55 protein-coding genes and 1 pseudogene (1 of these 56 only partly in view) are annotated in these 55,445 nt (G+C 66.4%); 27 read left to right on the forward strand and 29 right to left on the reverse strand.

What is annotated here, in order from left to right:
• The first annotated feature begins 22 nt into the window (after positions 1–22).
• The 4 genes from MKK75_RS08905 to MKK75_RS08920 all read left to right on the forward strand — a co-directional run bounded on the left by MKK75_RS08905 (position 23) and on the right by MKK75_RS08920 (position 2,972).
• The gene (locus tag MKK75_RS08905; protein WP_244042229.1) at positions 23–850 is read left to right on the forward strand and encodes an EamA family transporter; all 828 of its coding nucleotides are present in this window, start codon (positions 23–25) and stop codon (positions 848–850) included.
• Between the two features lie 77 nt (positions 851–927).
• The gene (locus MKK75_RS08910) at positions 928–1,386 is read left to right on the forward strand and encodes a GFA family protein (protein ID WP_244042230.1); all 459 of its coding nucleotides are present in this window, start codon (positions 928–930) and stop codon (positions 1,384–1,386) included.
• A 9-nt stretch (positions 1,387–1,395) separates the two neighbouring features.
• Positions 1,396–2,079, forward strand: a complete 684-nt coding sequence (locus MKK75_RS08915; protein WP_244042231.1) for an MgtC/SapB family protein — start codon at positions 1,396–1,398, stop codon at positions 2,077–2,079.
• Positions 2,080–2,237: 158 nt separating this feature from the next.
• A complete protein-coding gene (locus MKK75_RS08920) occupies positions 2,238–2,972 on the forward strand; it encodes an MBL fold metallo-hydrolase (RefSeq protein ID WP_244042284.1) in 735 nt (244 codons plus the stop codon).
• 467 nt (positions 2,973–3,439) lie between these two features.
• On the opposite strand, the gene MKK75_RS08925 is transcribed toward MKK75_RS08920, so the two are convergent.
• The gene (locus MKK75_RS08925) at positions 3,440–3,982 is read right to left on the reverse strand and encodes an NUDIX hydrolase (RefSeq protein ID WP_313901842.1); all 543 of its coding nucleotides are present in this window, start codon (positions 3,980–3,982) and stop codon (positions 3,440–3,442) included.
• Positions 3,983–4,723: 741 nt separating this feature from the next.
• On the reverse strand, positions 4,724–5,272 hold the full coding sequence (locus MKK75_RS08930) for a GNAT family N-acetyltransferase (protein ID WP_244042232.1): 549 nt from the start codon (positions 5,270–5,272) through the stop codon (positions 4,724–4,726).
• 433 nt (positions 5,273–5,705) lie between these two features.
• Between MKK75_RS08930 and phnD the strand changes: the two genes are divergently transcribed.
• From phnD to MKK75_RS08955, 5 genes are all read left to right on the forward strand, one after another.
• Positions 5,706–6,728 carry a phosphate/phosphite/phosphonate ABC transporter substrate-binding protein gene (phnD, locus tag MKK75_RS08935; RefSeq protein WP_244042233.1) on the forward strand — a complete coding sequence of 341 codons (1,023 nt, stop codon included), beginning with the start codon at positions 5,706–5,708 and terminating at the stop codon, positions 6,726–6,728.
• Positions 6,725–7,546 (forward strand): phosphonate ABC transporter ATP-binding protein, encoded by an 822-nt coding sequence (gene phnC, locus MKK75_RS08940; protein WP_244042234.1) that lies wholly within the window; start codon positions 6,725–6,727, stop codon positions 7,544–7,546. Before phnD ends, phnC begins: the two co-directional genes overlap by 4 nt.
• On the forward strand, positions 7,543–8,349 hold the full coding sequence (gene phnE / locus MKK75_RS08945) for a phosphonate ABC transporter, permease protein PhnE (RefSeq protein ID WP_244042235.1): 807 nt from the start codon (positions 7,543–7,545) through the stop codon (positions 8,347–8,349). Before phnC ends, phnE (MKK75_RS08945) begins: the two co-directional genes overlap by 4 nt.
• Complete coding sequence (gene phnE / locus MKK75_RS08950) at positions 8,346–9,155, forward strand: phosphonate ABC transporter, permease protein PhnE (RefSeq protein ID WP_244042236.1); 810 nt, start codon at positions 8,346–8,348, stop codon at positions 9,153–9,155. The genes phnE (MKK75_RS08945) and phnE (MKK75_RS08950) overlap by 4 nt, the downstream gene beginning before the upstream one ends.
• A gap of 108 nt (positions 9,156–9,263) precedes the next feature.
• Positions 9,264–10,679: a phosphatase PAP2 family protein gene (locus tag MKK75_RS08955; RefSeq protein WP_244042237.1), complete on the forward strand. Its 1,416-nt coding sequence runs from the start codon at positions 9,264–9,266 to the stop codon at positions 10,677–10,679.
• Between the two features lie 269 nt (positions 10,680–10,948).
• Here MKK75_RS08955 and MKK75_RS08960 read toward each other — a convergent pair whose 3' ends face one another.
• The gene (locus tag MKK75_RS08960; RefSeq protein ID WP_244042238.1) at positions 10,949–11,830 is read right to left on the reverse strand and encodes an MBL fold metallo-hydrolase; all 882 of its coding nucleotides are present in this window, start codon (positions 11,828–11,830) and stop codon (positions 10,949–10,951) included.
• A 610-nt stretch (positions 11,831–12,440) separates the two neighbouring features.
• On the opposite strand from MKK75_RS08960, the gene MKK75_RS36050 reads away from it, so the two are divergent.
• On the forward strand, positions 12,441–12,590 hold the full coding sequence (locus tag MKK75_RS36050; RefSeq protein ID WP_313901845.1) for a DUF6691 family protein: 150 nt from the start codon (positions 12,441–12,443) through the stop codon (positions 12,588–12,590).
• A gap of 8 nt (positions 12,591–12,598) precedes the next feature.
• On the opposite strand, the gene MKK75_RS08965 is transcribed toward MKK75_RS36050, so the two are convergent.
• From MKK75_RS08965 to MKK75_RS08975, 3 genes are read right to left on the reverse strand one after another with little or no spacing between them, the layout of a single operon-like run.
• Complete coding sequence (locus tag MKK75_RS08965) at positions 12,599–13,936, reverse strand: LLM class flavin-dependent oxidoreductase (RefSeq protein WP_244042239.1); 1,338 nt, start codon at positions 13,934–13,936, stop codon at positions 12,599–12,601.
• Positions 13,937–13,950: 14 nt separating this feature from the next.
• On the reverse strand, positions 13,951–14,994 hold the full coding sequence (locus tag MKK75_RS08970; protein ID WP_244042240.1) for an LLM class flavin-dependent oxidoreductase: 1,044 nt from the start codon (positions 14,992–14,994) through the stop codon (positions 13,951–13,953).
• 4 nt (positions 14,995–14,998) lie between these two features.
• The gene (locus tag MKK75_RS08975; protein WP_244042241.1) at positions 14,999–15,988 is read right to left on the reverse strand and encodes an ABC transporter substrate-binding protein; all 990 of its coding nucleotides are present in this window, start codon (positions 15,986–15,988) and stop codon (positions 14,999–15,001) included.
• Positions 15,989–16,396: 408 nt separating this feature from the next.
• Here MKK75_RS08975 and MKK75_RS08980 point away from each other — a divergent pair, with 408 nt between their 5' ends.
• The 8 genes from MKK75_RS08980 to nikE all read left to right on the forward strand — a co-directional run bounded on the left by MKK75_RS08980 (position 16,397) and on the right by nikE (position 26,460).
• Positions 16,397–17,617, forward strand: a complete 1,221-nt coding sequence (locus MKK75_RS08980; protein WP_244042242.1) for a monooxygenase — start codon at positions 16,397–16,399, stop codon at positions 17,615–17,617.
• 10 nt (positions 17,618–17,627) lie between these two features.
• Positions 17,628–18,995: an LLM class flavin-dependent oxidoreductase gene (locus MKK75_RS08985; protein ID WP_244042243.1), complete on the forward strand. Its 1,368-nt coding sequence runs from the start codon at positions 17,628–17,630 to the stop codon at positions 18,993–18,995.
• 57 nt (positions 18,996–19,052) lie between these two features.
• Complete coding sequence (soxC, locus tag MKK75_RS08990) at positions 19,053–20,294, forward strand: sulfite dehydrogenase (RefSeq protein ID WP_244042244.1); 1,242 nt, start codon at positions 19,053–19,055, stop codon at positions 20,292–20,294.
• On the forward strand, positions 20,281–20,823 hold the full coding sequence (locus tag MKK75_RS08995) for a c-type cytochrome (RefSeq protein WP_244042245.1): 543 nt from the start codon (positions 20,281–20,283) through the stop codon (positions 20,821–20,823). The genes soxC and MKK75_RS08995 overlap by 14 nt, the downstream gene beginning before the upstream one ends.
• A gap of 514 nt (positions 20,824–21,337) precedes the next feature.
• Positions 21,338–22,960: an ABC transporter substrate-binding protein gene (locus MKK75_RS09000; protein WP_244042246.1), complete on the forward strand. Its 1,623-nt coding sequence runs from the start codon at positions 21,338–21,340 to the stop codon at positions 22,958–22,960.
• 4 nt (positions 22,961–22,964) lie between these two features.
• The gene (locus MKK75_RS09005) at positions 22,965–23,897 is read left to right on the forward strand and encodes an ABC transporter permease (RefSeq protein WP_244042247.1); all 933 of its coding nucleotides are present in this window, start codon (positions 22,965–22,967) and stop codon (positions 23,895–23,897) included.
• A complete protein-coding gene (locus MKK75_RS09010; protein WP_244042248.1) occupies positions 23,894–24,811 on the forward strand; it encodes an ABC transporter permease in 918 nt (305 codons plus the stop codon). Before MKK75_RS09005 ends, MKK75_RS09010 begins: the two co-directional genes overlap by 4 nt.
• Entirely contained in the window at positions 24,808–26,460 is a 1,653-nt protein-coding gene (gene nikE / locus MKK75_RS09015) for a nickel ABC transporter ATP-binding protein NikE (RefSeq protein WP_244042249.1), read from the forward strand. The genes MKK75_RS09010 and nikE overlap by 4 nt, the downstream gene beginning before the upstream one ends.
• A gap of 20 nt (positions 26,461–26,480) precedes the next feature.
• On the opposite strand, the gene MKK75_RS09020 is transcribed toward nikE, so the two are convergent.
• The 6 genes from MKK75_RS09020 to MKK75_RS09045 form a co-directional block, all read right to left on the reverse strand.
• Positions 26,481–27,371, reverse strand: a complete 891-nt coding sequence (locus tag MKK75_RS09020) for an ABC transporter permease (protein ID WP_244042250.1) — start codon at positions 27,369–27,371, stop codon at positions 26,481–26,483.
• Positions 27,368–28,249, reverse strand: coding sequence for an ABC transporter ATP-binding protein (locus MKK75_RS09025; RefSeq protein ID WP_244042251.1), 882 nt, complete (start codon positions 28,247–28,249; stop codon positions 27,368–27,370). The genes MKK75_RS09020 and MKK75_RS09025 overlap by 4 nt, the downstream gene beginning before the upstream one ends.
• Positions 28,250–28,262: 13 nt before the next feature.
• Positions 28,263–29,294, reverse strand: coding sequence for an ABC transporter substrate-binding protein (locus MKK75_RS09030; RefSeq protein WP_244042252.1), 1,032 nt, complete (start codon positions 29,292–29,294; stop codon positions 28,263–28,265).
• A 167-nt stretch (positions 29,295–29,461) separates the two neighbouring features.
• Entirely contained in the window at positions 29,462–29,779 is a 318-nt protein-coding gene (locus tag MKK75_RS09035) for a hypothetical protein (protein ID WP_244042253.1), read from the reverse strand.
• 59 nt (positions 29,780–29,838) lie between these two features.
• Positions 29,839–30,081 (reverse strand): hypothetical protein, encoded by a 243-nt coding sequence (locus MKK75_RS09040; protein WP_244042254.1) that lies wholly within the window; start codon positions 30,079–30,081, stop codon positions 29,839–29,841.
• Positions 30,082–30,355: 274 nt separating this feature from the next.
• Positions 30,356–30,511 (reverse strand): hypothetical protein, encoded by a 156-nt coding sequence (locus MKK75_RS09045; RefSeq protein WP_244042255.1) that lies wholly within the window; start codon positions 30,509–30,511, stop codon positions 30,356–30,358.
• Between the two features lie 262 nt (positions 30,512–30,773).
• Between MKK75_RS09045 and MKK75_RS09050 the strand changes: the two genes are divergently transcribed.
• Positions 30,774–32,345: a site-specific integrase gene (locus tag MKK75_RS09050; protein ID WP_244042256.1), complete on the forward strand. Its 1,572-nt coding sequence runs from the start codon at positions 30,774–30,776 to the stop codon at positions 32,343–32,345.
• A gap of 283 nt (positions 32,346–32,628) precedes the next feature.
• On the opposite strand, the gene MKK75_RS09055 is transcribed toward MKK75_RS09050, so the two are convergent.
• Genes MKK75_RS09055 through MKK75_RS09065 form a run of 3 tightly spaced genes read right to left on the reverse strand, consistent with a single transcriptional unit; the run spans position 32,629 to position 35,353 of the window.
• On the reverse strand, positions 32,629–33,654 hold the full coding sequence (locus MKK75_RS09055) for a CBASS cGAMP-activated phospholipase (RefSeq protein WP_244042257.1): 1,026 nt from the start codon (positions 33,652–33,654) through the stop codon (positions 32,629–32,631).
• A 2-nt stretch (positions 33,655–33,656) separates the two neighbouring features.
• Positions 33,657–34,109: a hypothetical protein gene (locus MKK75_RS09060; RefSeq protein WP_244042258.1), complete on the reverse strand. Its 453-nt coding sequence runs from the start codon at positions 34,107–34,109 to the stop codon at positions 33,657–33,659.
• On the reverse strand, positions 34,106–35,353 hold the full coding sequence (locus MKK75_RS09065) for a nucleotidyltransferase (RefSeq protein ID WP_244042259.1): 1,248 nt from the start codon (positions 35,351–35,353) through the stop codon (positions 34,106–34,108). The genes MKK75_RS09060 and MKK75_RS09065 overlap by 4 nt, the downstream gene beginning before the upstream one ends.
• Positions 35,354–35,465: 112 nt before the next feature.
• On the opposite strand from MKK75_RS09065, the gene MKK75_RS09070 reads away from it, so the two are divergent.
• The 3 genes from MKK75_RS09070 to MKK75_RS09080 are packed head-to-tail and all read left to right on the forward strand — an operon-like array spanning position 35,466 to position 37,257.
• Positions 35,466–36,089, forward strand: a complete 624-nt coding sequence (locus MKK75_RS09070) for a hypothetical protein (protein ID WP_244042260.1) — start codon at positions 35,466–35,468, stop codon at positions 36,087–36,089.
• The gene (locus tag MKK75_RS09075) at positions 36,086–36,493 is read left to right on the forward strand and encodes a hypothetical protein (protein WP_244042261.1); all 408 of its coding nucleotides are present in this window, start codon (positions 36,086–36,088) and stop codon (positions 36,491–36,493) included. The genes MKK75_RS09070 and MKK75_RS09075 overlap by 4 nt, the downstream gene beginning before the upstream one ends.
• Positions 36,490–37,257, forward strand: a complete 768-nt coding sequence (locus tag MKK75_RS09080; protein WP_244042262.1) for an ImmA/IrrE family metallo-endopeptidase — start codon at positions 36,490–36,492, stop codon at positions 37,255–37,257. Before MKK75_RS09075 ends, MKK75_RS09080 begins: the two co-directional genes overlap by 4 nt.
• 161 nt (positions 37,258–37,418) lie before the next feature.
• Here the strand turns inward: MKK75_RS09080 and MKK75_RS09085 are convergent.
• The 6 genes and pseudogenes from MKK75_RS09085 to MKK75_RS09105 form a co-directional block, all read right to left on the reverse strand.
• Positions 37,419–37,550, reverse strand: a pseudogene (locus tag MKK75_RS09085) (IS630 family transposase); the annotation flags it as partial.
• A 370-nt stretch (positions 37,551–37,920) separates the two neighbouring features.
• Positions 37,921–38,727, reverse strand: coding sequence for a hypothetical protein (locus tag MKK75_RS09090; protein WP_244042263.1), 807 nt, complete (start codon positions 38,725–38,727; stop codon positions 37,921–37,923).
• 93 nt (positions 38,728–38,820) lie between these two features.
• Positions 38,821–38,952 carry a hypothetical protein gene (locus MKK75_RS35665; protein WP_279593714.1) on the reverse strand — a complete coding sequence of 44 codons (132 nt, stop codon included), beginning with the start codon at positions 38,950–38,952 and terminating at the stop codon, positions 38,821–38,823.
• Between the two features lie 225 nt (positions 38,953–39,177).
• Positions 39,178–39,369 carry a hypothetical protein gene (locus tag MKK75_RS09095; protein WP_244042264.1) on the reverse strand — a complete coding sequence of 64 codons (192 nt, stop codon included), beginning with the start codon at positions 39,367–39,369 and terminating at the stop codon, positions 39,178–39,180.
• Positions 39,366–39,560 (reverse strand): hypothetical protein, encoded by a 195-nt coding sequence (locus MKK75_RS09100; protein WP_244042265.1) that lies wholly within the window; start codon positions 39,558–39,560, stop codon positions 39,366–39,368. The genes MKK75_RS09095 and MKK75_RS09100 overlap by 4 nt, the downstream gene beginning before the upstream one ends.
• Positions 39,561–39,677: 117 nt before the next feature.
• The gene (locus tag MKK75_RS09105; RefSeq protein ID WP_244042266.1) at positions 39,678–39,998 is read right to left on the reverse strand and encodes a hypothetical protein; all 321 of its coding nucleotides are present in this window, start codon (positions 39,996–39,998) and stop codon (positions 39,678–39,680) included.
• 197 nt (positions 39,999–40,195) lie between these two features.
• Between MKK75_RS09105 and MKK75_RS09110 the strand changes: the two genes are divergently transcribed.
• Both MKK75_RS09110 and MKK75_RS09115 read left to right on the forward strand, forming a co-directional pair.
• On the forward strand, positions 40,196–41,158 hold the full coding sequence (locus tag MKK75_RS09110) for a TAXI family TRAP transporter solute-binding subunit (RefSeq protein ID WP_244042267.1): 963 nt from the start codon (positions 40,196–40,198) through the stop codon (positions 41,156–41,158).
• A 47-nt stretch (positions 41,159–41,205) separates the two neighbouring features.
• Entirely contained in the window at positions 41,206–42,393 is a 1,188-nt protein-coding gene (locus MKK75_RS09115; protein ID WP_244042268.1) for a peptidyl-alpha-hydroxyglycine alpha-amidating lyase family protein, read from the forward strand.
• Between the two features lie 194 nt (positions 42,394–42,587).
• Here the strand turns inward: MKK75_RS09115 and MKK75_RS09120 are convergent, their stop codons facing one another.
• Positions 42,588–44,411, reverse strand: coding sequence for a thiamine pyrophosphate-binding protein (locus tag MKK75_RS09120; protein WP_244042269.1), 1,824 nt, complete (start codon positions 44,409–44,411; stop codon positions 42,588–42,590).
• 328 nt (positions 44,412–44,739) lie between these two features.
• Here MKK75_RS09120 and MKK75_RS09125 point away from each other — a divergent pair, with 328 nt between their 5' ends.
• Together MKK75_RS09125 and MKK75_RS09130 are read left to right on the forward strand one after the other, a co-directional pair.
• The gene (locus tag MKK75_RS09125) at positions 44,740–45,075 is read left to right on the forward strand and encodes a hypothetical protein (RefSeq protein ID WP_244042270.1); all 336 of its coding nucleotides are present in this window, start codon (positions 44,740–44,742) and stop codon (positions 45,073–45,075) included.
• A 484-nt stretch (positions 45,076–45,559) separates the two neighbouring features.
• A complete protein-coding gene (locus MKK75_RS09130; RefSeq protein WP_409567545.1) occupies positions 45,560–46,444 on the forward strand; it encodes a fructose bisphosphate aldolase in 885 nt (294 codons plus the stop codon).
• 328 nt (positions 46,445–46,772) lie between these two features.
• Here MKK75_RS09130 and MKK75_RS09135 read toward each other — a convergent pair whose 3' ends face one another.
• Genes MKK75_RS09135 through MKK75_RS09165 form a run of 7 tightly spaced genes read right to left on the reverse strand, consistent with a single transcriptional unit; the run spans position 46,773 to position 54,793 of the window.
• Positions 46,773–47,792, reverse strand: coding sequence for an SMP-30/gluconolactonase/LRE family protein (locus MKK75_RS09135; RefSeq protein ID WP_244042272.1), 1,020 nt, complete (start codon positions 47,790–47,792; stop codon positions 46,773–46,775).
• Between the two features lie 40 nt (positions 47,793–47,832).
• Positions 47,833–48,723, reverse strand: a complete 891-nt coding sequence (locus MKK75_RS09140) for a dihydrodipicolinate synthase family protein (RefSeq protein ID WP_244001653.1) — start codon at positions 48,721–48,723, stop codon at positions 47,833–47,835.
• Between the two features lie 11 nt (positions 48,724–48,734).
• Complete coding sequence (locus MKK75_RS09145; protein WP_244042273.1) at positions 48,735–49,862, reverse strand: iron-containing alcohol dehydrogenase; 1,128 nt, start codon at positions 49,860–49,862, stop codon at positions 48,735–48,737.
• An 8-nt stretch (positions 49,863–49,870) separates the two neighbouring features.
• Positions 49,871–50,899: a 4-hydroxythreonine-4-phosphate dehydrogenase PdxA gene (gene pdxA / locus MKK75_RS09150; protein WP_244042274.1), complete on the reverse strand. Its 1,029-nt coding sequence runs from the start codon at positions 50,897–50,899 to the stop codon at positions 49,871–49,873.
• Positions 50,896–51,996, reverse strand: a complete 1,101-nt coding sequence (locus MKK75_RS09155; RefSeq protein WP_244042275.1) for a four-carbon acid sugar kinase family protein — start codon at positions 51,994–51,996, stop codon at positions 50,896–50,898. The genes pdxA and MKK75_RS09155 overlap by 4 nt, the downstream gene beginning before the upstream one ends.
• An 11-nt stretch (positions 51,997–52,007) precedes the next feature.
• Positions 52,008–53,339 (reverse strand): MFS transporter, encoded by a 1,332-nt coding sequence (locus tag MKK75_RS09160; RefSeq protein ID WP_244042276.1) that lies wholly within the window; start codon positions 53,337–53,339, stop codon positions 52,008–52,010.
• Positions 53,340–53,365: 26 nt separating this feature from the next.
• Positions 53,366–54,793: an FAD-binding oxidoreductase gene (locus MKK75_RS09165; RefSeq protein WP_244042277.1), complete on the reverse strand. Its 1,428-nt coding sequence runs from the start codon at positions 54,791–54,793 to the stop codon at positions 53,366–53,368.
• A gap of 236 nt (positions 54,794–55,029) precedes the next feature.
• Here MKK75_RS09165 and MKK75_RS09170 point away from each other — a divergent pair, with 236 nt between their 5' ends.
• Positions 55,030–55,445: the 5' portion of a FadR/GntR family transcriptional regulator gene (locus tag MKK75_RS09170; protein ID WP_279593715.1), read on the forward strand. The gene runs 388 nt beyond the window's last position; only the first 416 of its 804 coding nucleotides appear in the window; it begins with the start codon at positions 55,030–55,032; its stop codon lies beyond the right edge, outside the window.

The raw sequence follows: 55,445 nt of genomic DNA on the forward strand, positions 1-55,445 counted from the left end.
CTGGCAATCCCGAGCCGCTTCCATGAGCCCGTTCGTCCTCGCTTGCGTGATGTGCGCCGCGATCCTGCATGCCGGCTGGAACGCGGTGCTCCGCGGCGGTGACGACCGGCTCTGGTCCATGACGCTGATGATGATCGCGGTGGCCTGCGTCACCGCAGTGGCAGCGGTGTTCGTACCGTGGCCCAACGCGGCGAGCTGGCCCTACGTGATCGCATCGGCCATCATCCACACCGGCTACAACCTGTCCCTCGTGCGCACCTACCGCTTCGGCGATCTCGGGCAGACATACCCGATCTCACGCGGGTCCTCGCCCGTTCTGGTCGCCCTCGGCGCGATGATCTTCGCGCACGAGGCCATCAACATCGTCTCCGCCATCGGCATCGTGCTGGTGTCCGCCGGGATCATCTCGCTGGCCTTCCAGGGCAAGGGGCTCCGAGCCGACTTCCTCCCGGCTGCCCTCACTACGGGCGTTCTGATCGGGGCTTACACCGTCGTGGATGGCATCGGTGTCCGGCTGGCCGGGAGCAGCGTGGCCTACACGAACAGCATGTTCCTGCTCTGGAGCCTCACGATGCCGCCCCTCTACTACCTGATGCGCGGCAAGCGCCCGGCCTACACCAGGGCGCAGACCGGGATGGCGCTGACCGGCGGCCTCGTCTCGCTCTTCGCCTATGGCATCGTCATCTGGGCCATGCAGTACGACGCAATGGGCGTGGTGTCGGCGCTGCGCGAGACCAGCGTGGTCTACGCCGCCGTCATCGGGCGCGTGTTCCTCCAGGAGACGCTGACCACGCGTCGGGTCACGTCCTGTCTCGCGATTGCCATGGGCGCGGCGTGTCTGGCCTACTGATCGGTCGACTGGGGATTGAATTTGTTTCCTCGCCAAAACCGAGTGTTGGCGTCAATCAAACAGGAAGCGCAAGCAACATGGCGGCAGATTTGAACGTTCGGTCGGGTCAGTGCCATTGCGGGAGCGTGCGTTTCGAGGTGATGCTCAGCGACGGCTTCGGCTCGATCCTGCGCTGCACATGCTCTTACTGCCGAATGCGTGGTGCCGTCGTTGCAATGGCAGGAAAGGACGGGGTTAAGATCCTGAAGGGCCAGGAAACGTTAACAAGCTACCGCTTTAACACCGGAGCAGCGCAGCACTTCTTTTGTTCCAGATGCGGAATATACACGCATCATCAACGGCGGTCCGATACGGATTCATATGCTGTCAACGTGGCTTGCCTGGACGGGGTCAGTCCCTTCGATTTCTCCGAAGTACCTGTCACTGACGGCGTCAACCACCCGAATGACACCGGCAGACCAGCGCGTCGAGCAGGTACCCTCCGCTTCATCGCCACTGACGAACCGCCGTCCAAAGATCCATCCGCCCGCTCCTGACCCGGTGCCATGCTGAGCAACCTTGAGATCATCGCCCGGCTGGTGCTAGCCGCCATCCTGAGCGGCCTGATCGGCGTCGAGCGCGAGCGCCTGCTCTGGGCGGCTGGCCTGCGCACCCACATGCTCGTGGGCGTCGGCGCTTGCCTGATCATGATCGTCTCGGCCTTCGGCTTTGGCGACGTGCTCGGCGCCAAGAACGTCGTGCTCGACCCCTCCCGGATCGCCGCCCAGGTGGTCTCCGGGATTGGCTTCCTCGGTGCGGGCACGATCCTGCTGCGTGGCGAGGTCGTGAAGGGCCTCACCACAGCGGCAAGCCTCTGGGCGGTGGCGGCGATCGGCCTCGCGATCGGTAGCGGCCTCTACGTCGCCGGGACCGCCACCACGTTCATACTGCTGGCGATCTTGGCCGGGCTGAAGCCGCTCCAGGAGCGCTACCACGACCGGCTCCAAGTTCAGCCGCTGCGCGTCCTGGCCGATGCGGGACAGGTCACGTTCGACACGGTGCGCGAGATCGCCGGGGATCGTGCGTCACGCATCCGCCAGTTCGTCGTGCAGCGAGCGGCCGACCCGGATCAGGACGAGATCCTGATCTCGTTCGCGCGTCTCCCGCGTCAGTCGGTCGCGGAGATCGCCCGCGCGCTCAGGGCACGCCATGGCGTCATCAGCGTCGAGAACGTCGAGGGACAGCTTTAGCCGTGGTCCCCAGCGTTTGCCGCACAACCGCTCCATGAGCGGCCAGTTGTCGGACACACACGGAACCAAGCGGCTAACGAAACAGATCGATCGGGGATGTCCATCCCCCGAAATCGGCGCATGATACTGTTAGATCGGTGTTGGTGATGGGCAGGATGATGGAGGTCCAGATCCTCGGCTGTGGGGACGCTTTTGGCTCCGGCGGACGCCTTCAGACATGCTTCTACATCAGGGCGGCTGGAAAGCGGTTCCTGATCGACTGCGGCACCACGGCCCTGATCGCGATGCGCCGCTTTGGCGTCAATCCCAACGCCATCGACACGGTCTTCCTGACCCATCTTCACGGTGACCACTTCGGGGGCCTGCCGTTCCTCATCCTCGATGCGCAACTCATCAGTCGTCGAACGGCACCCCTGACCATCGCTGGTCCGCCCGGTCTGCGCCAGCGGCTGCCCGCGCTGATGGAGATACTCTTCCCGGGGTCGAGCAGCGTCGAGCGGCGCTTTGCCCTCGAACTCGTCGAGCTTGAGCCAGAGATCACGGCTGTCTTGAATGACGTTGAGGTAACACCGTTTCCCGTCCGGCACCCCTCGGGCGCCCCGTCCTTCGCTCTGCGGGTCACCTGTGAAGGGCGGACACTCTGCTACACAGGCGACACGGAGTGGGTGGACGCCATCATTCCCGCTGCTCGAAGTGCCGATCTCCTGATTGCAGAGGGCTACACGGCCGAGCGACCCGTCCGGTATCACCTCGACTGGGCCACCCTGCGGCGACACCTGCCTCAGATCGCGCCGCGACGCGTGCTCCTGACGCACATGAGCGCGGAGATGCTCGGTCACCACCCGGACGGCTATGAGGCTGCCGAGGATGGGCTTACCGTCGCAATCCGGTGAGACCCAGCAAGTTCGATTCCTGCCCTTCCGGCAATCGTGATCAGGGCAGTGGGGCCAAGCCCGCTTGATATAAGACGCTAACCGAGAAGGATTGGACGGTACGGATGGCCCGTCCTGCTGCCCTACTGGCCAGCGTAGCGCCGCCGTTCCTGTCGCCTCCTGATCTGCTCCACCATAGCTCGGCCAGTATTCGTAAGAGCCCAGCGGCCCTCGTTCTGCTGGACCAGTTCACGATCCGCCAAGCAGAGCAGTGTCCTGAGTTCAGCCCGACTGGATGGTATATACCCGTGCGAGAGTTCGCAGCGTGTCAGCATCATGCGTTGCTGAATGGTCAGGTGGGTTCCCCACCTCATTTCGGCTTGTCCACGGATCTCAAGGCCGGATGGTGTACTTCTAAGACTGCAACGCTGCACCTGACAGCCGGTGCCTTGAGGCTCCGATACCTTGAGCTTTAGTCGCCACCTCGCTTATTCTTCGCCCATCAGGGCTCCCGCGAAGCCCTTTATTAGATGCGCAAGCTCGTCCTCCTGTACGAGGCACGCAGCTTCCGCCGGAGCAAACCAGTGCAGGGCGCGCTGGCTCTGCTCCGGCCAACGCTCATGCTGGCCATCAACGCGCAGCGCATAGACGCGGACCTCGCAAGGGACCTCCACGCCGTTATCGAAGCGCTTATCGTAGCGGTACTTGCCGAGTGAGTTCGTCTCGATCTGTCCCTTCAGCCCGGCCTCCTCGAACGCCTCCCGCTCGGCGGCCTGATGCGCCTTGCGGCCGACCATCGGCCAGCCCTTCGGGATGATCCAGCGCCCGGTGTCACGCGAGGTGATCAGCAGTATCTCTAGCCGCCCTTCAGGGCTGATGCGGAACGGCAGAGCCGCAACCTGCTTGAGCGGCTTGGCCTGAGCCTTCCGCAGCAGCTTCTTTAGGCTCGACCGTTTAGATGGCTTCTTCAGTGCAAACCTCAGGAATGCGGGCGGGAGGGGTTCGCTGCCAAGGGCTCTGCAACCAATCACACCATGGCACCTCCACATAGATGAAACGACCTCACCACATCGGGGGCAGATCATCAGCAGCCATGATGCCTCTTTAGACCCGCATCTGGCGCAGGCGGACGGCCTACTGCCTATCCTTGTCTGTGGCGCGGGGGTGGGCTCTGGAGCGCATTCGACCCGCCCTGCTACTCCCGGGAACGGGCGATGTCCTCGGGGTCGAACCGCTCGCGGACCCGCTTGAAGCCCAACCCGACCGCGATGTGGGCGATTTAACGAAGGTTCGCCGGCCGATTCGCAGGACCTTGGGAACCTCGTCGGCGGTGAGGAAGCCGGACTGGCTCATAGGCCCTCCCGAAACACGGCTGAGTTTATCCAGCGCTGACACCGTCTGCCACCGCCGGGAAGCGGGATGTTCATGCGCTCCGCCACCTCCCGGACCGGTCTGAGATCACGGACGAACGCCGCTACACCTAGAGACTGCGGTGCAGCCCGCCTTCCCTGACGGTGTCGTATCGGGCCTTACCCTTATGAGCGCTTGGGCGGTTGCGTCGTCACAAGCATTTGCTTCATCAAGAAGCGGCGCGAGCGAAACTGCCACCCGGCGCGCCCGAGCACCGCGCCCGGACAAGCCAAGCCGATCAGCGACGAGTACCGAGCGGCGGCTCTGACTAACGCGGCATGGTGGTCAAGGAGCTTCGCTCGAAGAGGAAGCCAAAGCGATAGGACGCTGACATGCCGAGGCGGTCGTCGGCCGATCAGACTTCACGGGCAGACAGCTTGAGGGCCGCGCCGTGGTTGCTCTGGTCGGGATCCATGACCCGGATGCAGGGCGCGCTGCATCAACACGGTATCGACCCAGCGTCCGAGCTTGAACCCGACCTCCCGCAGCGTACCGACCATCTCGAACCCGAACCGGTGGTGGAGCGCGATTGAGCCGGCATTGGCGCTGTCGCCGATCACGGCCACCATCTGCCGCGCCGATCCCTTCTCGCACTCGGCAATCAGCGCTCCGAGCAGGGCCGAGCCCACGCCTTGACCGCGCAGATTGTAGGCAACGTAAACTGAGTTCTCGATCGTGTGCCGGTAGGCGGGGCGTGGCCGGTAAGCCGTGGCGTAGGTGTAGCCCACGATGGCGTCACCGCGGGTTGCGATGAGGTACGGCAGCCCGGCGCTCAGGACGGCCACACGACGCGCCAGCATCTCGTCGGGGGTAGGTTGTACCTCCTCGAAGGTGGCCAAGCCCTTCAGGACGTAGGGCGTGTACATGCGCAGCACGTCGCCCATGTCGACTGCCTGCGCGTCACGCACCATGATCGGTAAGTGTTCCAGATCAGCCATCCGCGGTACACCGGTGTGATGATCTTTAATCGGCGTCTAAAGAGAGCCCGCTCGGTGAGACAAGCGAGCAGCAGTCATGGAAGAGAGACATGCACGGCAGGATAGCGATTCCGACCTCGACCTTCATAAAGTTCACGGAAGCGTGAGAGCCTGTCACGCACAGAGCCACGAGCGCCTGCGCTGGGCGGCATGCGTACTCACCCTGGTTCGGAGCTACACCATGCGCAGGACGTGGTTGTTGGACCGCCCATGTCACCTCTCAGCTTTTCTCAATTTCGGCGACACATACCGCCTTGCGTGACCCGAAGCCCTGGACCTACTGTTTGGCCGACTAACGCTCCATCTGAATCGAGCGATGGCACGACGGAGCCGGCTCAAGGCACTGCTCCGCTATGGAGGAAGTCGCGTGAAGATCGCCCAATGGGGTGCAGCTTTAGCGCTGCTCTGCGGACCTGGCTTGGTGTCGCCCCTGAAGGCCGAGGATTGCGCCAACCGCGGCCAGCTCGACGATGCGTACTGCGACGCGAACAAGGACCTCGTCGCTGATGTCCCTGCGAAGACGCGCGACCCCAGCGTCATCGTGTTCGCCTACACGCCGGTCGAGGATCCCGCTGTCTACGAGAACAGCTTCAGGCCGTTCACCACCTATCTATCGCAATGCACGGGCAAGCGGGTCGTCTACTACCCCGTCCAGTCGAACTCTGCCGAGATCGAGGCGATGCGCTCCGGCCGGCTCACGGTGGCGGGCTTCTCGACGGGTCCGCTTGGCTTTGCCGTCAACATGGCCGGCGCCGTTCCGTTCGCCGCTAAGGGCACCGAGAAAGGGGCCGAGGGCTACAACCTCATCGTCGTGGTGAAGGCGAGCAGCCCGTATAAGACGCTGGCCGACCTCAAGGGCAAACGCGTCGCCCACACCGCCCCATCATCGAATTCGGGCAATCTCGCCCCGAAGGCGCTGTTCCCGGAACAGGGCCTGAAGCCCGGCGAGGACTACAAGCTCATCTACTCCGGCGGCCACGACAAATCGGCGCTCGGCGTCGGTACGGGCGACTACGACGCGGCGCCCGTCGCCTCCGACGTGTTCTACCGGATGGTCGCTCGCGGGACGATCAAGGGCGACGATTACCGGGTGATCTACACGAGCGAGAAGTTCCCGACTTCGGGCTTCGCCTACGCCCACGATCTCAAGCCGGAACTCGCCGAGAAGCTCAAGCAGTGCTTCTACGATTTCCGCTTCCCGCCCGACATGGTGAAGGACTTCGAGGGCGACGATCGGTTCGCGCCGATCACCTACCTCAAGGACTGGGCGATCGTCCGGAAGGTCGCGGAGGAGTCGGGCACGCCCTACAACAAGGCCGCCTACGAGCGGGAGGCTGCCCGCGAGGCCGAGGCAGCGCGCAAGAAGGCGGAAAGCGCAGGCAAGCCGTGACGGCGGGATCAGCGCTGCGCAAGACCGCCGCCGGGCTTGAGGTGGGCGCCGGGGCGGACGATCCGCGCGCCCTGGTGATCCGCGGGCTGGTCAAGGAATACAGGCCTGGCCAGCTGGTCCTGAAGGGCATCAACCTCGTGGTGCCAGACACCGGTCTCACTGCCATCATCGGGCCGTCGGGGACCGGAAAGAGCACCCTGATCCGCTGCATCAACCGGCTCGTGCAGCCGAGTGCGGGGGAGATCCTGTTCCGCGGCGAGGACCTCGCGAAGCTCTCCGGCCGTGCCCTGCGTCGGGCGCGCCGGCGGATCGGGATGGTGTTCCAGGAATACAACCTCGTCGAACGCCTCACCGTGATGGAGAACCTGCTCTGCGGGCGTCTCGGCTACGTGCCGGCCTGGCGCGCGTGGCTGCGTCGGTTTCCAGGCACCGACATCGCTCGGGCCTTCGACCTCCTCGACGCGGTAGGCCTGTCGGGGTTCGCGTCGCGCCGGGCCGACGCCCTCTCCGGGGGGCAGCGCCAGCGTGTCGGCATCGCCCGGGCGATCATGCAGGAGCCCGAGATCGTGCTCGCCGACGAGCCGACTTCGTCCCTCGACCCGAAGAGCTCCGTCGAGATCATGGAGATCCTGTCCCGGCTCGCGGCCGAGCGCGGCGTGCCGGTAGTCGTCAACATCCACAACGTGGCCCTCGCCCAACGATTTGCCGCGCGCATCGTCGGCATGTCCGGCGGGCACGTGGTCTACGATGGTCCGCCCGGCGCGCTGAGCGAGCGGGACCTGCGCGGCATCTACGGCGGCGAGAACTGGCTCGAATGAGCGCGATTGCCGGACGGACCTCTTCGGGCGCAGCCCGCGGCGTCGCATTCCGTCCGAACTGGACGGCGCGGGTCGGCTGGGCGCTCCTCGCCCTCTACGCAATCTATGCCGCCAGCCAACTCGGCTTCGTGCCCGAGCGCCTCGCCAGTGGGCTCGGCCACGGCCGGCAATTTCTGGCCCGCATGTTCCCGCCGAATTTCTCGCGCTGGGAACTGATCCAGTCCGGTATCGCTGAGAGCATGCAGATCGCCGTGATCGCCACGGTGATCGGCATCGCGATCGCGCTGCCGCTCGGCTTCCTCGCGGCCCGCAACTTGATGCCGCCCTGGGTGACATGGCCGATGCGGGCCCTGATCGCCCTGTGCCGCTCGTTTCATCCGATTATCGTGGCGATCCTCTTCGTGAAGGCGATCGGCTTTGGTGCGCTCGCGGGCGTGATGGCGCTGATCGTCGCTTCCGTGGGCTTTATCGCGAAACTGTTCGCCGAGGCGATCGAGGAGATCTCTCTAAAGCAGGTCGAGGCCGTGCGCGCGACCGGTGCGGGTTTTCTGTCGATCCTGATCATGGGAGTGCAGCCGCAAGTCCTGCCGCGCTTCATCGGCTTCGCGACCTACCAGCTCGACTCCAATCTCCGGAATTCCACCATGGTAGGGATCGTCGGCGGCGGCGGCATCGGCGCGACGCTGTTCACCGCCTATCAGCGCTTCGACTACGACGTCGTGCTGGCAATCCTGATTGTCATCGTCGCGCTCATCATGGTGGCAGAGATCGTGTCGGGCTGGGCCCGGAGGGTGTTCCAGTGAGCACTGCGACCGCCGCGCTGGCCCCGCGCCGCTGGCAGCGCTTCTCCCCATGGAGGCGCCTCGCGCGGCTCGCCTTCACCCTGTTCGCGGTGGCCGCCTTCGTGACGAGCCTGCGCACGATCGAGGTGATCCCGGAATTCCTCTATGACGCCCCCGACCAGCTTGCCGACCTGTTCGGCCGGATGTGGCCGATGGATGCCGGCTACATCGCCCCAACCCTCAGGGCCCTGGTGGAGACGCTGCATATCGCGACGCTCGGCACGCTGATCGCGATCGGGATCGCGGTCCCGATCGGGCTGCTAGCGGCGCGGAACGTGACGCCCAGCCTACCCCTGAACCTGCTGGCGAAGTTCGTCTTCGTGACGTCCCGTTCGGTGAACTCCCTAGTCTGGGCATTGCTATTCGTGGCGGTGTTCGGCCCGGGGCCCCTGGCGGGCACGCTTGCGATCGCGCTGCGCTCCGTCGGCTTCACCGGCAAGCTCTTCGCCGAGGCGCTGGAGGAGGCGAACCGCGGCTCCATTGAGGCGCTGCAGGCCACCGGGGCAGGACGCCTCTCGACCCTGCTGCTCGGCTACTGGCCGCAGGTGAAGCCGGCCTTCTGGTCAATCGCGCTGTTCCGCTGGGACATCAACATCCGGGAATCGGCCGTGCTCGGTCTAGTCGGCGCGGGCGGTATCGGCGTCGCGCTCGATACCGCGCTCAACCTGCTCTACTGGGATCAGGTTGCGGTCGTGCTTGCCGCAATCTTTGGCACCGTTATCTTGGCTGAAATTGTGGTCACGACGCTTAGAGCGAGAGCTTTGTAGGAAAGCGCTCTGTCCCTGACTGTAGATTTTATCAGACGGGCTTCTGAACGTGATGCCTCGAGTTAGGACTATAGGATCAGGGCAACGGTCGAGCATTGGAGAAACGCCATGTCGAGGACGCTCAGATCCGGGGCTCTCGCCCTCTGCATCCTGACGCCCCTGCCGGTGCTGGCGCAATCGGCCACCAACCTGACCGCCCTGTGGGGTCTCGCGCCCGTGAGCGCCCTATCGGCCAGCCAGGACGGGCGCGCCGCTCTCGACGCGAACCTCAAGGTTACCGGTGAGATCCAGTCGGGCGCGGCTCGGCAGCCGCTCCTGCTGTCCCTTCCCGAGCAGCGCCAGCTCGCGCTGCGCGACGCCTTCATCACCGACGGCAACGCGGCCGAGCTCGCGGACGGCCTCGGCAGCACGCTCGGCGCGCTCTACCAGACCAAAGCTCGGTACCCCGACTCCAGGACCTTCACGAACGTTGCGCCGTCCGTTGCGCAGCTGCTCGGCTACACCAACAACGTTGCCAAGTCGGATTCCAACGCGGGTAAGTACTTCTTCGCCAACGCCCCCACGAACGGCAAGGCGGCCGTCACAGAGGCTGCGGCGGGTATCCTGACCGAGTGCGGAGGTGTCGCCGACGTGTTCGGCAAGGCATACGAGCGCCCGGCTGGCAGCCAGGGCTCCGACGCCTACGGCAATGCGCGTCCATTCCAGACTCTGCCGCAGTTGTTCGCCTATCGCGGCGACGACTATTTCGGGCGTGGCTCCCACAGCCTGGACTGGCTGCACGGACCGAACCAGAATCTGACCGACAGCCCCTCCTACCCGAGCGGCCACACCACCTACGGCTATACCGAAGCCCTAATCCTCGCGATCCTGGTGCCGGAGCGATATCAGCAGATGATCGCGCGCGCTGCCGAGTACGGCAACAACCGCATCGTGCTGGGCGCTCACTACGCGATGGACGTGCTCGGCGGCCGGGCAGTCGCCCTGCACGCGGTTGCGCACCTCCTCGCCAACGATCCCGCCTATGTGGGGCAGGCCCGCAGGAATCCAGCGGTCGACAACCAGATGAGCCGCGCCACGGACGAGGCTGTAACCCTCACGGACTATCAGGCAGCGCTTGAGGCGGCCCGCGTCGAACTCACGGCGTTCCTGCGCGACGGCTGCGGCAGCACTGTCACGGCCTGCGCGGCGGCCGATACCGGTCGGTTCCGCGAGCCCGCCGCCAACGCGGCCTTGTACCAAGCAACGCAGACCTATGGGCTGCCGATCGTGCATCCGTCCACCGCCAACATCCCCGAGGATGTGGGGCGCCTCGCCCCGGAGGCGGGCCACCTCCTGACCGCCGCGTTTCCCGCCCTCAGCCTGGACGAGGCCAATGCGATTCTGACGCAGACGCAGGGGCCCGGCGGCGGCTTCCTAGACGATGGCTCGGCCTTCGGGGTCTACGCGCGGTTGAACCTGTACGCGGCTGCCGGAAAGGCGGCGACCCTGGCGGCGCAGCGCGGGGCGCCGCGGGCGGCGCGATGAGCCACCGTGCCCGAGTCTCTGCGCATAGGTCGATTACTCGCGCTTTTGGCACATGTGATACGGCCCGAGCCGATGTCCGCTTCGGAGAGGCCGCCGATGGCAGTCGGATGACCGAAATGGGCGCAAAGCCGAACGACCGGTTTTGCGCTCATCGGCTATCTGCCATGGCGAAGCCTGGCCGAAAGCCGCAGGTCCGCTTTCGGCCCAACGATGCGGTAAAGCAGACTTTGTTTTGTCGAATGCCTCTAGTTGGATGAAATGATCCACCGTCAGAGGTCATGGGACCACGCGTCAGGCACAAGCCGGTAACTTCCGTCGCCGGTGGTGAGGTGCGACCAGCCCGGGAAGTGCAGGTGCATGCCGGTGAACGCCAACCTCTCGCTCGCCACCCGATCGAACATGCGCCGACGCGTGGCTTCGGCCAGCACGGGATCGACGTCAAAGGCCAATGTGACGTCCGGGCGCGGAACCTGGATCTCGGGAGCGTGGACGATGTCTCCCCAGATCAGCAGCGTTTGCCCGCCTGAGGCGATGAGGTAACCCGTGTGGCCCGGCGTGTGCCCGGGCAGCGGAACGCTCGTTACACCCGGGAAGACCTCAACCTCGCTCGCAAACGCACGGAGCCGGTCGCGGTATGGCGCGAGCTGCTGCCGGGCCGTGTCGAAGTAATCTTCCGTTCCAGCGTTCTGGTCAGCTGTCCAGTAGCCGAGCTCGGCCTCGTGCAGGCAGATCTCCGCGTTTGGAAACAGCGCCGTGCCGGACGGATCCGAGAGGCCGTTCGAGTGGTCCGGATGCATGTGGGTGAGCAGGATGGTGTCGATGACAGCGGCCGACACGCCAGCAGCGTCAAGATTATCGAAGACGCGGCCGGCTGAGGACTGCAGGGTGCGCCCACACCCGGTATCAACGAGGCAGGCACGCCCGCCGCTGCGGATCAGGAACGTGTTCACCGAGGTCCGCCGTCCGGCCGATGGGCGGAACGCCTCTCTGAGCAGGCGACCTGCCTCGTCCTCTTCGATGTTCTGCAAAGCCGCGAGCGAGCCGTCGAGAAACCCATCACTGATGGCCGTGACGAGGATGTCACCGACCCGGCGATGATGGATCCCAGGTACCTGGCGACCCGGAACGGGCACTTCGTTCGTGGCCATCATGACGTCTCCAGAGAAGCGTGGGCAGGCAGTCGCGAACGGCCGCACGGCGACATAAGCAGCCGCCTTCCTGGTGCCGCCTACCTTAGTGCCGCCGGAGCGGCAGGGTTCACGCGAGCGCGGTGTTCACAATGGCGAAGATCGCGATAGTCAGGAAGGCAGCGGTAAAGTCGTCAGCGAAACGAGCCACTGCTGCAGTGCGCTGTGCCTCGGGCAAGTCCGCCAGAACGGTGGGACCAAGTCGCACGGCGTCCGCGAGCCATCGGCGACGCCGTGATACTGACCCAGCGTCACAACCGGCACCCCATTGCGAGAGTTACGCCATTGCGGAGCCAACCAAGCGCGACAGCTGCACGGAGGCCGACGCGGCCCCTAGCATAACGGGCGGGGCCTGCGACTGCATCGTGATCTGAGCTACCGGCATCGCCGAGCCCTGGAACACCGCCACGACCGCCAGCATCACCAGCAGACCCCACGGGCCGAGCAGCCCTCCGACAGGGCCGCCTGCAAACGCCACAAGCAGCAAACCAAGCGCAGCTGACGTCTGTCCTACCGCAGGGAAGATGGCGACGCGCCGGGTGCGCAAAGTTACTCGCCTCGGCCCAGCTGGGACCTGTCGGACCTCTGCCCCGGCCCGGCCGTCGCCACGCTCTCAACCGGCGCGGCACCGGTCCTGGTCTTCGTTGCGGCGATGCTCCTCGGCATGGCGGCGCACGAGCTTCGCGCGCGGCGAAGCCGCAAGCCGGTCGTGGCTCGGCCGTGAGAGTGCGCTCAGGCAGAGAGCGAGTGCCCGGCCGCGGCGTAACGGCTCGCGGGCCGCGCCAGACCCAGGTGATCGCGCAGCGTCGCCCCGGCATAATCGCGCCGGAAAAGACCGCGGCGCTGAAGAATCGGTACCACCGCGTCCACGAAGGTCTCCAAACCGTCGGGCAGCACGTCTGGCATCAGGTTGAAGCCGTCCGCCGCTCCGGCCCGGAACCAGGCTTCGATGTCGTCGGCGATCGCCTCCGGCGTGCCCGCGATGATGCGGTGACCGACCCCGCCGCCCAGCGCCCGCAGAAGTTGGCGCACCGTCAGCCCGTCCCGCCGGGCGAGCGCCACGGTACCCAGGAACATCGTGTGGTTGGCATCGGGCGGCAGGGGCAGCGGGTCGGGCAAGGGCTTGTCGAGGTCGAGCCGCGCCGGATCAATCCGCAGCGTCCCGGCGAGCCGCGCGAGGCTGTACGCCTCCGGCACCAGATCCCAAAGTTCATCCTGACGGCGGCGCGCCTCGGCCTCCGTCGAGCCGATCACCGTGGCGAGGCCGGGCAGGATGACCAGCGCATCCGGTCCGCGTCCGTAGCGCGCCGCCCGCGCCCGCAGGTCACGGACATAGGCCGCACCATCCTCGACGGTCTGGGCCAGGGAGAACACCGCGTCGGCGGTGGCGGCGGCGAGCTCGCGCCCGTCCTCTGAGCCGCCGGCCTGGAAGGTCACCGGCCGTCCCTGCGGGCTGCGCGGCACCGTGAGCGGCCCTACGACGGTGTAGTGCACTCCGCGGTGGTCGACGGCGTGGACCTTGGCCGTGTCCACGAACCGGCCGCTCGCCTTATCGCCGAGGAAGGCGTCGTCCTCCCAGCTGTCCCAAAGGGCGTGGACGAGATCGGTGAATTCCCGGGCACGGGCATAGCGAGCCCTGTGCTCTGAGGCGCCGGCGAAGCCGAAGTTACGGCCGGCGGCGGCGTCCGCCGTCGTCACCACGTTCCATCCGGCCCGGCCACGGCTCACGAGGTCGAGGCTCGCGAAGCGGCGGGCGAGATTGTACGGCTCGTTGTAGGTCGTCGAGGCGGTGGCTACGAGGCCGACATGGCTGGTCGCCGCCGCGACGCTGGCCAGCACCACGGTGGGTTCGAGGGCGTTGAACGGCCGGTAGTCGATCCGGTCGTTGATCGCCGGCGTGTCGGCGAGGAAGATCGCGTCGAGCTTGCCGCGCTCCGCGACGCGGGCGACGCGCACGAAGTGGTCGATGTCGAGGAAGGCGTCCGGCCGGCTCTGCGGCAGCCGCCACGCGGACGGGTAGACACCCGAATGCAACAGGTTGACGTTGAGATGCAGTTGGCGGCTGCTCATCGAAGCCCTCCGAGTCAGCGAATGCGGGGGATGATCTGCTCGGCGAAACGACGCATCTCCGCCTCGAAGGGCTGGAACTGCAGCATGAACAGTTCGATGCCGGCGGCGTGGAAGGCGCGAATCCGTTCGGCCACGGTTTCGTAGCCTCCCACGAGCCCGGCGGCGGTGCCGCCGTTGGTCCCGACATGCTGCGAGGCGGCCGCGTCGGTCTTGGCGAACATCACGCTCGCCTTGTCGGTACGGGCGCGGGTGTCGGCGCGGAGATCCGTATCGCGCTGGGCCAGGGCGAGGAGCCGGGCGTGCTCGGCTTCAGCCTCAGCATCGGTCTCCCGGGCGATCACGAAGGCCGAGAGCCCGTAGCGCAGGGGCCCGTTCGCCGCGGGGCGCTGGGCGACGTCGGCAATCAGGGCGGCGACATCCTCTAATGGCTGGCCGTTGATGAACCAAACGTCGGCGTGGTCGGCGGCGAGTGCTCGGGCGGGCTCAGATTCGCCGCCGAGATAGATCGTCGGCCGCGGCCGGAACGTGCCGGCGGGGCGGAGTTGGTATTCCTCCACCTGAAAGTGCTCGCCTTCCAGGGTCACCCGCTCGCCGCGCATCAGCCCGTCAACGAGGCCGATCCATTCGCGGCCATAGGCGTAACGGTCGTCATGGGTTGGGAAGGGCAGACCTGCGCGCTCGAACTCGGCCTTGTTCCAGGCATTGACGAGATTTAGGGCGAAGCGACCGCCGCTGATATGCTCGATCTGGAGTGCCATCTTGGCGAGCACCACCGGGTGGTAGAGCCCCGGCTTGATCGCCGCGATGATCTCGATCCGCCGGGTCAGCGCCGCGAGTGCTGCGGCTCCGGTCCAGGCTTCGAGCTGGTCCCGCTCCGGGTCGTAGGGGTTCATCGTGTGCTGGGCGACCAGCACCGAGTCGAAGCCGAGCGCTTCGGCCTCCAGCACCAGGGCGCGGTTGCGCTCCCAACTGGCGTCGTCGGGCTCGTCGGGATCGTGGTGGGAGGCGCGGGAACCGTGGACGGCGGCCCAGATGCCGAAACGGGGGTCGCACGCCACGGCGTCAGCCCCGGCCCGAGGGGATCGCGAAGATCGGCACGTCGGTCGCGTCGATCCGACGGGGGATGAGCTTGGCCTCGTAGAACACGTCGGCGATGGCCTGCTGCTCGCCGAGCTGGCTGCGCTCCACGGGCTCTACCGTGTAGGTCCGGCGGCTGTTGGCGGCGGCTACGACCGCCGGGGGCAGGTCGCCCCAGATCGGGGCGAGCAGCGCCACGGCCTCCTTCGGGTTCGCCTTCATCCAGGCGCCGGCCTCGACCAGGGAGCGGTAGACGGTCGCCACAACCTCCGGCTGCGCGGCGACGAAGCTGTCGTTGACGAGGTAGTAGCGGTGATAGGTCGTAAGGCCATCGCCGTCGGCGATGGCCCGGACCGGGCGCTTGGCCTCGGCGAATGCCAGGAACGGATCCCAGATCGACCAAGCGTCGAGGCTGCCCTGCTCGAAGGCCACGGCCCCCTCCGGCGCCTGGAGATAGGCGGGCTTGATGTCCGCGAAGGTCAGGCCCGCGCGCTTGAGCGCGGCGGCCAGCACGTAGTGGCTGCCGGAGCCGCGGGAGACGCCGACCGTCTTGCCCCTCAAGTCGGCGACACTGCGGATGGGGGAATCCGCCGGCACGATGATCGCTTCCGCTGAGGGTGCACCCCGCTCGCGGGCGTAAAAGGTTAGCGGCGCCCTGGCGGCCTGGGTGAAGATCGGCACCGCGTCGGCCACGTCGGCGTGGATGTCGACGGCCCCGGCATTCATGGGTTCAAGGACACTGGTGAAGAGATGCCAGCTTGGCGTGAAGCCAAGCGGTGCCAGACGCTCGGCCAGCGTGCCCTTCACCTTCAACACGGTGAACAGCACCGACGAGCGCTGCATACTGATCTTCACCTCGCGGGGCGCCGCGCGCGCAGTCGGTGCGCCGAGCGCCAGGGCGGCCGCCCCGCCGAGCCCGCCGCGCAGGAGCGTGCGGCGGGAGGGGCCGAACCGGCCCGTCGTGTCGTCGGTCATCGGGCGCTCGCGGATCGTAGAATGAACGGGGGCAGGACGCCGGGGGTGGCGACCGGCATGCCCCTTATTGAAGGCTAGCAAGACGCGTCGGATCAATGAAACGCGTTTTCGATTTAGTGGTTCTCGGGAGGAGCATGTTCCACAAAGGGAACTCCATAAAAAAAATCTTTCTTTCCACCCAGATCGAGTTCATTAAATGCTCATCAAAGTTGCAGGTCATCGGCAGGAGAACGATTATTTTACAAATATAACCCCGACAAAACAAAAATCTTCTTGCCGGTCGTCTCACGATACGTCGGTCCCAAAGACAACGTCCGACAGAGAATCAGGCTTGTGATCGGGAAGCGGCTCACCGATTCCTTCGTCAAACGCCCGCGGGGCGGTGTCTGAAATCGGAAAGTCGAAGCCATGTCGCAGACGGATGCGGGCTGGGGTGCGGGGCCGAGCGGGCGCTACGAGACCCTGGCAAACACATTCCGCCCGGTCTTCGCCGAGATCCGCGCTACCGCCGTTGAGCGGGACCGGGAGCGCCGCCTGCCACACGCCGAGCTCGGCTGGCTGCGGGAGGCGAACTTCACCACCCTGCGGCTCGCGCCTCAAGACGGCGGCCACGGCGCTAGCCTGCCCGAGTTGTTCGCCCTGCTGATCGAACTGTCGGCCGCGGATTCGAACGTCACCAACGCGTTGCGGGCGCATTTCGGCTTCACGGAGGACGCGCTCTGCTCCTCCTCGCCGGATTGGCGCGCGGCCTGGATCGGGCGGATCGGCGCGGGCAAGACGATCGGCAGCGGTGTCTCGGAGACCGGGTCGGCAAAGGTCGGCGCCTTCGACACGGTGGTTCGGCGGAGCGACGGAAGGCCCGTGGTCGAGGGGCGTAAATTCTATACCACTGGCTCGCTCTTCGCGGACTACATCCACCTCTCGGCCGAGGACGAGGCCGGCGGGGCGGTGACGGCCGCCGTACCGGTGCGCGCGCCGGGCGTCACCATCGTGGACGATTGGGATGGGTTCGGGCAGGCGCTCACCGCCAGTGGCACCGCGACCTTCGAGGCGGTGGCCCTCGACCCCGCGCTGATTAAGCCGGACCCAGCCCGTTTCCCCTACGCCATGGCGTTCTTCCAGTTGGTGCATCTGGCGACGCTCGCCGGCATTGGCCGGGCGGCGGCCGAGGACGTGGCGCGGCTGGTGGCAGAGCGCACCCGCGTCTACAGCCACGGCAATGCCGGGCGCACCGCGGACGATCCGCAGATCCAGGCTGTGGTCGGCCGCGTACGTGCCAATGCCTACGCGGCCGGCGCCGTGGTGCTGAAGGCAGCCGAGGCGGTCCAGCGGGTCCACGACGCGCACCGGGCCGGCTCGCCGGAGGCAGAGCGGCAGGCGACGCTCGCCGATGTCGAGGTCAACCAGGCGGTCAGCGTGGTCACCGACCTGGTCCTGACGGCTACGACGTCGCTGTTCGACGCGCTCGGCGCCTCGGCAGTGAAAGTTGGGGCCGGCCTCGACCGGTACTGGCGCAACGCCCGCACCATCGCCTCCCACAACCCGCGCATCTACCGGGACCGCAGTGTCGGCACCTTCGCAATTTCTGGCGAGGCGCCGCCCCGTCAGTACCGCGTCGGTTCGGCCTAAGGTTGCGAGCATGGCACGAAGCGACCGCATGCGCCTCGGCGCATTCCTCTATCCCGGCGGGCACCACGTCGCCGCGTGGCGGCATCCGTCCTCCGATGCCGATGCCGGGATCAACGCCGCTCATTACCGGCAGCTCGCCCGCACGGCCGAGGCTGCGAAGTTCGACCTGATCTTCCTCGCGGACGGGGTCAGCATCCGGGGCGACGATCTGGACGCCCTAAGCCGCACGGCGATCCGCTATGTCGGCCAGTTCGAGCCGCTGACCCTGCTGTCCCACCTCTCGGCGGTGACGGAGCAGATCGGCCTCGTGGCCACCGCCTCTACCACCTACAACGAGCCGTTCCACGTCGCCCGCAAGTTCGCCTCCCTCGACCATCTGAGCGGCGGCCGGGCGGGCTGGAACCTCGTCACCTCCGCGGACCCTCGGGAGGCCTGGAACTTCAGCCGCGAGAGCCATCTCGCCCACGCCAACCGCTACGCCCGGGCGGAAGAGTTCGTGGACGTCGTGCGCGGCCTGTGGGATTCCTACGAGGACGACGCCTTCGTCCGCGACCGCGAGGGCGGGCGCTTCTTCGATGCCGACAAGCTGCACCTGCTCGCCCACGAGGGCGAGCACTTCTCGGTGCGGGGGCCGCTCAACGTTCCCCGCCCGCCGCAGGGGCATCCGGTGGTGGTGCAAGCGGGTTCCTCGGAGGCCGGCAAGGCGCTTGCCGCCCGCACCGCCGAGGTGATCTTCACCGCTCAGCAGACCCTGGAGGATGCAGTCGCCTTCTACGCCGACGTAAAGGGCCGGATGAGCCCCTACGGCCGCGATCCGGACCACCTCAAAATCATGCCGGGCGCCTTCCCGGTGGTCGGGCGGAGCGAGGCGGAGGCGCAGGACAAGTTCGCCTCGCTGCAGGAGCTGATCCACCCGGTGGTCGGTCGCTCGCTCCTCGAACAGCTCACCGGCGCCGACCTGTCCGCCCTTCCGGACGATGCCCCGGTGCCGGAGATGCCGGAGACCAACGGCGGCAAGAGCCGCCAGGACCTGTTCCTCCGCCTCGCCCGGCGGGAGGGCCTGACGATCCGCGAACTCTACCTGCGCGCCGCCAGCGCCCGAGGCCACTGGACGATCGTCGGCACGCCGGCACAGGTCGCCGACGCCCTGCAGGAGCGGTTCGAGGCGCGGGGCGCAGACGGCTTCAACATCATGCCGCCGACCCTGCCCGGCGGGCTCGACGACTTCGTTGCCCTCGTCCTCCCGGAATTGCGGCAGCGGGGACTCTTCCGGGACGAGTACGAGGGATCGACCTTGCGGGATCACCTCGGCCTTCCCCGGCCTGCGCACCGCATTCCATCAGCCGCACGCACCTCGCTCGAACGAGGGGCCGCATGACGACCATCGTGCAGAGGCTGTCGGCGCAAGACTGGCATCAGATCGGATTGTGATGCAATGAGCGACAGCGACACGATCAACGCCCGACGGCGCTTCCTCGTGCGGGGGGCGGCAGCGGCCGTGGGTGCCGTAGCCGGCAGCGCAGCCCGCGCGGAGGAGGCGACTCCGCCCGCCATCCCAGATTGGATGAAGGTGCCCGGAGCCGATACCGGCAGCCAGCCCTACGGCACGCCCTCCCGTTTCGAGGCGGGGCTCATCCGCAACGTGCCGAAGGGGTTGAAGCAATACACCTCGGCCTCCAGCCGCACGCCGCTGCAGGATCTCGACGGCATTCTCACGCCGAACGGCCTATTTTACGAGCGCCACCACGGTGGCATCCCCGATATCGACCCGACCCAGCACCGGCTCATGATCCACGGGTTGGTGGAGCGGCCCCTCGTCCTTACCATGGAGGACATCCGCCGCTTTCCGAGCGAGTCGCACATCTACTTCCTCGAATGCTCGGGCAATCCGGGCTTCGAGGCGATCAAGGGCAAGACCGCTTCGGATCTCGTCGGGCTTGTCAGTTGCGCCGAATGGACCGGTGTTCGCCTCGCGACGGTTCTGCGCGAGGCTGGCATGAAGTCGGAGGCGAAATGGGTCGTGGCCGAGGGCGCGGATGCCGCCGCCATGACCCGCAGCATCCCGGTCGCGAAATGCCTCGACGACGCGCTGCTGGTCTACAGCCAGAACGGCGAGCGGCTGCGCCCGCAGCAGGGCTATCCCTTGCGGGTGTTCCTGCCCGGCTTCGAGGGCAACATGAGCGTGAAGTGGCTGCGCCGCCTCAACGTGAGCGCGGAGCCGGCCTATTCCCGTGAGGAGACCTCCAAGTACACTGACCTGATGCCGGATGGCACCGCCCGACAATTCACCTTCGTGATGGAGGCGAAGTCTATCGTCACCCGGCCCTCCGGCACCCAGCGGATCACGCCCGGTTTCCACGAGATCACCGGCATCGCCTGGACCGGGCGCGGCCAGATCCGGGGGGTGCAGGTCACAACCGATGGAGGCAAGACCTGGCAGGACGCCGCCCTTCAGGAGCCGGTTCTGAACCGGGCGCTCACCCGCTTCCGCCTGCCCTGGCGATGGGACGGGACGCCGACGACCATCGCGAGCCGGGCGATCGACGAGACCGGGTATGTTCAGCCGAGCTTCGACGCGTTGACGGCGGTGCGCGGCCTCAAATCTTTCTACCACAACAACGCGGTCGTGCCCTGGCGCATCGCCGCGGACGGCGAGGTGGCCAATGGCTATGCATGAAGCCCGCGCCGTCGTCTTCATGGCCCTAGTGCTCACCTGCGCAGGGGCGGCGCGGGCGACAGAGCGCCTCGGGATCGGTCGCCCGGCGTCGGAGGCCGAGATCGCCGCCTGGAACATCGACATCGACCGCGATGGCCGGAAGCTGCCGCCTGGACACGGCAGCGTCGCGCAGGGGCGCGCGGTGTTCGACGCGCAGTGCGCGTCCTGCCACGGCAGCCGGGGGGAAGGTGGGACCGGCGAGAGGCTCGTCGGCGGCCAAGGCACGCTCGCTTCTGCGAAGCCGCTCAAGACCGTCGGGAGCTTCTGGCCCTACGCGCCGACCCTGTTCGACTACATCCGGCGGGCGATGCCGATGAACGCCCCGCAATCGCTCAGCGATGACGACGTTTACGCGGTCTCCGGCTACGTCCTGTACCTGAACGGACTCATCCCGGAGCGCGCCGTGCTCGATGCCGCCACGCTAGCCGCCGTCCGCATGCCGAACCGCGAGGGGTTCGTCTCCGACCCGAGGCCTGATGTGAGACCCTGACCAGACCAAATCGATGGTGTCGTAATCCCCTGGCGATACGTCGGCCAGAAGGACGTCCTGGATGTCCGATCTGGGGCAGGATGGGCCGTACACGGACCTGCACTCATAGCAACTTATGTGGCGCGGTCGAGATCAGTCCCGGCTCCGGAGGCCATATGGCCGCAACAAATCCGAGACTTGAACGACAAAGCGACACGGAGCCCGGTGATCCGCCTTGTGGGCCTGTGCGGCGAAGATCCGCCGGATCATCCAAAAGGAATATGCCTTCCTGGCACATACCATAGAAATTCGATCCACAGATCTTACCTGCAATGAAAATATAGTACAAAATTTGGTAAAAACAATAAACTTTGACTTTTCGAGTTGCATGTCAATGACGTATAATCCTAAATTGGTGACGAGCGCAGGCACGCAAATTTCGGAAATCTATCCGATAGCTTGATAGTTTTTTGAAAAAATCAGTTCTGCGTCGGTACTCAATCTGGCGTGAATAAGATTGTCTTGGTGGCATCTGATGCGAAAGATCGTTCCCTGCGGCGCGGTCCTCACGACCTGCGCTGTCTGGCTTGCGGGGCCAGCTTACGCGGCGCCTCCTGATCTGGCCCCGAAAACCGGTGGCACGACCACCTGGGGTGTCGCGACCGAGCCGAGCTGCTTCGATCCGCATCGCTCCTCCCAGCAGGCGGCCTTCTTCGTCGCTCGGAACTACATCGACTCTTTGGTGGCCAAGCGCGCTGACGGGAGCTTCGCTCCCTGGCTTGCAACGCAGTGGTCGCTCGCGCCGGACGGCCTGACCTACACCTTCACGCTTCGCGACGGTGTCACCTTCCATGACGGCACGCCGCTCGATGCCGAGGCGGTGAAAGCGAATTTCGACTTCGTAAAGAAGCCCGAGAACGCCGCGAATGCGGCCGCTCTGCTCGATCGGTATGCGCGCGCCGAAGTCGTGGCCCCCAACGTGGTTCGGCTGATCCTCGCCCGGCCGGATTCGAGCTTCCTGGAATCCGTCTCGAACGTGAAGCTCGGGATTTTATCCCCGAAAGCCTTAGCCAAGGGCGACCTCTGCGGCGGAGGTCCCGCGCTCGCTGGCACCGGACCCTTCGTGTTCGCGGAGTACGTGCGCGGCCAGTCGGCCCGCTTCGTCCGCAACAAGGCCTATGCGTGGCCGCCCGGCTACGCCGCTCACGCCGGGCCGGCCTATCTCGACGGCTTCACGATCCGCTTCCTACCCGAGGCAGCGGTGCGGGCCGGCGCCCTCGCCTCGGGTCAGGTCGACGTTATCGAGGGGGTGCAGCCGACTGATGCTCCGCTCTTCACCGACCAGCCGGATTTCACCCTGCTTAAGGGACCGTTGGGCGCCGGCACGGCCTTCACCCTGAACGTCAACTACACCCGCGCGCCCGCCGATGATGTCCGCGTGCGGCGCGCCCTTCGCGATGGCTTCGATCCCGAACCGATCGTGGGCCAAGCCTACCTCGGGACGGTCCCGCGGGCGTGGTCGATCATCGGGCCGGATAACCCGGCCTTCAACCGGGCTCTCGTCGGCGCCTGGGGCCGGGACGTCGCAGGCGCCAACCGCCTGCTCGACGTGGCCGGCTGGACCGGGCGCGACGCCGCGGGCTTCCGTACCCGCGATGGCAAGCGCTTGACGATCGAGGTGGGCTACCCGCAGCCCTACGTGCGCGACAACCGTGAGGTGCTGATCCAGGGCATCCAGGCTGCCCTGCGCAAGAACATCGGTCTGGATCTCAACCTGCGCATCATCACCGCGGGCGAGTACGCCAAAGGCAATGCCACCGGGACTTGGTCGATCTACCCGAACACCGACAATCCCTCGGACGCCGCTCGTGAACTCTGGGATATGCTCGGCACGAAGGGCTTCCTCTACACCAACGTCCCGAACCCCGACCCAGAGATCACCGGCTTGGTCGACGAGGCGCTCGCCGCCACGGATCCCGCGCGCAAGCGCGCCTTCACCGACCGGATCCAGGTGCTCGGCATTGAGAAGGCTTACATCGTCCCGCTCTTCGCGCCGAGCTGGTTCCTGGCTGCTCGCAAGGGGGTCGAAGGCCTCGGCTTCGAGGCCGGCCTCGACTCGCCCGCCAACGCCTACGACGTCTGGCTTGCCGGGGAGTAGGCCGATGCCGGCACGCCATCTCACACTCCGCATCCTGAGCCGTCTGGGTACGAGCCTCGTTGTCGCCTGGGCGAGTGTGACCGCGGCATTCGTCGCGCTGCATGCCCTGCCGGGCCGGATCGAGGACATCCTCGCCGGCGATGTCGACTTCCCGGGTCTGCGCGAGGCGATCGCTGCCGAGTGGGGCCTGGACCGGAGCTTGCCGGCCCAGTACGCCGACTTCCTGCTTCGCCTCGCCCACGGCGACTTCGGCACCTCCTACGTGCTGCGCCGGCCAGTCATCGAGGTCGTTGGCTCGCAGCTGCGGCCGACCGTCGAGCTCGCCTTCGCGGCGGGCCTCCTCGCCGTCCTGCTGGCCGGGGGGCTCGCCCTCGCGACGGCTGGGCGGGGACGCCTCGCCCACGGCCTCGCCTCCAGTCTCGAACTTGTCGCTGCCTCCACGCCGGTCTTCTGGCTCGGCATCCTGCTGCTGATGGCGTTCTCGTTCTCCCTGCGCTGGTTCCCGGTGGCGGGCGCCAAGAGTTGGAACGCCCTCGTGCTGCCGGCCATCGCCCTCGCCCTGCCGACGGCCGGTCTCCTGGCCCAGGTCCTGCGCGAGGCGATGGAGAAGACCCTCGACCAGCCCTTCGTCACCACGGTCCGGGCCCGCGGCGTCGGCGAGACCGCCATCCGGATCCGCCACGTCCTGCGGCATGCCCTGCTTCCGGCCGTGACCCTCGGTGGCTGGCTGATCGGCGGTCTGCTCGGGGGCGCCGTAATCACCGAGAAGGTATTCGGCCGGCCGGGACTCGGCACGGTGACGCTCGGGGCGGTCCTCACCCACGACGTGCCGGTCGTGCTGGCGGTGGTGCTGCTCGCCGCGCTCATCCACGTCGCCGCCTCGACGCTCCTCGACATCCTCTACCTCCTGATTGATCCGAGGCTCAGGACCACATGACAGCATCCCCGCATTCCGCTCCAGCCGCCGTCGCGCTCTCGACCGAAGGCCTGGTCGGGACCGTAGCCAGCGTGCCGACTTCGGTCCTGCGAGCCACGCGGTTCAGGCCTCGACATCCGCCACGCTTCATCCTGGCGGCCGGGTTCCTCGCCATGCTGGCCCTCGTTGCGCTGGGGCCGGGGCTGTTCACCCGCTACGATCCGCTGACCGGCGACTTTTCCGAGACCCTGAAGGGTCCGAGCTGGGTCCACCCGTTCGGCACCGACCGGCTCGGGCGCGACGTCCTCGCCCGAACCCTCTACGGCACCCGCTACTCGCTCCTGATCGGGCTTGCTGGCATGGCGGTCAGCGCCGCCGCGGGCGTGCTCCTCGGCGTATTGGCGGGATTGCGCAACCGTCTGCTGGACGAGGCGGTGTCACGCCTCTTCGACGTGCTCTCGTCCTTCCCGGGCGTGCTGCTCGCCATGCTGGTCGTCACCTTCCTGGGACAGGGCATGGCTAACATTGCGATCGCTGTCGGCATCGCCGGCATCCCGAAATTCGGACGGGTGGTGCGCGCCCAGACTCAGCTCGTGCGAGATGCCGACTACGTGACCCACGCGGCGATCTACGGGCTCGGGCGCTCCCGGATCTTTCTGCGCCACGTCCTGCCAAACGTGCTGGTCGCGGTGCCGGTCATCGCGACCATCTACATCGGTAATACGATCCTCGTCGTGTCGGGTTTGAGCTTCCTCGGGCTCGGCCCCCAGCCGCCAACGCCGGAATGGGGTGTGATGCTCGCTGAGAGCCGCGACGTGCTGCGGGTGGCGTGGTGGCCGGGTGTGTTTCCGGGGCTCGCCATCACCCTGACCGTGATCGCCTTCAGCATCGTCGGGGGCGTGCTCCAGAAGCGCTTCGAGGGACGCATCGCATGACCGATCGTCACGAACCGCTCGTCGACATACGCGGCCTCTCAGTCGCCTTCCCGGCTCAAGGGGATGAGCCCGTGGTCCAGGGTGCCGACCTCACCATCCATCCGGGCGAATGCGTCGCCCTCGTGGGTGAGTCCGGATCGGGCAAGAGCGTCACGGCGCGCAGCCTCTTGGGCCTCACGGGCGACGGGGCGCGAATCGAAGCAGCGCAGTTCCGGATCCGCGGTCGGGATGCGCGCACCTTCCGCGAGGCCGACTGGCGCCGCCTGCGCGGCAACCTCACGGGCCTCGTGATGCAGGATGCGCTGGTCTCGCTGGATCCCCTCCGGACGATCGGCCAGGAGGTCGGCGAGGTGCTCACCGAACACCGTTTGGTATCGGGTGGCGCCGCGCTGACGGAGCGCGTCCACGCCACGCTTGCCAAGGTCGGCATGCCACGACCTGCCGAGCGAGCCCGGCAGTTCGCGCACCAGCTCTCCGGCGGCCTCCGGCAGCGAGCCCTTATCGCCGCCGCCATCGCGGCCGAGCCCGACCTCATCATCGCGGACGAGCCAACGACGGCGCTTGATCCCGGCATCCAGGACCAAGTGCTTGCGGTTCTCGCCGACCGGGTGCGTGAGGGCGCTGGCCTTCTCCTGATCAGCCACGACCTCGCCCTCGTCGCGCGGATCGCGCACCGCGTGATCGTGATGCGGGCCGGACGCATCGTCGATGCCGGGTCGACCCAGGAGGTCCTTGAGCAGCCGCGACATCCCTACACGCGCCAGCTTCTCGCCGCGATCCCGTCCGCCGCCTCGCGCGGCAGCCGCCTGGCGTCGGCGCGGATCTCCGCCGGCCAAGGCTCATCCACGATAGAGCGCGAGCCGTCCCCGCCGCGGGCAGCCGTCGAGCCGCGGCCCGTGCTGGAGGTTAGCGACATCGCCAAGCATTACGCACATCGTGCGGCGGCCGGCCAAACCGGCACCTTCACCGCGCTTGAGGGGGTCAGCTTCACGGTGCGAGCCGGCGAGGTGCTCGGGATCATCGGCGCATCAGGCTCCGGCAAATCGACCTGCGCCAAGATCGTCCTTGGCCTGCTGGAGCCGGATGCGGGCGAGGTAAGGCTGCTCGGGGAGCTCTGGACAAGGATACCCGAGCCGCGTCGGCGTCCGCTGCGCCGGCGGCTCCAGTACATCCCGCAGGATCCGCTGAGCAGCTTCGATCCCCGCTACCGCGTCGCGGACATCATCGCCGAGAACCTCCCGGACACTGGCGCGAGGGGCCGGCGCGCGCGTGTGCTCGCGCTGCTGAATCAAGTCGGTTTGAGTGGTGGCGTGATCGATCGCCATCCCCGCGCCCTATCCGGCGGCCAGCGCCAGCGCGTGGCAATCGCCCGGGCGCTGGCCGCCGAGCCCGCTCTGATCGTCTGCGACGAACCAGTGTCAGCGCTCGACATCGGCATCCAGGCCCAAATTCTGGATCTGCTGGCCGACTTGCAGGGCCGCCTCAGCACCGCGATGCTGTTCATCTCCCACGATTGGGGCGTGGTCCAGCACCTCGCCGACCGGGTGCTCGTGTTCCAGGACGGCCGGATCGTCGATCAGGGAAGCGTCGCGGACGTGTTCGGGAGCGCAATCGTGAACACCGTGCCCGGACGGCTAAGCGCCGCTTGAGCAGCCAGACTTGCGTGGCATCAGCGGACGACGCCCCAGCGCCGCACCGTCACTCGTTCCAGAGTGGCGAACACGACGTTCTCGACGATGAGCCCGATCAGGATCACCAGGAGCAGGCCGGCGAAGACCCGGTCGGTGTAGAGCTCGTTACGGTTCTGGTAGATGTACCAGCCGAGGCCGCCCTTGCCGGAGGCCGCGCCGAAGACCAGCTCGGCGGCGATCAGGGTTCGCCACGCGAAAGCCCAGCCGATCTTGAGACCCGACAGGATCGCCGGCAGCGCTGCCGGGATCAGCACCTGCCAGACGTAGCTGAGGCCTGTGAGCCCGTAATTGCGTCCGGCCATGCGTAGGGTCTCGGGCACCCCCTGGAAGCCCGCGAAAGTGTTGAGCGCGAGCGGCCACAGGACCGCGTGGACTAACACGAAGACGAGGCTGCCGTTGCCCAACCCGAACCAGAGCAGCGCCAGCGGCAGCAGCGCGATGGCCGGCAGAGGATTGAACATCGCCGTCAGGGTTGAGAGCAAGTCGCGGCCGAACTGGGTCGAGACCGCCAGCGTCGTCAGTCCGAAGGCGAGCACGGCGCCGATCAGGTAGCCCTGCGCCAGGACTGCGAGCGAGATCCGGACGCGCTCCACCAGTTCCCCGTCAGCGAAGCCGTCCGCCAGAGCAGAGAGCGTCGCGGTGAAGCTCGGCAGCAGGAGGTCGTTGTTCTGGAAGCGGGCCAGCGCCTCCCAAGCCGCCGCGAGGAGCGCCAGGATTAGTCCCTTGCGCAGCCAGCCCTGCTGCCAGAGCCACGCCGTCAAAGGCAGCGCGCGGGTGACTGGCGCCTCGATGAAGGGCGGCAGCGGCCGATCGTATTCCGGTCGGATCGGCGGCGGAAGGCGGGCGTCCGCGGCGACGGGCAACGTCACGGAGCGGCCCTCTCGGAGGTTCCGGGTTCGGGTTCGAACAGGCGGTCGTGCAGGCGCCGGACGGCTGCCTGGAAGTCAGGGCTGCCCAAGCTCGTCAGGCTGAAGGCGTGGCTGTTGACCTCGCTGCGGACCCGGCCGGGATGGGGCGAGAGCAGCGCCACCCGGTTGCCGACCACCAGCGCTTCCTCTATGGAATGCGTGACGAACAGCAGCGTGAAGTGAGAGTCCTCCCAGAGCGCCAGCAGCTCTTCCTGCATCTTGCGCCGGGTCAGGGCATCGAGCGCCGCGAAAGGCTCGTCCATCAGCAGCACCCGCGGCTGCGTGGCGAGCGCCCGGGCGATGGCGACGCGCTGCTTCATGCCGCCGGAGAGCTGGTGCGGGTAGCTGTCTGCGAAGGGCGTGAGGCCAACCTTATCGATGTAGTGGCGCGCCCGTTGATGGGCAGCGCGCCGGCTAAGGAGGCTGGAGGCCCGCAGCGGGAAGGCCACGTTCTGCAGCACGGTCTTCCAGGGCGGCAGCTGGTCGAATTCCTGGAAGACCACGATGCGGTCGGGCCCAGGGCCGCGGACCGGCACGCCGTCCAGGGTGATCGTGCCCTCGACCGGCGGGATGAAACCTGCAACCGCCTTGAGCAGGGTGGACTTGCCGCAGCCCGAAGGGCCAAGCAGGACGAAGCGGTCCGCTTGATAGATATCGAGATCGATGCGGTGCGCGGCGCGGACCACGCGCGCGGGGGTGCGGTATTCCAGGCTGACCCCGGCGAGACGCAGGAGCGGCGCCGGTAGCTCGCGCGGGGACGATGCTGCCTCGGAATAATCATAGACCGTTGGTTCCGGCGCGAGTGGCGCGGAAATGTCGTGGAGCGCGGTCAGGGTCATGTGCGCGGACTGCTCAACTGCCGGTGGCGGTGAGGGGACTGGTGAAGAAGTAGTCCGACAGCGCCTTGGGCTCGTTCTTGATTGCGCCGACCCTGTGCATGAACTGGCCGAGCCCGAGGGTGTTCTGCGGCGCGACCTTAAAGCTGACCTGCGGATCCTTGATCACCTTGAGGAGCAGATCACGGTCGATCCGGCTGTTGTTCGCCTTGATGTAGATGTCAGCCGCTGCTTCGGGGTTCTCCGTGACGAACTTCGCCGCCTCGTCGAGGGCGTCAACGAAGGCCGCGTATGTCTTGGGACTATCCCGGTAGAAGCGATCAGTCCCGTACAGCACGGTCGAGGAGGCTGGGCCGCCCTGAACATCGTAGGAGTTCAGGACGATGTGGGCGTTCGGGTTCCCGGCGAGTTCCTGGTCCTGGAAAGGCGGGTTGCCGAAATGGGCGCTGATCTCAGTGCCGCCCTTGATGATCGCGGCCGTCGCCTCCGGGTGGGGGACGGCGACGCTGATCTTGTCGAGCTTGGCGAAGTCCTTGTCGCCCCAGAGCTTGGCGGAGGCCCATTGCAGGATGCGCGACTGGACCGACACACCGACCGCCGGCACGGCAATGCGGTCGGCCTCGGTGAGGTCCGCGATGGATTTGACGGCCGACCGGTTGCTGACGAGATAGTAGGGGAAGTTGCCGAGCGAGGCGACGCCCTTGACCCCCTGCCGCCCGCGGGTGCGGTCCCAGAGGGTGAAGAGCGGCCCGACTCCGGCACCGCCGACATCGATCGAGCCGGAGAGTAGGGCGTCGTTGACCGCCGAGCCACCGGAGAGCTGCACGTACTCGACCGCGATTTCGAGGCCCGCCTCCTTGCCGTGCTTCTCGACGAGCTTCTGGTCCTCGATGACATTGAGGAGCAGATAGACCACACCGAATTGCTTGGCGATCCGCAGCCGTCCCTCCGCCGCCGTGGGCCCGATCAGCAGGCCGACCAAGGCGAAGCCCCCGGCCAGGGCGGCGATCCGCCTGCGCAAGATCAGGCTCCATCGCTTATCGACCATCTCAACCCTCGACGTGTACGCATCCAAGAAGCGATGCGGAAAAATTACGAAATCGAGACTAAGATCTGGCTGCTTGCAAAGCAGCGGTCAACGAGAAATATGTATTATCTCTGCACGAGCATGGAGTGTTAAACTCCATAGATCGTGTAATAATTGGAAAAATCATTTCATGCTGTGCCGAGAAGCACGCAATCTGCCTCGGATGCGCTGGAATCCTGCCGGTGCTCGACGATCTCGCCCCGCCGGGAACAGCCTTGGCGCTTGCCGTCGCCTTCGTCTTCGCGGCTGGTGTCGTTGAAGTCCGGCGCTCTCAACACGATCCAGACCGATGCGTCGCGGTGTGCATCGTCGTACTCGTCCTGGCTCTGACGATGGCCGCGAGTGTGGTCGCATTCCGCCCCCTGCAGGCCGGTGATCTCGTCGAAGAGCGGATGCAACGCTGAAGCGATGCCGGTGGTGGAGGCGGCCTGCTCGCGCGGGGTCATGGGCGCGCCTTCTCAGCAAGAACGGGCGGCAGATCCGCCCGGTGAGCATCGCCGGCCACTCACCATGAGCAGTAAACGGTGCAGTGGCGGACGTAGCGGCTGGCCGAGAGGGTCGCCTGCATCGCGGCCATATGGGCTGCGGCCGCCCGACGCTGAGCCCGGCGCTGGGCCCACTCGCGATCACGCACTGCCTGCACCGCCCGCATCTCGGCCTCCCAGACCGCCCGCGCAGTACGCTCCTGATCCAGACGGCGATCGGCTTCGGCGGCGCGCTTGCGCTGACCGGCGAGTTCTTCATCCATCTCGCGCAACCGCTCCTCGACGGTCCGAGCCTTCGGCTGCGTGCGGGGCTTGGTGCGAGGACGAGCCCGGGTCGACCGTCCGGCGGCAGGAGACGGACTCGACGACGGGGCAGCGGCCCGCGCGGCCATCGCGTGACCCTGGGCCTGGGCGAGGGTCATACCGGCGCCTGCCGCAATCCGCTCGGCGCCGGCAAGGCCGGCGGCGCGCTCGCCTCCCGTTGCCCCATGCTCGGCTATGCGGAGACAGCTTTCAAGGCGCCGGCGAGCGGTCGTATCAAGAATGGGCATGACGATTCCTCAGGATGTGGGGGGCGTCGGCGGCCGGGCGGCACGCTTCGAACGGGATGCGGAGGTGCGCCGCCAACTCGCGTGCGGCTTCCTCGCCGAAGATCTCGGCGGCCTCGGCTACCAGTTCGGCGCGGTCCGGCACGTTAATGTCGGTTTCGTCCTTCGGGCGACGATAAGAGCCACGAGCGGGGAGGGGGCCTTCAGGCAGTGGGACACTCGCCCGAAAAGCGTAATGATCGCGTGGAGGGGCGTCGGGTCCCACTGGCGAGCAAGTCATTGATCTCGCTCACTCCCGGTGCCCCTTTCCTGGGCACCATCAGCCGCCTAAAGCGCTGATCCGCTAAGAAGTTCAGTCCGATCATGTGGTTAGGCAAGCCCGCGTGCTACATAGCGGTGCTACACACATGGTCCTCTCGATGTCCCGGCCTCAGCTCCACCCCCGCTCCGGTGTCTACTGGCTGCGCAAGCGCGTGCCGGCCGACCTCGTCGCTGTTGTGGGCCGGCGTGAGGAGTACTTCAGCCTCCAGACTCGAGACCCGGCCGAGGCGAAGCGGCGCCATGCCGAAGAACTGCTGAAGCTCGAACAGCGCTGGGCTGGGCTGCGCGCCGGACCTCGCACGCTAACTGAACGCGAGGCGCATGAACTTGCCGCCGACGTTCACGATCGCTGGTTCGCCCAGCATCGGGATGAGCCGAGCGCTCAGACCTTCTGGCCTGTCGCCCTCGGCCCCAAGGTGTTCGCCTCTGCTACGCCCCTCGACCCAGCAACCATCGGAACGCCTGCCTTCTGGCAGCTCGACCCGGACCACTTTCGCGTGCAGGCGCTGGAGGATTGGTGCCGGGGCTATGCCGAACATGAGTGCGCCGCGCTTGGTCTCGTTGTCGACGCCGAAGGCCGACTGAAGCTCGCGCGAGCGATCGCCGCGGCAGTCCAGCGCGCAAGCCTGCTTCTGGCCCGTCACGCTCAAGGAGAGGTCGCGACGACTCCCTACTTGGCGGCCACTGCTGTGCCTGCCGTCAGTGTGCCGACGCCGGCTTCAAAGCCGGTCACCTTCGAGGATCTGTCCGCTGGCTGGGCGGCGGAGAAGCGGCCGGCGGCTAAGACGCTGTACGAGTGGTCGCGCGTGGTCCGGCAGTTCACGGTTTTCTTGGGCCGCACGGACGCGGCGAGCGTCACGCCGGACGACCTGATCGCCTGGAAGGAGGCGATGATCCGAGAAGGGCGTCACCCCAAGACCATCCGCGATGCCAAGCTGGCGCCGGTGCGCGCCATCCTGCAATGGGCAGTCGACAACCGCCGGCTGAAGGAGAACCCAGCCGCGCGGGTCAGCATGGATGTGAAGAGCAAGGCATCCGAGAGCATCCGGAGCTTCACCGACCAAGAGGCGGCACTCGTGCTGAAAGCAGCGCTGGCTGAAGCCGATCCTGTGCTGCGCTGGGTGCCGTGGCTGTGCGCCTACTCTGGGGCTCGCGTGTCTGAGGTGTGCCAGCTTCGCGCACAGGACGTGGTGCAGGTGGACGGCGTCTGGTGCCTGCGCTTCGACCCCGAAGCTGGGCCGCTCAAGACTGCGAGCTCGGAACGAGCAGTGCCGCTGCACCTGGCGGTGCTGGACAGCGGCTTTCTCGCCTTCGCTCTGGGCATCCCGTCAGGCCCACTGTTCCCGAAGCTGAAGCCGGACGTGTTCGGCAAGCGTGGTGGCAATGGTACGAAGGTGCTGGGGCGGTGGGTCCGCGGGCTGGGGCTAACGGACGAGCGGCTGGCACCCAACCATTCCTGGCGACATCGTCTGAAGACGCTGGGGCGCCGGCATGGACTTGCGCCGGACCTGGTCGACGCGATCACCGGCCACGGCCGGCGCACGGTGGCGGACAGCTACGGCGAATACGAGATGTCCGCGTTGTACCGTGAGTTGATGAAGATACCAGTGCTGAGCTTGCCTGAGCGGGGTGAAGCACCATGCGTTCCCGATCGTTGACGGCGACGCAAACAGCCGGAGTTGACCCTTTGCGGAAGTTCATAAAGTCTGCTTTTGGGGTATAATGCTTGGTGAACGTCCGTGGCTGAAACCGTGAGCGTATGAGCTGCTTTGAGTCGCCGAGCAGGGTATCGGACCTGGAATGCTGTATGAGAGAGCCGTTCTACCCTGCCCGGCAGGGCAGGATTGTTGAGAATCTGGCAATCGAGATTGCAGCGCTATTGTAAGGTTAGCTTTTCCATGCGGTGGTCGCGAACCAACACAGCGGTTCACACCCTTGGTCTTACGCCAAGACAGGGACGAACGGATCCACCCGGTCGGTGAGGAACACGCGTTGCACCTCGCGGCCACCTGCCTCGACGAGCGAGCGGGCTTCCTCCGGTAGCCGCTCTTTGGCCGCCGTGTAGTTGTCCAGGGCGATTGGGTTCGCCGATGCGGCAGAGTCGAGCCGCAGCACGTTCTGCTTGCCGACCAGGAGGAAGGCCTGCCCCAGCGCGTTCTGTGACTGGGCCCTCACCGCTGCATCGAACACCTTTACCCACTGCGCCATGCCACCTCGCGCGCGGGCGTCGCCTACGGTAAACGTCTTCTCGCCGCACCCGAGGCTCAGGATGCGCACTTGATGGCGCTTGATCTCGTAGCACGCCAGCGCATCGACCAAGGCATTCATCACAGGATTATTTGCCCAGACGCCGCCATCGATCATGCGGTAGCCGTTGTTCTCGAACGCGTCGAAATAAGTGGGTGCGGCTGTGGTGGCGAGAGCTATCCGGACCATGCGCTCGTGCCGGTCCTTCTTATAATCCGGGTGGTGTGGGGTCTTGTAGATCCACGGTTCGCCGTGGACGCCCTCGAAGGTCGGGATGACCAAGCGGATCTTGGCATCGCCGAAGACCGTCGAGCCGAAGATCCTCATCAGCTCGGCCTCAAGGGGCGCCCGTTCGTAGGCGGAGCGTCGGACCTGGAGGATCGCGCGCACGGCTTTGCCGATCAGCCCAGCCGGCGGGAAGATCGAGACGCCCCGCTCAGTGTAAAGTTCGAGGATTTCGGACGCCTTCTTGCCGTGCGCCAGCCCCAGAGCAATGATGCCCCCGGTCGAGGTGCCGGCGATCATGTCGAAGTGGTCTGTGATCGAACCGTTGCCGAGGTAGCGTCGCTCGATCTCAGTCAGCATCGCTGCGGGCAGGATGCCGCGGATGCCGCCACCGTCGATCGACAAGATCCGGAAAGGCCGGTCGGCAGGCCAAGGCTGGCGTACTCGCTCGGTCTGGATGGTGCCGTCCGACCGGCGGGGTGGCATATAGTTCATCGTCAAACCTCCTTCTCACCGGCATGACGACCGCCGCCCGACCAGACCCCGGTCGCGCGCCAGCCCTCGTAGCAAACGAGCCAGTCGATGCTCCAAGGGACCGTTTTCTCCGCCAGGAGCATCCACGGGGTCCATTCCCGCGCCTCCATGTCGAAGAGACAAAGCGGCGGGTACGCGGTGCCGTCGTTGTAGACGTGCGGAAGGATTCCCTCTGGATCGTTCCTGCGCGGCTTGAGAGGTGGCGAGAGCACCTTCACCCGCGGCTGGTGGCGCAAAATGGGCATCTCCAGCACGCTCGGCACTCGGTACGAGATCTCGACCTCGTACTCACGCAGGATGGGCTTCAGCGACCCGCGCCAGACGGCGGAGCCCTTGTCCCGGGAGAGCAGGTCGAAGGTCGGCCATTGCCCTCGCATGGTGCCGACCTGCACCTCGATCGGAATCGGCCCGCTCACCACTTCTGAGCACCCATGAACGTGTGCGAGCTGCCGGCAGGCCGAGTTGCCGCCGCCGCCGGAACCGCGGTCACGAGCGCAGGCGCGGCCGGAACGAAGGGCCCAGAGCGATCGTAGCTCTGCCGGCCATCACGGACTGCCGCGCCCATTTCCTCATTCTTGCGCTCGATCACACGTGAGACGACGCCCTTGCCGAACCAGCCGCGGAGAAGATCTCCGATCTCCTCAAGGTCGTAGCGCCCGGCCTTGATGGCTTTGAGACCGTTAGCGAGTTCGTCGAGCCGGTCAGCGAATAGCTTCTGGTCGGCCTGATCCTTCGGCCACCGATCGGTGAACACGTCGTCTCGGTAGACGGGGTTCTCGACGTGTAGCAGGCGCTGGCACGCCGCTGCGGCTCGGATATCGTGCACGATCATCCGGGCCTGGCGGATCACCATGTTGCCCAAGGTGTAGTTCGGCGCCGCCGCGACGCCGGCGTACCGCGATAGCATCACCGAGGGCGGGATCCGCCCGGTTGCTTCGGCGTACGCAACGTTGCGGGCTCGCTTCAGGAGCTGCAGCGCGACGGTGGCCGTGTTCTTGATGGTGAGGTGGCACTGCTCGGGCACCTCGTCGACCTCTGCGTCCGCCTTCACGACACGGCCGGCGGTACGATAGAGGCACTCGTTGTAGGCCTCGGCGAAGTGCTGCTCGTACGGGGTGCGACCCTCGTACCAGGAGGCGAAGCCGTAGGCGTTCATCGGCACGGTGCAGTGCGCCGACGCTGGCTCCTCTCGCTTGGCGTGGAAGATATTGCTCTGCCGGTCCGGGGTGTAGGGATGCCGGATCGACGGGGTGACATCGAGATGCATATTTTCGAAGTAGACCGTGACGCAGCGCGTCTGCCGAACGATCTTCGCCGAGTACCCCTCCAGCGCAGCCTCCACCAAGTCCAGCACGACCGAGGGAGGCATGGCGGGCGGCAGATCGAGCTGGGCGATCACGTCGATGTCGTAGTCACCGTCGGTCCAGCGCGCCGAGATCGTGGCGTCAATGGCCATGCTCCCCTGCGGGTAGAAGTGCAGGATGCGGTCCTTCAGCGGGCTGCCGTCTCGCTCCATGTGCTTCCGCACCAACTCGTAGCGCTTGACCGCGGTCGCATGGAGACCGGGCGGGAGCTGGACGTTGATCGCAATCTCGGCGAGCAACCCGTCGAGGTGGTCGAAGAAGGGGTTGAAGCCGGCCGGCACGAAGCGACGATTCATCAGATACCTCTGGTTGACGCAGCCTCCGCGGGGTTGTGCGGACAGCGGCGCGTGTCATCCTGTCGCCTTAAGCGGACGGCGCAGCTGTTCCGGACATGGCGATGTCCGAATCTTGCGTGCGATCCGCATTCAAGGGTTGGAGGGAGCAGGTTTGGGCGGTCAGGATCCTCGGTGCTCGCCCAAGATTGCCGACGATCGACTCTCCACCAATGAGGTGGCGGCGATGATCGACGGCATGACGGAACACGACCATGACCGAGCGCTGGATCTCGCGGGCTACTTCGCGATCCGCTGCCGAAGTGAGGCGTCAGACCTTTTGCAGGAAGCACTCGTGCGCGCGCTCGGCGGCGAGCGTCGATGCCGACGGGGCGTGCCGCTTCTCATGTTTCTTGGTGGGATCATGAAAAGCTTGGCATCTCAGGCGGTCGAGTCGTGGAAAGAGGGGCACCGGCACGTGCAAGCGACCGACGACTTCTTTCACGCCAAAGCCGCGGACCAGCCTTCACCGGAACACGTCGTGATCTCTAGAATCGACGATGGCGCGGTACTCGCCAAGATTCGCGATAATATCGGTGATGATTACGATCTCCAGTTGCTTCTGGAGGGAATTACAGATGGGATGAAGGGCGTGCAGCTCGAAGAGCTAATTGGAATCGATACTAAGGCGTTGGCGTCGCTTCAGCGCAAATTTCAGCGCCGGGTCAACGGACTGAAAGCGGAGAGGACTTCGGCATGAGCGGGGATCCGAAAGACGATGCCGCGAAGCTGGATGCGCTCGACGCTTTCGTCATGGATCAGATCATCAACTCGCCTCCAGATGACGCCAGGGCGAATGCCGATCCAGACGCCAGCCGAATCGTCCGCAGCGCGGTAGCAAACGCAAAAACGATTATAGGGAAGCGGCGCATGGCAGCCGCGAAAGCCGAATTGGCGGCGGCGACGGCATCGGCGCCCGTAGTGCCGATAGACATCGCGAAAACGAGGCGACGACTCGAGGCACTCGTTCAGGGCGGTGGCGTGCACGGCCAGCGGCTGACCCTCGCAGCTCGAAGTGCAAAAGGCGGCATCGACGCCGACGAGGAGGGAATCCTTGAGGACCTCAACGAACTGCTCGACGGCAATCCGGAAGAAGGTCCATGAGCGGCGGCCTACGCCCCGCGGAACGTGTTCTCGCCAACTTGGGCATCACCGAACCCCGTGAAATCGATGTCGAGGCGATCGCCTGGCACCTAGGGGCGAAGGTGAAGTTCCGCGAACTCGACACGTGCGAGGCCCGGATCCTGGGACATGGCAACCGCGCGATCATCTGCGTCGACAGCCGCAAACGACCCGAGAGGCGCAAATTCTCTATCGCGCATGAACTCGGCCATTGGACGTTCCACCGCGGCCAATGCCTGGCTTGCAGCTCCGACGAGATCGGCAACCGCGCCAGTCGCACGACCGACCCCGAACGGGTTGCCGATGGTTTCGCCGGCGATCTGCTGCTTCCGGCCTACCTTCTGCGCCCGATGTCCCAGCAGGTTCAGCGATGGAGCCTCGCACGGATCCGCGAGGTAGCCATCGAGTTCGGAACCAGCGTTACCGCGACAGCCTATCGTCTCATCGAACTCGACATGCTGCCCGGCTTGCTGGTCTGCCACAACAAGCGCGGGAGGCGCTGGTTCAAGGCCGCACCTTCGGTGCCATCGCGCTGGTTTCCCCAACACGACATGGACCACGACAGCCAGGCATTCGATATGCTGTTCGGGTCAGCACCGGAGCTGGCAGCGCCGAGCCTTGTCGATGCCGATGCATGGTTTGATCAATCCGACGCCGGCCAATACCAACTCCAAGAGCAGACCTACAAGGTGCCGAACGGCGAAGTCATCACGCTTGTACTGCCCGGCCGGAAAATGTTTGACTGAGTACGATCTGGTCACGCGCGAGCCATCGCCACTTTTTTATCACGCCAATCGAGCGCGGCCCGTTGTGGTCGAAGGCCAGTGGTGTTCCCACGCGGGGCTCGATTATGATCAGTGGCGCCGCGGCTCTGTAAAGAAAGCCGTTAATCTAGAGCATTTTCGGTTTAATCGGGATCGTATCCTGCGGCGGCGAAGAAGTTGGCGGCTTCGTCGGGGGTGACGGCATCAACGAGCTGCCCGATTGTGGTCCAGAGCCCTTCGAAGGTGCGCGCGGCGGCCTTGCACAGCAGCGCTTGACGGAGCGGGTCGCGAGGTCGGCCGAGGTTGGCGGGCGCAGGAGCCTAGTCCTCTACAACGACGAGTTCATCGATTTCGAGCCGTAGGTGCGCGACGACAGCCGCAAGACCGTTACGCTCGACCACATCAACGAGGACCAAACAGCAGCTTTCCGCCAATATGGCGCTGAAGCAGCCGATCCGTTTTTGGCCAGGCGTTTCGTTCCGTGTTCTTTGGCCTGCCGATAAGTAGACCCTTTGAACACCCGAGAAGGATCGACACCGGAAGGCTGGCTTTCAGAACCTGGACGTCCGCTATCGGGCAGCGGGGCGATGTCCGCTCATGGCGCATTGACGAAGGTAGCGTTTCGATCTCTAGGCAGGCAACTTACTAGTTCGATTTGGGCAAGTCTGAAGCTGCGAATTTGGATACGAGGTTCTCGAGGCGCGCAGAAGGCCGACGGTAGCTTACAATCGCTACATCGAGCTCCGACCCAGTCAGCAGTCGGCAGGCCCGCAGCAGAGCCTCGTCAATCCAGTCGTTCTCGTTCCCAAACGCACCGCCGCCGAGGCGGGTGAGCAGCACGCGTCGTGAACCACCGCGGGCGGCGTTCAGCACCCCGGTCAGCAACGTAGCCTCGTAGGCCGCTTCCAACACCAGCCGCGCGAACGGCACCCAGGCCGCGGCCGGGACATCCGAGTAGGCGACCGGTAGCGCCGAGCAGAATGCCTGCGTGACCAGCGGGCCGGGCGCCTGCCCATCCGTCACCTCGACGTCCCAGTGCACCCCGATCCGCAGAAGCCCGCGCAGGGCGTCCCGCGCCGCGTCGTCGGCCTCCGTCAGCAACGCGCCGATCGCCGCCAAGCCGGCCGCGGTCGCGAGCGCGTAGCCGTTCTGCTTGCGCCAGAGGGCGGACACCGTGGTATCAAGGCGGCCTGCCAACTCGCGGCCGAGGTCGGCCAGACCGTCGAGCTGCCGGTCTGCTGTTTGGCCGAACGCACCGTCCAACGGAACTAGGTAGTTGCGAAAGATGGTCGCCGCGCCGGCCGCCATGGCGCAGGCCGGCCCTTGGGTGCCGTCTTGTGCATAGCCGGTGACACCGTCCTCGGGCGTGATGCCCTCGTGGACCATCTCCAGCATGTTGAACTGCGAGGCGACCTGAAACAGGGCGTCACGGTTCTCCGGCAGCCGGTGCATCTTGCGGACGTCGCCCTGAACGATCGACAATCTCAAGCGGCCTGGCAGGACGATAGCGTGGGCTCGGGCGCGCAGTTCGGCCAGGCTCGGCAGCTAAAGGATGCCGACACCATAGCTGCGCCGCGTGGCGTCCGAGCGCAGTCGCTTGTCGACGACGGACAGCCGGCGCTGCGTCTCCGCGTAGTCACCCTCCGGAAAGCCGGTCAAGGCCTCGAACCAGTCCATGCCGCAAACCTCTCAGCGCTGTCGAACCAATGTCATGTCAGCTGTCAGGCGAACCTCAGCCGAGTTCAGGTGATTGCTGGGTCTACATTCACGATGATGGCAAACGGCGCTCCCAGCGTCAGCGACATTGTCCCGACTGCGCTTTCTCGAGTTAGCCCCGGTTTCGGCCGGTCAGTCGATGCCGTAGGGCAGTTCGAGAAAGATGTCGTCCTTGGCCTCGCTCGCTCAGGAGAGGGTGAAGCCGACGAGCTTGCGCCCGGCGTTCGTGAAGACGGTCGCGATGCAGATGCGCCGGTCCCGGGCGGCGGCGGGCTCGGAAGCGAGCGCGCCGACGGTGTCGATCCGCGAGACGGTCAGGCCCACGAGCTTGGTGCCCGGTGCATCGGTGATGGTATCGCGCAGACCGCGTCGGCTCACCGGGCTGTCACAGCGGGTATCCGCCCGGGCGTGGTTGCGAAGAGGCCGTCCTGACGCCGAGCCCGCATGTGTCCAACGACGCCGGCGAGGCCGAGGGCGACGAGCCCGCTGAGCGCGCTGAGCGCGAGCCCCCTGCGCGCCGGGCTGAGGATGAACCGGATGTTTGACGCCTGACCCGTAAACTCTGCCATGAACAGCTCCGCTGCTGCTGGTCAGCAAGCTTCACGGCAGGGTCGAGAAGTTTAGCAAACCAGCGAATTCCTGACCGGCGGGCTGTCGCAGGTCGGGATGTCCAACGAGATGCTTCGTCAGTATGCGGAGCGGAGTGCCATGAGCGCGAGCCAGTCGCCGGCCGGACCGCCCTTGTCGATCAGCGCGCGGCTGCGCTGGACCTGCCCCACCGCGTCCGTGACGGCGACCTCGTAGAGGACCAGCGCGTCGCCGTCCCACATCAGACCGTACTTATCGAAGAGCACGCCAGTGCCCGGCGCCACGGTGCTATCCTCGCTGGCCGGTACCGCCGCCGCCGGTGCGAGCTCCGGGTTCATGGGCGAGTCGCGGGTCACGCTCACGCCTGCCGGCGGCACCTCCTTCGGGTTGCACAGGTAGGTCGACGCCTCAACCGACAAGCGGCCGTTCCGCTTTGCGCCCATTTGCGCCGCTCAGGGCTGGCTGGCAAGATCCCAAAAGCGGACACACCTCAGTAAGGCCGAAGCGCCGGATTGCACCGCGAATGAAACTTCTCTTTCTATGGACGGTCTGGAGTTCGCCAAGCACCTGAAGCGATGATTGACGGCTGGCGGCGAGCACATCGTTGGAGAGCAGCATGGTACAGCGACGTGACCTGCTCCTTGGCATGGCGGCTCTTGCCGCAAGCGCACCCGTGCGGGCTCAAGAATCCAAACCCACACTGCGGCTGACGCTCGGGACGGCGACCCCGGGTGGTTCGTTCCCGGCCTTCGGCCGCGCCCTCGTCGCGGCGGTCCATGAGGTCGATCCGGGCGTGGGGATCGAGCCGAGGATCACCAAAGGCTCGACGGAGAACCTGACCTTGCTCAAGGCGGCCGAACTCGACCTCGCGTTAGTGCAGGGCGAGTACGCCTACGAGGCTTTATCCGGCCAAGGTGCCAACGACCCCAGCTTGAAGGTCGTGGCACCCATCGATGCTTCGCCCGGCCTGTTCGTGGTACCAGCCGGTAGTTCGATCCGGGGCGTGCAGGATCTGCGCGGCCGTGCCGTCGCACTCGGCACGCGCGGCTCGGGCTTCACGATCATGGGGCGAACCGTGCTGCAAGGCTCCGGCCTCGATCCGACTCACGACATCTCGCCGATCCTCCTCGACGACGCCGGCGACGGCGCCACACAGGTCCTCGACGGCCGGGCGGCGGCCCTATGGGGCGCGAGCCTCGGCTGGCCGGGCTTCAAGACCCTCGCGGACACGCCCGGCGGCGCTCGCTTCTTCGGCCCGGCGCCCGAGGCAATCCCGAAAATCCTGGCCCTGCGCGCCTCGATGCGCCGTCTGACTGTTCCGGCCGGCTCGTTTCGCGGACAGGACGCACCGATCGAGACCGTTGGGTCCTGGAGCTTTATCCTCGCTCGACCAGAGCTGGACGAGGCCGCCGTCACCCGGCTCGTGCACGCGATCGACCGAGGTCGAGAGACCTTGGCCCGGCTCTATCCTCAGGGCCGCGAGAGCGATCCGCGCAACCTGGTCTCGAATGTGCCGGCGGCTTGGCTGCACCCGGGAACGGCGGCGTTTCTCCACGAGATCGGAGCGCGTCCGGAGTGATCACGACCGGCCGGCTTTCGCGAGATGCGTCTTCCGGCTAAGTCTGCATGGCCAAGCTCGACGTTCGAACCGGCTGGCCCGTGAGGAAGCCCGAGATGATCCGCTCCCTGTGCGTTGCCGCAGCCGCGCTCAACCTGATGCTGCCGGGTGCGCGCGCCGACGAGATCAAGCCAAGCGCCGTTCCTGCCTCCCCGGCGGCGTCCACTTCAGCGCTCGCGACGCAGGTCCCCGAGATCGCGTTCGACTCGGTCCCGGACTTCCTGAAGCTGCCGCCGGACATCCATTTCGGGGAGGTGGCAGGCATCGCCCTGAACTCGAAGGGGCACATCTTCATCCTGTCGCGCGGCGCGACGCAGGGCCCGGCCTACGGCGCGGCGGCGGCCCAGCTCCTGGAGTTCAATCCGGACGGCACCTTCGTCCGGGAAATCGGCCATGGCCTGTACGCCTGGTCCTTCGCCCACGTCGTGCGCGTCGACCCTGAAGATAACATCTGGGTCATGGACAAGGGCTCGGATATGGTGGTGAAGTTCACCCCCGAGGGTCGCGTCGCCATGGTCTGGGGCCGCAAGACGGAGGCCGCCGACGAGACTGCCGAACCTTGGAAGCACCCCATGCCACCGCTGCCGCCGGTGCAGGGCCAGTTCCGGCAGGTCACCGACGTGGCCTGGGACAAGGCCGGCAACGCCTACATCAGCGACGGCTACATCAACTCACGCGTGGCCAAGGTCGACAAAGACGGCAACTGGGTCGACTCCTACGGCAGCTACGGAACCGAGCCGGGTCAGTTCCGCACCCTGCACTCGATCGCCTCGGACGCGAACGACAACATCTACATCGCCGATCGGGGCAACGCTCGGATCCAGGTGATGGACACCGCTGGCCACATCCAGCGGATCATCAAGATCGACGTGCCGTTCGACTACGACAAGGCGCGTGCCATCATCCGCGGCAAGCCGGCCAAGGATCGCACCACGGTCGACCTGTTCACGCCGGGCGCGCCCTGGGCGTTGTGCATCACGCCCGGACCGAAGCAGGTGCTCTACGTCGCCGACGCCTTCCCGGGGCGGATCTACAAGCTGTCGCTCGATGGCAAGGTGCTGGGTGTGCTCGGCGAGACGGGCAAGCAGCTCAAGCAGTTCGGCTGGATCCACGAGATCGCCTGCCCGTCAGAGAACGAGATCTATGTCGGCGAACTGCTGAACTGGCGCCCGCAGAAGCTGGTCCTCCATCCGTGATCGCGCGTAGCGTCACGGCAAAGCCTACTCTTGGCGATAGGAAGGCTGGGCAGCGTGTCGGGCGATCGACACGTTCGAGCGCAGCGTTGCTCAGGCAATTAATCAGGCTCTGACTTGTACGGAACCCGAGACTGGAGCCGACGATGAGCCATCGGCCGCCGGGGGAAGCTTCCGTGCACGGCAGCGGCTTCCGTTCAAACCGTGACTTTGTCGGGCCTGTGGCTCTCCTCCTCGGCATCAACTTGAACGTCGAGCAGCACTACGCCCGGCGTCGACAGCCACGCCTGCACCGCCGGCCTCAGATTGGCGACGCTGTCGGCTCTGAAGCCCTGGGCGCCGACCGCACGCGCATAAGCTGCGAAGTCGATGTGACCGAGCTTGCAGCCGTATTCCGGGGCGCCGATCTCCCGTTGCTCGCTCTTCACCTGCGCCAGTGCGTCGTTGTTGAGCACCATCACCTTGACGTCGAGCCCGTGCAGGACCGCCGTCGACAACTCCGCCATCAGCATCGCCAAGCCGCCATCACCCGCTACGGCGATCGAGGGGCGACCTTGATGGGCGAACGCGCCCGCGATCGCCAGCGGCAGCGCTGAGGCCATCGTCACCAGCGTGCCCGAGCCCGTCCAGCTCTGACCATCCCGGATCTGGATGTGGCGGGCGGCAAAATGGGTGTTCGCGCCACAATCCATACTGAACAAGGCATTGGCTGGTGCGAGGTCGCTGAGCGCGCGCATCACCGTCTGCGGCCGCAGGCGCGGACCTTTCTGGGTCGTCTCAACCTGGTCGAGAAGGCTGCGCCAATCGCGCATGCGCGTCTGCGCCTCAGTGAGGAAGCCGTGGTCAGCCCCCACCTTCAGCAGCGGCATCAGCGCGTCGAGCGTCGCGCCCATGTCGCCGGTCAGGCCGACCTCGACGGGGTACTTGAGGCCGATGTGATCCGGCTTGATGTCGATCTGCACGCCCCGCGCCTGACCGGGCTTCGGATAGTAGTCGATCCACGGCATGGTTGTGCCCAGGATCAGGACCGTGTCGCAGGTCTGCATGGCCCACTGTGAGGGAGCCGTGCCGAGATGACCAATGCCGCCGGTGGTCAGCGAATCATCGTCGGGCAGGAGCGCCTTGGCGAGGTAAGCCTTGGCGACCGGCGCGCCGAGGCTCTCGGCGAGGCGGCGCAGCTGCGGCACGGCGTTCGCGCAGCCCTGACCGGCCAGGATGGCGACGCGCTTGCCGGCGTTGATGACTTGTGCGGCAGCCTGAAGCTGGTCCGCGGGCGGTGTACCCATCGGCGGCGACCAGGAGGATGAGGTGCGCCCGCCGTGGTTCTCGGGCGAGGGTTTGTCGGCTGAGAGGGCTTGGCGCTGCACGTCCTTGGCGATGGTGAGGTGCGCGACACCCCGGCCGGCGAGTGCCGCGCGGCAGGCGCGGTTGACGAGCATCACGGCGTTGGCGGGGCCGGTGACGCGCTCGTTGAACAGCGCGACGTCCTGCATCAGCTTGACGGTGTCGACGCTCTGCATGAACCGCATTCCCTCCAGGTCGTGGAAGGTCGTGCCGGTGATCGCGACCACCGGGGCGTTGTCGTAGGCGGCGTCATAGAGCCCGTTCATCAGGTGGACGGCACCGGGTCCGGTCGTGGCGAGACAGACACCCAGGCGGCCGCCGTGCTTGGCCATGCCGCCGGCCATGAAGGCGGCAGCCTCCTCGTGACGGACGCCGATGAAGGCGATCTTGTCCTGGCGTTTGCGCAGGGCTTCGACGATGGGGTTGATGCCGTCGCCGACGATGCCGAACACTTGGGTAGCGCCCCAGGTGATCAGGGTATCGACCAGGATGTCGGCGGTGTTCTCGTCAGCCACGAGGGGCGGCGCAGGTTGGGATGTGACGCGCTCGGTCTGCTCGACCTGGGCAGAGGCGGCAGAGGCGGGGGCACCTATCGCGGCTGCGGCGCCACCGGCGAGTTTGACGAAGGCGCGGCGATCGACGGTCGACGGAAGTTCGGCGTTCTTGTCTCTGGCCATGGTTCGCTTCCGGTTCCACAACCCGCTGCGGTCGACAGAGTCAGCGTCTTGCGCACCATGTGGTTCCAGCTGCAGCGAAGGCTCGCAGGTCTGTGATTCAAACCCACCGGGCTCGACGGTGGTGTCTCTCCGGGGCCGTGTTCCTCACCCGTCAGCAGGGTTGCCAAAGCGAGGTGCTTGGCCCGGGGGACGCCAGCCGCTACCCTGACGCGACCAGATCCGCCATGCCCAGCAGCGCCTCGCTCTCAGGTCTGATCAAGTGGCGGATCGCGCCGTCCGGGCGCAGGCACTGCTCACGCCCCTCCGCGACGAATTGGTGTGGCCACCGATGACGGAGATCCAGACCGTTGAGCAGATGATGCTCTCATCGGCGGCTCGCTCGATATCGCCGGCAGAAGAGCTCCCTCCCGACTTGCAGACGAGCTTCGTGCACGAGGGGCTGAGCAGCCACTACTGCGCTGCTCTCGATCAGCCGGTTGACATGCTGGGCGGTAAGACACCACGCGCCAGCGTTCGAACGCAGGCGGGCCGTGACAAGGTTGCGGCTTGGCTGATGTTCCTGGCGACTGAGAGCAGGCGTGGCCGTACGCCCGACGATTCGATGGCGAGCTACGACTTCGCCTGGATGTGGACCGAGCTCGGCATCACCGACCTACGCCGGTGAACCGATCTTCCTGTGAAGCGAGAAGAAGCGTCCCAGCTTCGACGTTGCGCATCTGCGGGAACTCGGCCCGGCATTCGAAGCCAGCATACCGCTTCGCGCCCGTTTCGGACATTCAGCTCGCCGGGATGACGGGCCGTAAGCTGACATTTCAGGATCTGATTGTGTTACCCGCTCAAGGTCGGCTTGTGGGGCTCTAACCGGCGTCGATGAGTGTCCTTAACCCGCGAGCCTCGCCAGATACGGTGATGTGCTGCGAGCCGTCTCCCGGCCGCTGCAACAACTCACCGATCGTATCCGCGGTGCAGCGGCGGCGCGAGGAAGGCCCTCGCGGAAGCGGCGACAGGCCGGCCATCATCACAGGCTGGGCTCCGCAGCCCGGTTGCTGACGTTGACGAGTTCGGTCAGGGCTGGTCATCAAGGCAGTTGCGTGGGGACGGGTTGTAGCGCGTTCGATCCTGGGGTGAGAGCTATGTTCCGAGACGAAATGGCGGATCGAGTCGCGGCGGACGGCTTCATCGCCGCGCTCGATCAGAGCGGCGGATCGACCCCCGGCGCGCTGCGCCTCTACGGTATCCCTGACGACGCCTACACCGGCGACGCCGAGATGTTCGCACTCATCCATGCGATGCGCGTGCGCATCATGACCTCGCCCGCCTTCACGGGGGCGAAGGTGATGGGTGCAATTCTGTTCGAGGGGACGATGGATGGCAGCGCCGCCGGAAAGCCCGTTCCGGCCTTCCTTTGGGAGGAACGCGGGATCGTACCGTTCCTCAAGGTCGACAAGGGGCTTGCTCCTGAGACCGACGGGGTGAGGCTGATGAAGCCGATACCGGACCTCGACGCGCTTCTCGACCGCGCCATCCGGCTCGGGGTCTACGGCACGAAGATGCGCTCGGTCATCAACATGCCTTCCGAGCGCGGCATCGCCGCCGTCATGGAGCAGCAGTTTGCGATCGCCGACCAAATTGCCTCGCATGGGCTCATGCCGATTATCGAGCCGGAAGTGTCCATCAAGAGCCCCGACAAGCGCGGCGCCGAAGCACTCCTTCTTGCGGAGCTAACACAGCGGCTCAACGATCTTCATGAAGGGCGGCAGGTGGTGCTGAAGCTTACCTTGCCTGACGCCGCCGACCTCTACGCACCGTTGACCCGTCATCCGCGGGTGACCAGGGTGGTGGCGCTGTCGGGCGGCTATTCGCGGGCGGAAGCCTGCGCCAAGCTGGCCGGCAATCACGGCGTGATCGCGAGTTTCTCACGCGCTCTGACGGAGGGCCTCACGGCTGGCATGAACGATGACGCATTCGATGCCACACTCGCCGATGCGATCGACGAAATCTACAAGGCATCGATAGACAAATATCAGCATTGAGAAGACTGACATCATTTAATTTGGGTCGCAATGCGGCTGATCTCTGACGTAGATCAGGAGCTCCACTTGAGTCAGCGCTGCGAGCGCATGTCAATGCACATCCGCGTTGCTCCACCGCTCGCCTAAAAGCGACCGCCCAGCCTTCGGCCAGACTACGTCATGCCGGATCGTCAGCGCGCAGAACCGGCCGTTCGGCTTTGCGCCCATCTCAGTCATTCAATGAGAATGGTCGGCCGCTCGGAAGCGGACGTGACAGTTGGCAAGCCTAAGCGCACGCTTATGGCACATTCGACCTGATGCTCAGGTATTCTAGATAGAATGCATCATATTAACCGCCCGCCACGCCTTGGGTATTCACGTAGGCAGCATAAAGCGACTTACTTGCGGCCATGAAAAGCCGGTTTCGCTTGCGCCCGCCGAAGGCCACGTTGGGGCATCGTTCCGGGAGATGAATATGACCGATGGCCTTGCCGGTCTTATCGAAAATGCGGACGCCATCGAAGGCTTCGCTCATCCCCCACCCACACCAGAGATTGCCATCGACGTCCAATCGGAACCCGTCCGGCCGCTCTCCGGGCTGCGCCTGGATGAAGATCCGGTTGTTGGCGAGCCTCGTGCCGTCATCCACCACGTCGAAGACGCGGATCACCCTCGGATTTGCGGCTGCCTCAACGACGTAGAGCAAGGACTCGTCGGGCGAGAAGGCCAGACCGTTTGGACGCCCGACGTCCCCCGTGACGATCGCGATGCGCCCGTCCCGGCCGTCGACGCGGTAGACGTTGGTCGGCAACTCCTGAGGGGCGGCGTCACCCTCATAATTGCCCAGGATGCCGAACGGCGGATCCGTGAACCAGATGGAGCCGTCCGACTTACACACGATGTCGTTGGGCGAGTTCAGACGCTTGTCGTCGAAACGGTCGGCGATGACGGTGAGGCTGCCGTCCGGTTCGAGCCGAGTGACTCTCCGGCCGCCATGCTCGCACGTAAGAAGCCGGCCCTGACGGTCGCGGGTATGGCCATTCGGATAGCCGGCCGGCTTCTGGAACTCGTCAACCTGGCCGGTGGATTCCTGCCAGCGGAGAGTTCGGTCGTTCGGAATATCTGACCAAATCAGGCAACGCTGATCCGCCATCCAAACGGGTCCCTCGCTCCAACGGGCCCCCGTCCAGAGACGCTCCACGGCGCCGGCATCCAGCCTGTACTTGGCGAAGCTCGGATCCAGGATTTCGAATGCAGGATCCGGGTAGCGCACGGTGTCGTCCCAGCGCGCGGACGAGGGCCCCGCGGCCAGGAACGAGGCTGCTCCGGTCGCAAGCGAGAACAGATCCCGACGTGTGGTCTTGGTCATCGTTTCGCCTCCTCATCATCCTCGATCCAGGATCGCTCGATCAGCCGCCGAGCAAGGCGTGCCGCTGGTCTGGAGTGAGGGCCATGAGAGGCGGACACAGGCGAAGCCAACCGTCCTCGCCCGTCGCCTGCGCGATAAGCGTCTTGATCGCAGCCATCTGGCGGGGGCCGACGGTGCGCTCGCGCTCGTTCACCACGCGAGCCTGCGCCGCGGCGACCTCATCCGCCTTCGACGGGTCGGCATGGTGCCGGTAGACGAAAGCGAGATCCGCCGCACAAATATTGGAGGTGGCGGTGATGCAGCCCGCAGCGCCCTTCGACAGAAGCGGCAGCAACAACGGGTCGGCGCCGGTCAGCACTGCGAAGCCGGGGAACCGCTCGATCATCGCCACGTGGTTGGCGATGTCGCCGGAGGAATCTTTGATGCCGGTCACGGTCTCCGGATAGCGCGCCCGCAGCCGCTCGATCAGGTCGTGGGAGATCGGCACGGCCGAGACTTGGGGGATGTGGTAGAGCACGACACGAAGCCGTGCATCGCCGATCCGCTCGATGACCTCGGAATAGGCGGCGAACAAGCCGTCATCGGTGACACCCTTGTAGTAAAAAGGCGGAAGCATCACGACCGTATTCACGCCGAGCGAGAGAGCGTGCTTCGTCAGGTCGATCGTCTCCGCGATCGCCGCAACGCCGGTGCCAGGCATCAGCTTCTGCGGGGCGACGCCAGCCTCGACCGTGACGTCGAGGAGCGCCTTGCGCTGAGCCAGTGAGAACGAGTTCGCTTCCCCGGTCGTGCCGAGCAGGGCGACGCCGTCGCAGCCCTGCGCGATCAGCCGCCTGGCATGAGCCACGAACAGCGTGTGGTCGGGCGCGTAATCGGCCGTGAGCGGCGTAGCAGCGGCGCAGAACACGCCGCGGGGATGAAGGACGGTCATCACAGGAACCTTCAGTAGGCGGCTCGGTAGAGCGTGAGGATGTCGGCGCGGCTCATGTCGCGCGGATTGTTGTCGAGGAGCCTTCGGATGGCGTGAGCCTCGCCCGCCATCGCGTCGAGATCGTCCTCCGGCACGCCGATGCGCGACAGGCGAAGCTCCACGCCGAGGTCGGCACAGAACCGGGTGGCGTGCTCACGGACGGTGGCTTCGTCGGCGCTGGCCGGGGCGCCCAAAGCCTGGAGCACGAGGGCGGTCTTCTCCGGCACGGCAGGGGCATTGAAGGCCAGGGTGTGCGGGAAGATCGCCGCGCAGGCGAGCCCGTGGGCGACATGGTGCCGGGTGCCGAGCGGATAAGCCACGGCATGGCCGGCAGTGGTGTTCACCGGTCCAAGGCAGAACCCGCCGTAAAGCGAGGCCAGAGCCAGCCCGGCTCGGGCCTCACGGTCGGAGCCATCGGCGACCGCGCGCGGCAGGTAGCGGCCGACGAGGCGGGTGCCTTCCAGCGCGTAGAGATCGATGGTTGGGTGCGCCTTCCGGCTGGTGAAAGCCTCGACGCAATGGGCCATGGCGTCGACGCCCGTGGCGGCGGTCACGGCGGCCGGCACGGTCATCGTCAGGTCGGGGTCGATGACAGCGAGGTCCGCCAACATATGGCGGCTCTGCACCGCGAGCTTGGCTTGCGCCACCGGGTCGGTGACGAGGGAGCGCGTGCCCGCCTCGCTGCCGGTGCCTGCGGTGGTCGGGACCTGGACGAGGCCGATCCGGCGACCGAGCACCTTCTTGGGGCCGACGACATCGCGCAGGGTCTGGCCGCTGCCCGGCAGGACGGCAGCGAGCTTGGCGAGATCCATGGCGCTGCCGCCGCCGAAGCCGATCACGCAATCGGGCCGGACCTCGTCCGCGAGCGCCAGCACCGAATCGAGGTTCGGGAGGTCCGGCTCCGGTTTCACCGTGCCGAACACGGCGATCTCGCCGGACAGGCCGAGAAGATCGACCCGGCCGGCATTGAAGGCATCAGCCACCACGAGCGGGCGGCGGTAGCCGCGCTCGGCGAGGAAGCGCGCCACGCGGGACAGTGTGCCCGCGCCGAAGGCGATCTCCTGCGGCCGGACGAGGTCAATCGGCGAGGCGATATTCATGGCGATCCTCACGCGGCGCGGCGGTTGGCGGCGAGCTTCTCGGCGAACTCGATCGCCTCGATCAGGCTGCGCTCGTTGGCGATGCCCTTGCCCGCGATGTCGAAGGCGGTGCCGTGATCGACCGAAGTGCGGATGATCGGCAGGCCGAGGGTGACGTTCACGCCAGAGAGGTCCATCCACTTCCCCGTCGCCGGATCGATCTCGAAGCCGAGCAGCTTCACCGGGATGTGCCCCTGATCGTGGTACATCGCGACCACCGCGTCGTACTGGCCGGCGCGCAGCTTCACGAACACCGTGTCGCCCGGCACGGGGCCGTGGATGTCGAGCCCGTCCGCGTTGGCCTTCTCGATGACCGGCGTGCTGACGTCGAGATCCTCGCGTCCGAACAGGCCGCCCTCGCCGGCATGGGGATTGAGCGCGGCCACCGCGATCTTCGGCCGGGCGAGCCCCAGGCCCTTCAGGGTCTTGTCGGTGAGGTCGATGACGAGGCGCAGGCGCTCCGGCGTCAGGCGCTTCGGAACGTCCTGCAGGGCGACGTGGGTGGTGACGTGCGAGACGCGCATGTTGCCGTGGGCAAGCATCATCACCGAGCCGCGCACGCCGGTGAGTTCGGCCAGCATCTCGGTATGACCGGCATAGTGGTAGCCGGCCTTATTGAGCGCCTCCTTGTTGAGGGGAGCCGTGACGATGCCGCCGATCTTGTCCGCCATTGCCAGACGGACGCCGGCCTCGATCGCCTTGTAGGCGAAGCGGCCACTATCGGCGGAGAGCTTGCCGGGCTCAATGGGCGCGCCCTCCGCATCTGCATGGAGGCAACAGAGGGCAGGCCAGGTAGCTGCCTCAGAGACTTCGGCGATCCGCTCCGGCAGAAGGTCCAAGGTCTCCTCCGCCCGACGCAGGGCCGGGACGCTGCCGATCACCATCAGCTTCAGGTCTCCGGCATCGATCCGGTCCTTGAGCCGCGCGGCGGCCTTGACGATGATCTCGGGGCCGATACCGGCGGGATCACCCATGGTGATGGCGAGATGCTGGGTCATGTGCCGCTCCTGGTGTGCGGAAAGCCGTTTTGGTGGAGGAGGTCGCGCCAGAGGCCGGGCGCGCCGAAGGCCCCCGATTTCGACACGACCGGCAGACCGTCCCAGCGTCCGCCGCGCAGCGTCGAGCGTGGGAGGCCGGGGGCGATCTGCCCGGTCACGTCGAGGTAGTCGACGGACAGGGCGAGGCAGAGCGCCTTGAGCGTCTCGCCCCCGGCGACGAGAAGGCTCCCCGGCCGGGGAAGATCGTCGATCAATCGTGCGAAGGCCCCGGCGATCTGCCCGGCGGCGACCTCGCGGGCCGTGCCTGGGGGAAGGTCGAGGCTCGCCATCACCGCACCGCCGCGGGCTAGGCGATCCATGATGAGGTCGCGATGCGGCGCGCCGCGGGTGAGAACGAGCCGCAGGGCCCCGCAAGCCGCGAGCTGGGCCTCGGTTTCCTCGCGGTCGGACCCGAACAATCCAAGGACCGGTCCTTCCAGGCGGATATTGGACGGCGGCGTCACCCCTCTGGCGAGGGCGGCGGCGAGGCCGCCGCTGCCGCACCACAGAACGGGGCCATCCGCCGGCAGGGCCGCGATGGCGGCAAGATCCTCATCGGTGCGCGCATCGTAGACGGCGACCCCCTCGACCGGCCCGTCCGCGATGGAGGCCCGGCGGGCGGGGAGACCGGCCTCGCGCAAAGTCTGGGCGATATCGCCCGAGACGGGGGTCCAGTCCTCGCCGCGCCACATCAGTTGGCGGCCTTCCACCGTCGCCCGGCCTTGGTAGGGGAAGGCGGGCGCCACGACGCAGCGCCGCCAGCCGCCCGCCTGCACCGCGGTCGCCAGCTCCGCCGCCCAGGGACCGCGCATGAGGCTGTCGAGCTTCTTCAAGGCGATGTCTGCCCCGTCGAGGCGGGGCAGGAGGCCGTGCGTGATCCGCACCGCCTCCTCCGCTATGCGCTCCCGCGTCCCGGAATCGATGGCGAGCGAAGCCGATGCGCTATCCGACATGATCTCCGGCCAGACGACCGGGATGGTGCCACAGAGGCCGGTGAGTCCGGCCGCCGTGTCGAGGGTCCCGGTCAGGTCGTCGGCGATCAGGCGCAGGGTGGGCATCGGAGCCTGCCTCAGGCCTTGGACGGGGTGGCACCGGCCGCGAGGGCGCTGCCCTCGGCCTCGTCGTCCCGGCTCTTCAGCGGCGCGATCTCGCCGACGATGAACAGGTACGAGCAGGCGCCGACGATGCTGAGTGTTCCCGCCACCGCGAGCGGTACCACGAACGAGCCCTGGGTGATCGAGACCATCACGCCAGTGAAGGTGGTGATGGCGATGCCCGCGAGGTTCGAAGCGAAGTTCTGGATGCCGGAGATCGAGGCGACATGGGCCGGGGTCGGAGCGACGTCGCCCGGCAGCGTCCAGATGTTGGCGCCGGCGAAGGCGAGGCCGGAATACGAGATCGCCAGCAGGGTCAGGGCCGCCGCGTCACCGGGCACCAACGGCGCGAGGGCCACGACCGAGGAGGCGAGCAGGCCGCCGACGAGGCAGGTCTTGCGGGCGGCGGTGAGGCTCCAGCCCCCCTTGAACAGGCGGTCGGACAGGTAGCCGCCGAGCCAGCCGGCCGGGATCGCGACCAGGCCGGGCACCAGCCCGAGCGTGCCGAGCTTCGCCAAGGAGAAGCCGCGGGACTGCGTGAGGTAGGACGGGAACCACGTGGTGTAGAAGTAGATGACGAAATTCAGGCAGAAGAACCCGATCATCATCCCCCAGATCGTCCGGTAGCGGAACAGTTCGGCGTAGCGGATCTTCTTGGCGCCCGCCTTCACCGCGTAGTCGGCTTCCAGCACGGCAAGCTGCTCGGCCGTGACGGCGGAATGGTTCTTCGGATCGCGATAGAGCACGTACCACAGCACCATCCACACGAGGCCGATGGCGCCGGTGACGAGGAAAGCCTCGCGCCAGCCGAGATTGGCGATGATGAAGGCGACGAGCGGCAGGGTCATCGCCGAGCCGACGCGCGAGCCCGAGGCCCATACGCCGGTGGCGAGCCCGCGCTCCGAGCGGCGGAACCACAGGGAGGTGACCTTGGCATTCACGGGATAGCAGAACGCCTCGCCGATCCCGAGCACCATGCGGCAGGCGATGAGCGAGGCCACGCCACCAGCGAACGCCGTCGCCAGGGTCGCGACCGACATGATCAGCGTGGCCACCGTGTAGGTCAGCCGCGAGCCGAACTTGTCGATAAGCCAGCCGCCCGGCAGCTGCATCAGCACGTAGGACCAGAAGAACGCCGACAGGATCAGGCCCATCAGGGCCGGATCGATGCCGTACTCCTTCTGGATCATCGGCACGGCGACGCCCAAGTTGGCGCGGTCGACGTAGTTGATCGCCACCGCCAGGAAGCACATCAAAACGATGGTCCAGCGTTGCTTGGGCAGCTTTATGCTCGTTTGTCCCGTCACGGCCTGTTCCTCCCTCTTCTCGTTCTTCAGTCCATCAAGACCTTGCCGGGGTTCATCAGGCCGGCCGGATCGAGCACGCCCTTGATCGCCCGCATCAGGTCTAGTTCCAGGGGATCGGTGACGCGGGCGAGCCGGCCTCGGTTGGACAGGCCGATGCCGTGCTCGGCACTGATGGCGCCGCGCTGCAGACGGGTCTCGTCGTCGACGATGCCGTTGATGAGCGCGACGACCCGCTCGGTCTCGCCGCTCTCCGTGAGCCGCGCCCGGTCGATGAGGGCACAGACATGGATGTTGCCGTCGCCGATATGGCCGTGCATCGCCACGATGGCGTGCGGCACCGCCTCTTGGATCCGCCTCTCGACGTTCACCGCGAAGGCGGCCTGACGATCGAGGGGAACGGCGCTGTCGTGGGAGACAACCAAGCCGGACCGCTTGTTGCCCTCCGAGACGCTGTGGCGGACCTTCCAGATGCCCTTGGCCTGTGCCTCGCTCGACGCGATCAGCGCGTCCGAGATCAGCTCCCGCTCCAGAGCCTCGCCCAGGGCGGCTTCGAGGGGGGGCGCGAGGTCCGTCCCGGCCAGCGTGTCGGTAAGCTCGATGATGAGATACCACGGCGTGTCGAGGCTGAACGGGATCGCCGTGTCCGGCACATGATCGCGGATCGCCTCGATCTGGTTGCGGTTCATGATCTCCAGCGAACCCAGCCGGTCGCCGACATGGGAGCGGAGCAGACCCATCACTTCCAGCGCCTGCTCGACGCCAGGCAGCATCGCCAGCGCCGTCAGCGACACCCGGGGCCGGGCGAAGAGCTTCAGCACCGCGCCCGTGATGATGCCGAGGGTGCCTTCGGCGCCGATGAACAGCTGCTTCAGGTCGTAGCCGGTGTTGTCCTTCCGCAGGGCGCGCAGGCCGTCGAAGATCCGGCCGTCGGGAAGCACCGCCTCGACTCCGAGCACGAGTTCCCGCGTCGGGCCGTAGCGCAGCACGGCGGTGCCGCCCGCGTTGGTGCCGATATTGCCGCCTATCTGGCAGGACCCCTCGGCTCCGAGGCTCAGGGGGAAGTACCGGTCCGCCGCCTCGGCCGCGGCCTGGATGTCTGCCAGCACGCAGCCGGCCTCGACGGTGATGGTGTTGGCCAGCGGGCTGACCGCCCGGATCGCCCGCATCCGGTCCAGCCGGATCACGAGGTTGTGGCCGGGCGCCGTTGGGGTGGCGCCGCCGCACAGGCCGGTATTGCCGCCCTGCGGGACGATGGCGACGCCCTCGCGGTGCGCCAGTGCGACGACCTGCGACACCTCGGAGACGTTGGCGGGCTTCACCACCGCGTCGGCCTGGCCGTGATAGCGCTCGCGCCAATCGGTCACGTAAGGGGCGAGGTCGTCCTGCGGACCCATTACATTCCGGGGGCCGACGATGGCGACCAAGCGATCAATAAAGCCTTGAGCATCACTCACGGCGATCTCCCTAGGAGCAGGGCCTAGCCCTGCGTCTACTTGTTATAAAGTTGTAATGCTGATACCCGCCGCCGCGCGACAGGTCAAGTGGTCTTGGCCGCCCAATTTAAGACAGGTTCCGCTCGGTAGCATTTACCTACCAGTTGGGCATGCATCGGGGCGGCGGATTGACGGTTCGACGCGAGCCGTAAAGCACCTGACATCTTTTTAACAACTCGGGTGACGGCAGGGCCAAGATGTGTCAGGTTGGTGCTTTCTCGAACCGACACCCATCAGAGCGGCAGTGTGGGAACGGAACGCCAGTGACAGCATCCTTGGCCCCATCACCCGAGGCGCCAACGCCTCGCCCGACAAGTCTAGTGGATACCGTCTACCGGGCGATCCTCGCCGGCGTGGCTGACGGCACCTATGCGCCGAACGACCGCTTGCCGAGCGAGCACGATCTCGCCGGCCAGTTCAGGGTCTCGCGACCCGTTGTGCGTTCAGCTCTCGACCGGCTGAGGCGCGAGGGGACCATTGTGTCGAGGCGCGGCGCGGGAAGCTTCGTCCGGGCGAGCGAGGCGAAGCAGACGCTCGGCTTCGCGCCGGTGGAGAGCATCGCCGACATTCAACGGTGCTATGAGTTTCGCCTCACGATCGAGCCGGATGCTGC

This window comes from Methylobacterium sp. J-030 (genome assembly GCF_022829545.1).
GTDB lineage: Bacteria > Pseudomonadota > Alphaproteobacteria > Rhizobiales > Beijerinckiaceae > Methylobacterium.

What these genes read in the sequence shown, in the direction of transcription:
- MKK75_RS09155 (WP_244042275.1), bottom strand. Translation starts at nt 51,996, where the DNA reads ATGCCCACCCTGCGCCTGATCGCCGACGACCTGACCGGGACCCTCGAC.
- MKK75_RS08920 (WP_244042284.1), top strand. Translation starts at nt 2,238, where the DNA reads ATGGAGGTCCAGATCCTCGGCTGTGGGGACGCTTTTGGCTCCGGCGGA.
- MKK75_RS09090 (WP_244042263.1), bottom strand. Translation starts at nt 38,727, where the DNA reads ATGCACCGGCTGCCGGAGAACCGTGACGCCCTGTTTCAGGTCGCCTCG.
- MKK75_RS08995 (WP_244042245.1), top strand. Translation starts at nt 20,281, where the DNA reads ATGGCTATGCATGAAGCCCGCGCCGTCGTCTTCATGGCCCTAGTGCTC.
- MKK75_RS09030 (WP_244042252.1), bottom strand. Translation starts at nt 29,294, where the DNA reads ATGGTCGATAAGCGATGGAGCCTGATCTTGCGCAGGCGGATCGCCGCC.
- MKK75_RS08955 (WP_244042237.1), top strand. Translation starts at nt 9,264, where the DNA reads ATGTCGAGGACGCTCAGATCCGGGGCTCTCGCCCTCTGCATCCTGACG.
- MKK75_RS08975 (WP_244042241.1), bottom strand. Translation starts at nt 15,988, where the DNA reads ATGACCGACGACACGACGGGCCGGTTCGGCCCCTCCCGCCGCACGCTC.
- MKK75_RS09145 (WP_244042273.1), bottom strand. Translation starts at nt 49,862, where the DNA reads ATGAATATCGCCTCGCCGATTGACCTCGTCCGGCCGCAGGAGATCGCC.
- MKK75_RS08930 (WP_244042232.1), bottom strand. Translation starts at nt 5,272, where the DNA reads ATGGTGCGTGACGCGCAGGCAGTCGACATGGGCGACGTGCTGCGCATG.
- MKK75_RS08960 (WP_244042238.1), bottom strand. Translation starts at nt 11,830, where the DNA reads ATGATGGCCACGAACGAAGTGCCCGTTCCGGGTCGCCAGGTACCTGGG.
- MKK75_RS09065 (WP_244042259.1), bottom strand. Translation starts at nt 35,353, where the DNA reads ATGAATCGTCGCTTCGTGCCGGCCGGCTTCAACCCCTTCTTCGACCAC.
- MKK75_RS09125 (WP_244042270.1), top strand. Translation starts at nt 44,740, where the DNA reads ATGACGGAGATCCAGACCGTTGAGCAGATGATGCTCTCATCGGCGGCT.
- MKK75_RS09005 (WP_244042247.1), top strand. Translation starts at nt 22,965, where the DNA reads ATGCCGGCACGCCATCTCACACTCCGCATCCTGAGCCGTCTGGGTACG.
- MKK75_RS09010 (WP_244042248.1), top strand. Translation starts at nt 23,894, where the DNA reads ATGACAGCATCCCCGCATTCCGCTCCAGCCGCCGTCGCGCTCTCGACC.
- MKK75_RS08985 (WP_244042243.1), top strand. Translation starts at nt 17,628, where the DNA reads ATGGCACGAAGCGACCGCATGCGCCTCGGCGCATTCCTCTATCCCGGC.
- MKK75_RS08910 (WP_244042230.1), top strand. Translation starts at nt 928, where the DNA reads ATGGCGGCAGATTTGAACGTTCGGTCGGGTCAGTGCCATTGCGGGAGC.
- MKK75_RS08980 (WP_244042242.1), top strand. Translation starts at nt 16,397, where the DNA reads ATGTCGCAGACGGATGCGGGCTGGGGTGCGGGGCCGAGCGGGCGCTAC.
- MKK75_RS09075 (WP_244042261.1), top strand. Translation starts at nt 36,086, where the DNA reads ATGAGCGGGGATCCGAAAGACGATGCCGCGAAGCTGGATGCGCTCGAC.
- MKK75_RS09130 (WP_409567545.1), top strand. Translation starts at nt 45,560, where the DNA reads ATGGCGGATCGAGTCGCGGCGGACGGCTTCATCGCCGCGCTCGATCAG.
- MKK75_RS09135 (WP_244042272.1), bottom strand. Translation starts at nt 47,792, where the DNA reads ATGACCAAGACCACACGTCGGGATCTGTTCTCGCTTGCGACCGGAGCA.
- nikE (WP_244042249.1), top strand. Translation starts at nt 24,808, where the DNA reads ATGACCGATCGTCACGAACCGCTCGTCGACATACGCGGCCTCTCAGTC.
- MKK75_RS09000 (WP_244042246.1), top strand. Translation starts at nt 21,338, where the DNA reads ATGCGAAAGATCGTTCCCTGCGGCGCGGTCCTCACGACCTGCGCTGTC.
- MKK75_RS08965 (WP_244042239.1), bottom strand. Translation starts at nt 13,936, where the DNA reads ATGAGCAGCCGCCAACTGCATCTCAACGTCAACCTGTTGCATTCGGGT.
- pdxA (WP_244042274.1), bottom strand. Translation starts at nt 50,899, where the DNA reads ATGACCCAGCATCTCGCCATCACCATGGGTGATCCCGCCGGTATCGGC.
- phnE (WP_244042235.1), top strand. Translation starts at nt 7,543, where the DNA reads ATGAGCGCGATTGCCGGACGGACCTCTTCGGGCGCAGCCCGCGGCGTC.
- MKK75_RS09055 (WP_244042257.1), bottom strand. Translation starts at nt 33,654, where the DNA reads ATGAACTATATGCCACCCCGCCGGTCGGACGGCACCATCCAGACCGAG.
- MKK75_RS08905 (WP_244042229.1), top strand. Translation starts at nt 23, where the DNA reads ATGAGCCCGTTCGTCCTCGCTTGCGTGATGTGCGCCGCGATCCTGCAT.
- MKK75_RS09110 (WP_244042267.1), top strand. Translation starts at nt 40,196, where the DNA reads ATGGTACAGCGACGTGACCTGCTCCTTGGCATGGCGGCTCTTGCCGCA.
- MKK75_RS35665 (WP_279593714.1), bottom strand. Translation starts at nt 38,952, where the DNA reads ATGGACTGGTTCGAGGCCTTGACCGGCTTTCCGGAGGGTGACTACGCG.
- MKK75_RS09025 (WP_244042251.1), bottom strand. Translation starts at nt 28,249, where the DNA reads ATGACCCTGACCGCGCTCCACGACATTTCCGCGCCACTCGCGCCGGAA.
- MKK75_RS09080 (WP_244042262.1), top strand. Translation starts at nt 36,490, where the DNA reads ATGAGCGGCGGCCTACGCCCCGCGGAACGTGTTCTCGCCAACTTGGGC.
- MKK75_RS09035 (WP_244042253.1), bottom strand. Translation starts at nt 29,779, where the DNA reads ATGACCCCGCGCGAGCAGGCCGCCTCCACCACCGGCATCGCTTCAGCG.
- MKK75_RS09100 (WP_244042265.1), bottom strand. Translation starts at nt 39,560, where the DNA reads ATGGCAGAGTTTACGGGTCAGGCGTCAAACATCCGGTTCATCCTCAGC.
- MKK75_RS08915 (WP_244042231.1), top strand. Translation starts at nt 1,396, where the DNA reads ATGCTGAGCAACCTTGAGATCATCGCCCGGCTGGTGCTAGCCGCCATC.
- MKK75_RS09120 (WP_244042269.1), bottom strand. Translation starts at nt 44,411, where the DNA reads ATGGCCAGAGACAAGAACGCCGAACTTCCGTCGACCGTCGATCGCCGC.
- MKK75_RS09040 (WP_244042254.1), bottom strand. Translation starts at nt 30,081, where the DNA reads ATGGATGAAGAACTCGCCGGTCAGCGCAAGCGCGCCGCCGAAGCCGAT.
- MKK75_RS09140 (WP_244001653.1), bottom strand. Translation starts at nt 48,723, where the DNA reads ATGACCGTCCTTCATCCCCGCGGCGTGTTCTGCGCCGCTGCTACGCCG.
- MKK75_RS09115 (WP_244042268.1), top strand. Translation starts at nt 41,206, where the DNA reads ATGGCCAAGCTCGACGTTCGAACCGGCTGGCCCGTGAGGAAGCCCGAG.
- MKK75_RS09050 (WP_244042256.1), top strand. Translation starts at nt 30,774, where the DNA reads ATGGTCCTCTCGATGTCCCGGCCTCAGCTCCACCCCCGCTCCGGTGTC.
- soxC (WP_244042244.1), top strand. Translation starts at nt 19,053, where the DNA reads ATGAGCGACAGCGACACGATCAACGCCCGACGGCGCTTCCTCGTGCGG.